50 protein-coding genes and 1 pseudogene (2 of these 51 cut by a window edge) are annotated in these 57671 nt (G+C 33.0%); 38 read left to right on the top strand and 13 right to left on the bottom strand.

Features of this window, described 5'->3' with window-relative positions; translation table 11 throughout:
• Positions 1-1049 carry the 5' portion of a M4 family metallopeptidase gene (locus BM319_RS10875; protein WP_069035065.1) on the bottom strand. It extends 628 nt beyond the left edge of the window, so the window shows 1049 of its 1677 coding nt (coding positions 1-1049); its start codon is at positions 1047-1049; its stop codon lies beyond the left edge, outside the window.
• A 565-nt stretch (positions 1050-1614) separates the two neighbouring features.
• On the opposite strand from BM319_RS10875, the gene BM319_RS10870 reads away from it, so the two are divergent.
• The 7 genes from BM319_RS10870 to BM319_RS10840 all read left to right on the top strand — a co-directional run bounded on the left by BM319_RS10870 (position 1615) and on the right by BM319_RS10840 (position 10239).
• On the top strand, positions 1615-1797 hold the full coding sequence (locus BM319_RS10870; protein WP_069035064.1) for a hypothetical protein: 183 nt from the start codon (positions 1615-1617) through the stop codon (positions 1795-1797).
• Between the two features lie 265 nt (positions 1798-2062).
• Positions 2063-6172: a S8 family serine peptidase gene (locus BM319_RS10865; RefSeq protein ID WP_091022596.1), complete on the top strand. Its 4110-nt coding sequence runs from the start codon at positions 2063-2065 to the stop codon at positions 6170-6172.
• 289 nt (positions 6173-6461) lie between these two features.
• The gene (locus tag BM319_RS10860) at positions 6462-6692 is read left to right on the top strand and encodes a hypothetical protein (RefSeq protein WP_069035062.1); all 231 of its coding nucleotides are present in this window, start codon (positions 6462-6464) and stop codon (positions 6690-6692) included.
• A 128-nt stretch (positions 6693-6820) separates the two neighbouring features.
• Positions 6821-7327 (top strand): protease inhibitor I9 family protein, encoded by a 507-nt coding sequence (locus tag BM319_RS10855; protein ID WP_254664633.1) that lies wholly within the window; start codon positions 6821-6823, stop codon positions 7325-7327.
• A 189-nt stretch (positions 7328-7516) separates the two neighbouring features.
• Positions 7517-8983 (top strand): response regulator transcription factor, encoded by a 1467-nt coding sequence (locus BM319_RS10850; RefSeq protein WP_091022594.1) that lies wholly within the window; start codon positions 7517-7519, stop codon positions 8981-8983.
• A 132-nt stretch (positions 8984-9115) separates the two neighbouring features.
• Positions 9116-9640, top strand: a complete 525-nt coding sequence (locus BM319_RS10845) for a CbrC family protein (RefSeq protein WP_091022592.1) — start codon at positions 9116-9118, stop codon at positions 9638-9640.
• Between the two features lie 71 nt (positions 9641-9711).
• Complete coding sequence (locus BM319_RS10840; RefSeq protein WP_091022590.1) at positions 9712-10239, top strand: DinB family protein; 528 nt, start codon at positions 9712-9714, stop codon at positions 10237-10239.
• A gap of 81 nt (positions 10240-10320) precedes the next feature.
• Here the strand turns inward: BM319_RS10840 and BM319_RS10835 are convergent, their stop codons facing one another.
• Positions 10321-10704 carry a VOC family protein gene (locus BM319_RS10835; protein ID WP_091022588.1) on the bottom strand — a complete coding sequence of 128 codons (384 nt, stop codon included), beginning with the start codon at positions 10702-10704 and terminating at the stop codon, positions 10321-10323.
• Between the two features lie 242 nt (positions 10705-10946).
• On the opposite strand from BM319_RS10835, the gene hutU reads away from it, so the two are divergent.
• From hutU to BM319_RS10820, 3 genes are all read left to right on the top strand, one after another.
• Positions 10947-12623, top strand: coding sequence for a urocanate hydratase (hutU, locus tag BM319_RS10830; protein WP_069035057.1), 1677 nt, complete (start codon positions 10947-10949; stop codon positions 12621-12623).
• Positions 12623-13879, top strand: a complete 1257-nt coding sequence (hutI, locus tag BM319_RS10825) for an imidazolonepropionase (protein ID WP_091022586.1) — start codon at positions 12623-12625, stop codon at positions 13877-13879. Before hutU ends, hutI begins: the two co-directional genes overlap by 1 nt.
• A gap of 67 nt (positions 13880-13946) precedes the next feature.
• On the top strand, positions 13947-15254 hold the full coding sequence (locus tag BM319_RS10820) for an MFS transporter (RefSeq protein WP_091022584.1): 1308 nt from the start codon (positions 13947-13949) through the stop codon (positions 15252-15254).
• 68 nt (positions 15255-15322) lie between these two features.
• On the opposite strand, the gene BM319_RS10815 is transcribed toward BM319_RS10820, so the two are convergent.
• A complete protein-coding gene (locus tag BM319_RS10815; protein WP_091022582.1) occupies positions 15323-17497 on the bottom strand; it encodes a PAS domain-containing sensor histidine kinase in 2175 nt (724 codons plus the stop codon).
• 305 nt (positions 17498-17802) lie between these two features.
• On the opposite strand from BM319_RS10815, the gene BM319_RS10810 reads away from it, so the two are divergent.
• The 14 genes from BM319_RS10810 to BM319_RS10745 all read left to right on the top strand — a co-directional run bounded on the left by BM319_RS10810 (position 17803) and on the right by BM319_RS10745 (position 33682).
• A complete protein-coding gene (locus BM319_RS10810) occupies positions 17803-18141 on the top strand; it encodes an ArsR/SmtB family transcription factor (RefSeq protein WP_069035053.1) in 339 nt (112 codons plus the stop codon).
• Positions 18134-18589 (top strand): SRPBCC family protein, encoded by a 456-nt coding sequence (locus BM319_RS10805; protein WP_091022580.1) that lies wholly within the window; start codon positions 18134-18136, stop codon positions 18587-18589. Before BM319_RS10810 ends, BM319_RS10805 begins: the two co-directional genes overlap by 8 nt.
• Before the next feature lie 178 nt (positions 18590-18767).
• A complete protein-coding gene (locus BM319_RS10800) occupies positions 18768-19193 on the top strand; it encodes a MarR family winged helix-turn-helix transcriptional regulator (RefSeq protein ID WP_091022577.1) in 426 nt (141 codons plus the stop codon).
• Positions 19177-19515: a DUF3147 family protein gene (locus tag BM319_RS10795; protein WP_069035050.1), complete on the top strand. Its 339-nt coding sequence runs from the start codon at positions 19177-19179 to the stop codon at positions 19513-19515. The genes BM319_RS10800 and BM319_RS10795 overlap by 17 nt, the downstream gene beginning before the upstream one ends.
• Before the next feature lie 86 nt (positions 19516-19601).
• Positions 19602-19991, top strand: a complete 390-nt coding sequence (locus tag BM319_RS10790; RefSeq protein WP_091022575.1) for a YkvA family protein — start codon at positions 19602-19604, stop codon at positions 19989-19991.
• A gap of 246 nt (positions 19992-20237) precedes the next feature.
• Complete coding sequence (locus tag BM319_RS10785) at positions 20238-21479, top strand: helix-turn-helix domain-containing protein (RefSeq protein WP_091022573.1); 1242 nt, start codon at positions 20238-20240, stop codon at positions 21477-21479.
• Between the two features lie 298 nt (positions 21480-21777).
• Positions 21778-25893: a S8 family serine peptidase gene (locus BM319_RS10780; protein ID WP_091022571.1), complete on the top strand. Its 4116-nt coding sequence runs from the start codon at positions 21778-21780 to the stop codon at positions 25891-25893.
• Positions 25894-26109: 216 nt separating this feature from the next.
• Positions 26110-26577, top strand: a complete 468-nt coding sequence (locus tag BM319_RS10775; RefSeq protein ID WP_091022569.1) for a DUF3291 domain-containing protein — start codon at positions 26110-26112, stop codon at positions 26575-26577.
• Positions 26578-26718: 141 nt separating this feature from the next.
• Positions 26719-28110: an L-cystine transporter gene (locus BM319_RS10770; RefSeq protein WP_091022567.1), complete on the top strand. Its 1392-nt coding sequence runs from the start codon at positions 26719-26721 to the stop codon at positions 28108-28110.
• Between the two features lie 385 nt (positions 28111-28495).
• Positions 28496-29764: a penicillin binding protein PBP4B gene (gene pbp4b / locus BM319_RS10765; RefSeq protein ID WP_286143739.1), complete on the top strand. Its 1269-nt coding sequence runs from the start codon at positions 28496-28498 to the stop codon at positions 29762-29764.
• A 504-nt stretch (positions 29765-30268) separates the two neighbouring features.
• Entirely contained in the window at positions 30269-30442 is a 174-nt protein-coding gene (locus BM319_RS24705) for a hypothetical protein (RefSeq protein WP_175403529.1), read from the top strand.
• A gap of 424 nt (positions 30443-30866) precedes the next feature.
• Entirely contained in the window at positions 30867-31229 is a 363-nt protein-coding gene (locus BM319_RS10755) for a lipoprotein (protein ID WP_069035045.1), read from the top strand.
• A 263-nt stretch (positions 31230-31492) separates the two neighbouring features.
• Entirely contained in the window at positions 31493-32134 is a 642-nt protein-coding gene (locus BM319_RS10750; protein ID WP_091022564.1) for an FMN-binding negative transcriptional regulator, read from the top strand.
• A 567-nt stretch (positions 32135-32701) separates the two neighbouring features.
• Entirely contained in the window at positions 32702-33682 is a 981-nt protein-coding gene (locus tag BM319_RS10745) for a cation diffusion facilitator family transporter (protein ID WP_091022562.1), read from the top strand.
• A 64-nt stretch (positions 33683-33746) separates the two neighbouring features.
• On the opposite strand, the gene BM319_RS10740 is transcribed toward BM319_RS10745, so the two are convergent.
• Complete coding sequence (locus BM319_RS10740) at positions 33747-34517, bottom strand: hypothetical protein (protein ID WP_091022560.1); 771 nt, start codon at positions 34515-34517, stop codon at positions 33747-33749.
• Between the two features lie 12 nt (positions 34518-34529).
• The gene (locus BM319_RS10735) at positions 34530-35108 is read right to left on the bottom strand and encodes a matrixin family metalloprotease (RefSeq protein WP_091022558.1); all 579 of its coding nucleotides are present in this window, start codon (positions 35106-35108) and stop codon (positions 34530-34532) included.
• Positions 35109-35605: 497 nt separating this feature from the next.
• Between BM319_RS10735 and ftsZ the strand changes: the two are divergent.
• Positions 35606-36589 (top strand): annotated as a pseudogene (gene ftsZ / locus BM319_RS10730) (cell division protein FtsZ); the annotation flags it as partial.
• Positions 36590-37150: 561 nt separating this feature from the next.
• Here the strand turns inward: ftsZ and BM319_RS10725 are convergent.
• Complete coding sequence (locus BM319_RS10725) at positions 37151-37363, bottom strand: hypothetical protein (protein WP_069035040.1); 213 nt, start codon at positions 37361-37363, stop codon at positions 37151-37153.
• A 404-nt stretch (positions 37364-37767) separates the two neighbouring features.
• Between BM319_RS10725 and BM319_RS10720 the strand changes: the two genes are divergently transcribed.
• Complete coding sequence (locus tag BM319_RS10720; RefSeq protein WP_069035039.1) at positions 37768-38289, top strand: sigma-70 family RNA polymerase sigma factor; 522 nt, start codon at positions 37768-37770, stop codon at positions 38287-38289.
• Positions 38282-39595 (top strand): DUF4179 domain-containing protein, encoded by a 1314-nt coding sequence (locus BM319_RS10715; RefSeq protein ID WP_175495597.1) that lies wholly within the window; start codon positions 38282-38284, stop codon positions 39593-39595. The genes BM319_RS10720 and BM319_RS10715 overlap by 8 nt, the downstream gene beginning before the upstream one ends.
• Before the next feature lie 83 nt (positions 39596-39678).
• On the opposite strand, the gene BM319_RS10710 is transcribed toward BM319_RS10715, so the two are convergent.
• Positions 39679-40617: a patatin-like phospholipase family protein gene (locus BM319_RS10710; protein ID WP_091022552.1), complete on the bottom strand. Its 939-nt coding sequence runs from the start codon at positions 40615-40617 to the stop codon at positions 39679-39681.
• 313 nt (positions 40618-40930) lie between these two features.
• Here BM319_RS10710 and BM319_RS10705 point away from each other — a divergent pair, with 313 nt between their 5' ends.
• The 6 genes from BM319_RS10705 to BM319_RS10680 all read left to right on the top strand — a co-directional run bounded on the left by BM319_RS10705 (position 40931) and on the right by BM319_RS10680 (position 49459).
• The gene (locus BM319_RS10705; protein WP_025568698.1) at positions 40931-41131 is read left to right on the top strand and encodes an alpha/beta-type small acid-soluble spore protein; all 201 of its coding nucleotides are present in this window, start codon (positions 40931-40933) and stop codon (positions 41129-41131) included.
• 308 nt (positions 41132-41439) lie between these two features.
• On the top strand, positions 41440-41871 hold the full coding sequence (locus BM319_RS10700; protein WP_254664631.1) for an AbrB/MazE/SpoVT family DNA-binding domain-containing protein: 432 nt from the start codon (positions 41440-41442) through the stop codon (positions 41869-41871).
• A 521-nt stretch (positions 41872-42392) separates the two neighbouring features.
• Positions 42393-43349: a RelA/SpoT-related domain-containing protein gene (locus tag BM319_RS10695; protein WP_069035036.1), complete on the top strand. Its 957-nt coding sequence runs from the start codon at positions 42393-42395 to the stop codon at positions 43347-43349.
• A gap of 156 nt (positions 43350-43505) precedes the next feature.
• Positions 43506-44249 (top strand): AlbA family DNA-binding domain-containing protein, encoded by a 744-nt coding sequence (locus BM319_RS10690; RefSeq protein WP_069035035.1) that lies wholly within the window; start codon positions 43506-43508, stop codon positions 44247-44249.
• Between the two features lie 444 nt (positions 44250-44693).
• Positions 44694-45224, top strand: a complete 531-nt coding sequence (locus BM319_RS10685; RefSeq protein WP_502686142.1) for a hypothetical protein — start codon at positions 44694-44696, stop codon at positions 45222-45224.
• Positions 45225-45697: 473 nt separating this feature from the next.
• On the top strand, positions 45698-49459 hold the full coding sequence (locus tag BM319_RS10680) for a S8 family serine peptidase (protein ID WP_091022548.1): 3762 nt from the start codon (positions 45698-45700) through the stop codon (positions 49457-49459).
• A gap of 145 nt (positions 49460-49604) precedes the next feature.
• On the opposite strand, the gene BM319_RS10675 is transcribed toward BM319_RS10680, so the two are convergent.
• From BM319_RS10675 to BM319_RS10665, 3 genes are all read right to left on the bottom strand, one after another.
• Positions 49605-49787: a hypothetical protein gene (locus BM319_RS10675; RefSeq protein ID WP_025568705.1), complete on the bottom strand. Its 183-nt coding sequence runs from the start codon at positions 49785-49787 to the stop codon at positions 49605-49607.
• 407 nt (positions 49788-50194) lie between these two features.
• A complete protein-coding gene (locus BM319_RS10670) occupies positions 50195-50737 on the bottom strand; it encodes a DUF1003 domain-containing protein (RefSeq protein ID WP_025568706.1) in 543 nt (180 codons plus the stop codon).
• Positions 50738-51071: 334 nt separating this feature from the next.
• A complete protein-coding gene (locus BM319_RS10665) occupies positions 51072-52184 on the bottom strand; it encodes a zinc dependent phospholipase C family protein (protein WP_025568708.1) in 1113 nt (370 codons plus the stop codon).
• 264 nt (positions 52185-52448) lie between these two features.
• On the opposite strand from BM319_RS10665, the gene BM319_RS10660 reads away from it, so the two are divergent.
• The 5 genes from BM319_RS10660 (at position 52449) to BM319_RS10640 (ending at position 56149) form a co-directional block, all read left to right on the top strand.
• Positions 52449-53255 (top strand): protein phosphatase 2C domain-containing protein, encoded by an 807-nt coding sequence (locus BM319_RS10660; RefSeq protein ID WP_025568709.1) that lies wholly within the window; start codon positions 52449-52451, stop codon positions 53253-53255.
• Between the two features lie 157 nt (positions 53256-53412).
• Entirely contained in the window at positions 53413-53610 is a 198-nt protein-coding gene (locus BM319_RS10655) for a helix-turn-helix domain-containing protein (RefSeq protein ID WP_025568710.1), read from the top strand.
• A 144-nt stretch (positions 53611-53754) separates the two neighbouring features.
• Positions 53755-54216, top strand: a complete 462-nt coding sequence (locus BM319_RS10650) for a GNAT family N-acetyltransferase (protein WP_025568711.1) — start codon at positions 53755-53757, stop codon at positions 54214-54216.
• 425 nt (positions 54217-54641) lie between these two features.
• On the top strand, positions 54642-55538 hold the full coding sequence (locus BM319_RS10645) for a LysR family transcriptional regulator (protein WP_025568712.1): 897 nt from the start codon (positions 54642-54644) through the stop codon (positions 55536-55538).
• A gap of 152 nt (positions 55539-55690) precedes the next feature.
• On the top strand, positions 55691-56149 hold the full coding sequence (locus BM319_RS10640; protein ID WP_025568713.1) for a GNAT family N-acetyltransferase: 459 nt from the start codon (positions 55691-55693) through the stop codon (positions 56147-56149).
• 98 nt (positions 56150-56247) lie between these two features.
• On the opposite strand, the gene BM319_RS10635 is transcribed toward BM319_RS10640, so the two are convergent.
• The 3 genes from BM319_RS10635 to BM319_RS10625 form a co-directional block, all read right to left on the bottom strand.
• Entirely contained in the window at positions 56248-56466 is a 219-nt protein-coding gene (locus tag BM319_RS10635; protein ID WP_025568714.1) for a helix-turn-helix domain-containing protein, read from the bottom strand.
• Between the two features lie 10 nt (positions 56467-56476).
• Positions 56477-56962 (bottom strand): DUF2975 domain-containing protein, encoded by a 486-nt coding sequence (locus tag BM319_RS10630; RefSeq protein WP_025568715.1) that lies wholly within the window; start codon positions 56960-56962, stop codon positions 56477-56479.
• A 172-nt stretch (positions 56963-57134) separates the two neighbouring features.
• Positions 57135-57671: the 3' end of a COG4705 family protein gene (locus BM319_RS10625; RefSeq protein ID WP_025568716.1), read on the bottom strand. The gene runs 648 nt beyond the window's last position; 537 of the gene's 1185 nt are visible here — the last part of the coding sequence; the start codon falls outside the window, past its right edge — the gene reads right to left on this strand; it ends in the stop codon at positions 57135-57137.

Below are 57671 nucleotides of genomic sequence, written 5' to 3'. Positions count from 1 at the left end.
CGGCTATAATGGACAGTTGATTTTAAAGCAGCACCATTACCATCAAATGAATTACGTCCAAAAACAGTTTTATAGTAGTCGTATGTTTTTCCAGCATAATAATGTGCATCAACTGCCGCAGCTTCAGCTGTGCTATTTAGTAGTGTGTCAGTGCTTGATAAAAGCGTTCCAGGAAGAGTTGTACGATTAGCTCCATTATATGTGAAAATACCGTTTCCTCTAGTATTGTCTTGTAAATAATAAGTTGAACCAGATTGAGTCATATTTAATGTTTTTGTATCACCAAGTACACCTTTACCTGTTGCAGTTACATTTGTACCAGTAACTGATGGTTTAGCAACTGATGATCCAGCTGATTTACTAGCAGCATGGATGCTATCCATTGTATCAATACTATTGTAGCTATTTAAAATTTTACCAGTTGAAGCTTCAATGAAATAATTATAGTTTCCAGGTTTTGGAGAAAGGAAGTTTAAGTTTACTAGATAAGCATAAGTTGCATTATCACCATTTGTATAAACTACTAGTTGAGCTGTAGGGTCTTTTTCATAGTCAGGGGTATATCCAAGGTCTGCTTCTGCGATTTTGATCGATTTATTAGCGTTAACTTTTTTAGTAGATTTTAACCCTTTTTTAGTATCTAAGTTTGGAATAACTGTACCAGAGAAAACAGTTAGAACTCCATTATCTCCAACTACTGCCGTTTGAGTTGATCCCCATACAGGAACACCGTTATAAACTTGTTGTAGGTGAAGAGCAGTACCGTAAGTATCTTTTTTACTAGACTGAACAATGAACGAATCATCTGCAGACTTCGATCCTAGTTTGAACTTATCTTTGTTAGCATTTACATAAGCTTTTACAACGCCTTCAGCATTTTTAGCTGATGGTTTTGTCAGTTGTCCAGAAACGAATTCAGGAGATCCCACTGATTTGTTGTACTTGTAATTTGATAATACATTTTTTGGTGCAGCATATGTATTAGTTACTGATAAACTACTTGCCGCCAAACCTACCGATAATCCAACCGCTAAAACTTTTTTGTTCATTAAAAATTCCTCCCCTTGGTTAACAATGTGGTATTGAGGAATTCATCGTATCATCTGAAAAACTGGTTTATCAAACTACAAAATTCGGCAAATTTTGCATTTTGTGAGGGAAAAATAAGCGGAAATATCGAAGAAAAAATAATTCAGAATCTTTAAAATAGTTAAAAAGTATCAATTTTAGTTAAAAAATGGTAAATAAAAAATCGAATTTTATTAAGAATATGTATGATTTTGGTTAAAATTAACTCAAAAAATTGGACTCTATGGAGAGAAAAAGTATTAAAATTATTATATTAGTAAATAATTGTTTTCTGTTTTAGTTTGAAGTTAGGACGGAAATACAAAAAAAGCAGAAAAGGTAAAGAATTTCTGCTTTCCTAGTTTTAGTATTCATTTATCATTTTTAACCGACTAGTTGGCCTCGTATCGAAAGAGATTATGATGATATTATTCTAGAAATAAGAAATTCACTGAACTCCGAAAAATTAGTAATTGTCCAACTAAGTATAAAATCACCCTAAAATTACCAAAATAAATAATAAAAACTAGTAAAAGGGTGAGTTACTTGAGTATCGAATTCCAGGTTGGAAAAGATTACGAAAATGGTTCAATTAAAGACGTTTTACACGATTTAGGTTTTCAAGAAGATGGTAGAGCGTATACAAAAGACGGAAAGAGATTTAAGTATGAAGGCTGTGATAAGTATCAAAGCTATATCTTTTCTGTGACGATGAATCAATTAAATTAAAGTTTTATAAATAAAGCTAATTTGTTTTTGGTTTAAATTAGGCTATTTATTAAAATCCTATTGAAATTTCAATAGGATTTTTTTTTTTTTTCAACGACTTTTTCTCCAAATTTACACAAATTCTTCCTCATTTTTGTATCGAAAATAGTCGAAAGTAGTCAGTTTTTTTAAAAGTGTTGATGTTACAGCATTAAAATAACCCGTTTGACCTCCGATTGAATTTTCAGAATAATTGATTACGTAGTCGGAAAATAGGAGGAAGAGGATGGGGAGTAATTTATATAAAGGAAATTTTCTAAAAGGTATGGGTGTCGTAGCGCTATCATCAAGTTTGATTTTTGCCTCTTTAGGAAATGTAAATCATGTTTCAAAAGCTGAAAGTTATTCAAAAGCAGAAGATATTCTTGCGAAATTAACACCAACGCAAAGGGCAGCTTTAAATGAGCTATCAACAAATGAGTCGAAAGGTCTGCAAATATCGGATATAGATTTAAATTCCAATGAACAAACAAGTGTAATCGTTGAGTTTGCCAATAAACCGGCAAAAGTTGCACAAATAGAAGCAAGTGCAGAAGGTCAACAATTATCGCAGTCTGAAGCTTCTAAACTAGTTGAACAGGACCATGAGAATTTCCAAGAAGATGTAAGTAAGATTTTAGTTGATGAAAAAAAATCAAAAGTAAATTTTAAAATTAATCGCTCATACAAGCATGCTTTCAATGGTGTAGCGATGAGCATACCGGCCAATCAAATTAAAAACCTTTTAAAATTAAAAGCGGTTAAAGCTGTTTGGAAGAATGAAAAGTTTTCAATTGATCCACCTAAACAGGCAGAAAATAATGAACAGTTAAAGGCTGATGAGTTTAATGTAGCAAATTATTCTCCATATGATGGCTTAGATCGCTTGCATGCAGAAGGTTTTACAGGAAAAGGAATCAAAATCGGAATTCTTGATACTGGAATTGATTATAATCACCCTGATTTAAAAGATGCATATAAAGGTGGTTATGATTTCGTTAATAATGATAGCGACCCGATGGAAACTACATATGCGGATTGGAAAAAATCAGGTCAACCAGAGCTTGCTGGATCAAATACATATTATACTGAACACGGTACGCACGTTGCTGGAATTATTGGTGGTCGTGGTGTTGCTAATAGTGAGTATAAAACACTGGGTGCTGCACCGGAAGCAGATCTTTATGCTTATCGAGTGTTAGGACCATATGGTAGTGGAATAACTGCTAATATTATTGCTGCGTTAGACAAAGCTGTGGCAGATGGTATGGATATCATTAATATGTCTTTAGGAGCGTCAATTAATGATCCTCTTTATGCTACATCAGTGGCTGTAAATAATGCAGTTTTAAGCGGTGTAACTGCTGTAGTAGCTGCAGGGAATAGTGGAGATCAAATGTATACGCTTGGATCTCCAGGTTCATCAGCTTTAGCATTAACTGTTGGAGCTTCATCAACAGCGATTAATATGTTTCAGTTTGCTGGACTACAAAATGGTAAAAATTATACTGTAAGAGAAATGGCAAGAAATTATACAGATGACTTAAATTCATTAAAAGGAAAAACGTTTAAATTAGTAGATGTCGGGCTTGGAAAAGTAGCAGATTATAATGGTAAAAATGTAAACGGAAAAATAGCTTTTATCTCCCGTGGGGAAACAGCATTCGTCGATAAAATTAAACTAGCAAAAAGTAAAGGCGCAGCTGGCGTTATTATTTATAATAATGAAGTGAATAAAGCAGAAGGACTTATCCAAGCGTATTTAGGTGAATCTGTCAATTCAATTCCTAGTTTTTCAGTTTCATATGAAGACGGATTGGCTATCTCAACAGCGATGAAATCTGGTAATACTGATTTCACATTTGGTGATTTCACGAAAGTTAAAACACCAGATGATGAATTAGCAGTATTTAGCTCAAGAGGTCCCTCAAGAGTGAATTATGACATAAAGCCCGAAATTACTGGACCTGGTGTCGCGGTTCTTTCAACTGTTCCATTTTATGTAAATAATAAAGCAGCAGACGGTACGAAGCCTGAAGATTATAAAATCGCTTATGAACGCTTATCTGGTACATCAATGGCAACTCCTTATGTTGCAGGAGTTTCAGCATTATTACTTCAATCAAATAAAGATTTAAAACCTGCAGACTTAAAATCAATCCTAATGAATACGGCTGATCCTTTATCGAAAGATTACAGTGTATATGAGATTGGTAGTGGAAGAGTAGATGCTTATGAAGCTATTCATTCAAATGTTGAATTTAGTGTTGTTGATAAAACACCAACAATTATTGATGGAAAAGAAAAATCAATTAGTGAGTTAACTGGTGCAATGAGTTTTGGTTCAATTAGCTTTAATGATAAAGATCAAACTTCAGCACGAAATATTACATTAAAAAATAGAAGTGAAAAAGCAAAAACCTTTAGTATCGAAGCTAAATTCCAAACAGGTCTTAGAGGTTCAAAAGATGCTGCAAAAAATAATGTAGCGATATCAGGTCCAACATCAGTAAAGTTAAATGGAATTAGTTCAAAATCTATTAAACTAAATTTAAACATTCCAAAATCTGCGGAAAAAGGAATTTACGAAGGCTATATTGTATTTACAAATAATGCTGATTCAACTGAAAACTATCAAATTCCATTTGGTGTTCATTATGTAAAAGATGGATTTAATTCAATGGAAACATACAATAAGATGCAGACTTCAGACTACAATAATTTCTATCCTTTATTAAATTACACAACAGGAGTAGTTTTCAACACTAGATCGAGTATGGAAACAATTGATTTTGTCTTATTAGACAGTGAAACAGATCAAGAGATTGGCTATTTAGGAACAATTCATTCATCTCAGATGAATGAAAATACGGATTATTATCAAGACGGAGTATTTGGAGGCTATTATTTTCCATTCACTGGAAATCCGAAGCAACCAATATCAACTACAAAGGTTAAGGTACCGTATGGACCTGGACATTATAAAGTAAAAATAATTGGTACAAATCGAGACGGTAAAACTTTTACGATGATTGACCATACAATGATTGATATTACAGGTCCCAAATTTACAACAGATTTAGAAGAAGGAGTAATCGAGTATAAGCCTGGTACGACGTCTTATCCAATTTCAGGTAAAGTGTTTGATATGACTCAGGATGAATACAGAAAACAAGGCATTTCAATCAATCAATCTGGCAATTTCGTCATGGAAAAGAATAATAGTTCATTATTTACAAACGGATTTCACGTGGATGCAACCGGAAACTTCACATACAATATTCCAATAAGTGCGAAAAGCTTTAATGTAGAACTTGCAGGGTATAATTCAGCGGCGATCGGTGACCGTTATAAATACTATACTTTTATTCCGGAAGGCACTCCAATTGTATATGGAAGTGTAGATAAAAAGATCGTAAATCAAGGTGAAAATATTAAGGTGACATTAACGGCTAGTAATCTTATAGATGCGAAAAAGCTTGATACTAGTTTTGCATTTACAAGTAGCCAATTAGAGGTTTTAGACGTGAAATTGAATCCGGCGATTGAAAAGTTTGGTACTGCTAAACTGACAACTACCTCTGTTCCAACTGGTTCTTTAAAAGTAAATGTAGAAATGACAGACAGTAAAGTAACAGGTGATGTACCTTTTGCAGAAGTAACATTAAGGATAAAAGATGACACGTTTAATATGCTATCAACTTTCAAATCACCAACAGCGTCTTATGTAAATGAGACAAACCAAACGATCTCCATGTTTTCAACAATTACACCAATTTGGAGCCAACCAATTAAATCAAAAATATCTGGTGGCATTAGTATACCGGATTCATTGAAAAGAGAAGGTAGAAATTCGTGGAGGGTAGACCCTTCAAAAATTGGAGCGGTTCTTTCTGTAAAGGATCAAAGCGGAAAAAGCTATCCGGGAGTCATTAGTTCATTAGGTTTACCATCCATTGAAAAGTTACCAGTTACATTAGAAGAAATGAATGCTTCACTTGATATACCCGGTCATTTCACAATGTATGTGCCTTTCCATGTAGGCTTTTTAGATGACGAAGGTACGCCAACTGCACACTGGAATCCAGAAGTAAACTTTAGTACACCAATTGCAGGAGATGTTAACAAAGACAATGTAATCGATTTAATGGATGCATTATACATCCAAACATATTGGGGTACGAATAAACGAAGCGCAGATATTAATTTTGATAATATTGTTGATGCAAAAGATTTTGCTTTCTTTGAGAAAAATTACTTAATGCAAAATCCAACGGTTGGGGATGCACCAAAACCGGTTAAAAAATATAAGGGTAAAACGATTGATGATATTAAGGAAGAGTTAGGGATCAATTAAATAATTAAATGAGACAAACCCTTCTAGTAGATAGCTATAGTAGTCTGCTAGAGGGGTTTTTATATATGCTTTAGATTAGTGAAATATAAGATAACTAGCTCACCTTAGGGGGGAGTCCATCTCCTAGTACCAATGAATCTTGTGGAAGAAAACAAATAAAACTTTAGAGGTATAATTAGTAGACATGCTAAATAGAATGATACAAAGAACTAGTCCTAAGTAGGTTTTAATAATAGGACTAGTTCTTTTTACGAAAAATCGTTGTTCTATATAAGTAGGAGGGGCAATTATGAACTTTACAGATTATCTAATAAATGTAAAAAAACTAAATGAAGTAAAAGCAAGTCAATATAATCATAGACTTTCAACTTTAAAAAAATATAGAATTTATAACAATGAAAAAGTATTAAGTGTTCATATGTTAAAGAGGATTAAAAGTCTCTCCAAAGATACAACAAAACAATATTTAAGGACGATTAATTATCATATTGAATTTTTGAATGATAACTATAGGATGTAATAAATGTTCGTTACTCGTATACTTTGTTTATCTACGCTAAATAATGTTTGAAAGGACACTCTAAAGGATAAAATCCTGATAGATTGTCTTTTTTTATTAAACAGTTTTTGAAGGGGATGTAAGTAAATATGAAGAATTTTTATAGAGGAAGTATTTTATTTATTTTAATGCTTTTTATCATGAGCGGATGTAATGGGAATACACTTAATACAACTAAAATTTCAGATGAGACAAAGGTGGCGAATGTTACAATGAACCCTTCTTTTTTTGTAGATCCATCAATCGATTTTTCAACGAATCAAATGACTTCGATTATTATTGAATTTAAAACAAAGCCTGCTGTGGTAGCTGTAAAGGAAGCAGAGGCAGCTGGAAAACAACTTACTTTGGAAGAGGCAACTAAGCAAGTAGAAGAAAGTCATGCAAAATTTCAGGAAGAATTAAAAACACTTCTAGGAGATCAACATGTACCGTATACGATTAGGCATGTTTATAAGACTGCACTGAATGGTGTATCAATGGAGCTACCTGGCAAAGATATTAAACGATTATCACAATCAACAGTGATTGCAAGAATCTATCCAAATAAAAAAGTACATATCATGCCTCCTGTTACACCGTATAATCAGAAATAATACTCATTAGTAGTGCCTCAAAAGTTTACACACTTTTGAGGTGCTTTTTTTTAGAAGGAAAATTTGAGATTTAACAATCACTTCAAATACTATTTCATTAAAAACGATTAATTAAGCGTTTTTAATCTACAAAAACAAAATAAATTTGCTATTATGATATAAAAAAGCTAGAAGTGAAGGTGAAACACGATGGAAATTCATTTAGTTGCAAAAGATGAGTTAGAAGCTTCAGGGATTAGGTGGGTCGTGGAATCGCACTTTACTGGTATTAACCTTGTTTCTTGGAAAACGATGGGAGAATTTGAAAAGGCTATTCAAAAGCAGCAGCCTGACCTGGTCATATTTGATATGGATCATTGGAAAAATGAGAGTGAAAGATTTGGTGATTTAATCCAAAAATTTTCAATTCGTTGGTTAGGGATTTCATCTGAGCGAATTTTTCAAACTGCCTATCTTGCATTACAATATCGAGCAGAGGATGTATTGTTTCGCCCGTTTTCTCCAACTGATTTAATTAAGCATATACAACAATTACGCTATCAAATTCGTAATAAAGAAAGATACTTTACTAGAAACATTAATGAAGAAATAAACCCATTTAATATAGATTATCCTGACCTTTTTTTGAATGAAAGAATGTATGATGGTCCGATTACGATGGTTGCATTTTTGACACCAAATTCTGGGACGCTACCTCTTGTCTATAAAGCATTAGAACGAAATCCTTTTACCGGGAAAAATCGTTTATTCGTAGGGTCTGACTTTATTTTATGTGTACATGAAATTGATGAAGTGTTATTGCAGGACGAATATAATGCATTTCTTGCTCGTTGGAAAGAAATGATGGATGAGCCTCTTGCGATCGTCATGAAAGTTGGAGCAAGGGAGGAAACATTAAAAGATATTTTCGAGCAAACACTTCAGTTAACACGAAGAATCTTCTTTGAAGGTTATGATATTATTTTGGCTGAAAACGAACCAATGCCATATCAAGAGAAGGATCCATTCCTTACACCTCTAGAGCAACGCCACTGGATTGAAATGCTAGAAAAAAGAGATGCAAAAGCGATTCGAGACTGGATGGAACGAGAATTTTTAACCTTTCAGCAGCCATACCCAGATCCAGAAATTGTCCGAATCCGATTAACAAGTGTTCTTGCACAAATAAGAAGATATATGAAGTCAAATAATCTTCAAAATGCATCATGGGAAGGAACTTATTATGACATTTTCCAAAAAATTGTACATGGACCGATCATCTATCAAATTGTTCAAGAGTTGCTTGATTTTACAACAAGTCTATTACTACAAGGTCATGATTCTTCCCAAGAAGGTCATCGTACATTAGTTGAGAAAACAAGGGAGCTAATTGAATCGAATTATTGGGATGCAGGATGGAGTTTAACGGATTGTGCTGATGCACTTCGAATTAATAAAAGCACACTAAGCCGTCGCTTTGCAGCCGAATCAAATCATTCGTTTAGAGAGACGCTCCATGAAGTGCGAATTAGAGAAGCAAAACGATTATTAGATGAAACAGACTTACCACTAGATGAAATCTCAAGATTAGTTGGCTATTCTCACCAATCATATTTTAATGCAAAGTTCAAACAACTTGAGGGGTGTACTCCTTTAGTTTATCGATCAGGATTGTAGGATGTTGTTTAAAACACTAACGTATACCACTAAAAGACTACTATTGCTATAGTAGTCTTTTTTTGTCATATTAGTATAATGTAACAGTGAAAACATAAGAGCGTTAAATTAACTAGAAAAAGCGGTAAAATAGTGAAACTACCAAATTTTAAATACAATCCAAATTCAATAAAATTAGGTGTCATAGTTGAAGAAGTGACAATTTGTCCTGTTTGTGAACAAAAACGGAATTTTGTTTATGAAGGTCCATTTTTCTCAGAGGAAGATGTTGAAGGTATTTGTCCATGGTGCATTGCAGATGGTTCAGCAGCACAAAAATATGATGGGGAATTTCAAGACCTAGAATCTTGTGATGAAGTTGACAGTGATGAATTTGTAGATGAATTGATTTATCGAACTCCTGGCTATACAGGGTGGCAACAAGAATATTGGCTTAGTCATTGTGGAGATTTTTGTTCGATTATTGATTATGTTGGATGGGAAGAAGTTCAGCATTTAGAAAATGAAATAGAGGCTGATCTAAACAGGTTATGTGAAGAGTATGGATTATCCATTCAAGAGTTTAAAGATAATTTGAAAAATGATGGTAATTTACAAGGTTATTTATTTCAGTGTAATTGCTGTAAAAAGCATCGACTTCATGCTGATGCATCATAATTAACTTTTTTCAATTTATTAATTATTATAAAATCAAATTTTATGTAGAGAAAATGAAAGAGGTTGCAACTATGTACGAATGGAACAAATTACTATTGGTTGGAGAACAAGACGGCGTAAAAGGAGATTTTAATACATTAATTTCAATGATGAATTATGTAAGATATACAACTTTGGAAGCTATTAAAGATATTTCAGTGGAGGAGTTAGATTATTTGCATACCCCAACAGGTAATACCATTGGGATGTTATTAACTCATATGGCAGGAGTTGAGTATTGGTATCAGCTTAATACATTTGAAAATCGAGATTTAAATTTAGAAGAAGAAGTGAAATGGTTACCTGGTTTAGATTTAGATGATCATGCTAGAAAGACGATTAAAGGCAATGATGCAGACTATTATATTAATCTTTTAAACTCGGTTCGAGAAGAAACTTATGCAAAATTTAATTCACTTTCAGATGAGTGGTTATATGAGCAGACAGAGTTTGGAAGAGCAAAAGCTACAAATTATTTTAAATGGTTTCATGTATTTGAGGACGAAATCAATCACCGTGGCCAAATCAGAATGATCCGTAAATTATATAAAAATGCTTAAAAATAGCCTGTATCGTCGATTTACAAAATAATCGATCATACAGGCTTTAAATTTTGGATTTTCTCCTACCATTCTCCCATATTAACTAGTACAAATCATTAACACATTCCCATCCAAATCTTCAAAGTTAAAATAGGCAAATTCTCCAATACGTTCAATTTCTTTTACGATTGTAATATTATTTTTTTTCATAAAGTTATAAGCAACGTCTATATTTTCAGTGTGGAAATTAAATAACACATTTTTTGAAGGTTCAAACTTAAAATTAGGATCAAAATTATGATCATCTAATGTAAGTCCAGTAGTACCTGTTACTGGGATGTTGAAAACTGGGGATTCAATCTGGCTACTATCGAGCGTAATACCAAGGAGTTTACAATACCAATTAACTGATTTTTTTAGATCCTTTACATGGATAAAAACGTAGTTAACTTTATTAGCAATTGGGGAAACGGTTGATTTCATGACGATACCACCTTTCGAATTAATCAATTAATGAATTCAACATCACTTATTTTATCCCTTTTTTATAGTTATAGTTTTCATTTAAAATAGACTAATTAATTAATAGAAAATGAAATAGTTTATAAAAATATAAATTAAAGTTAAGGGTAGTGAAATAAATTATAAAATAATCACTATTTTATAATAAAATATCGGAAAATTCGTGTTAGACTGAAAATATCACATCAAGGGGGTATTAAATTATGAATACGGTTACAGTCGATAAAGTAGTTAGATATAGAGGTACGGAATTAAATACAAAAGGTTGGCAACAAGAAGCAGTTCTTCGTATGTTAATGAATAATTTAGATCCAGATGTAGCAGAGCGTCCAGAAGATCTTGTTGTATATGGTGGAATTGGGAAAGCAGCTCGTAACTGGGAGTGCTTCGATGCGATTGTTGATTCATTAAAGAATTTAGAAAACGATGAAACATTATTAGTTCAATCTGGTAAACCAGTAGCGATTTTTAAATCTCATACTGATGCACCACGTGTTTTAATTGCTAACTCGAATCTAGTACCTGCTTTTGCTAATTGGGATACTTTCCATGAGTTAGATAAAAAAGGTTTAATGATGTACGGTCAAATGACAGCAGGTAGCTGGATTTATATCGGTTCTCAAGGTATTGTTCAAGGAACTTACGAAACATTTGCTGAATTAGCAAAACAACATTTCAATGGCACACTTGCAGGTACAATTACTGTTACTGCTGGTCTAGGTGGAATGGGTGGAGCTCAACCACTTGCTGTTACAATGAATGGCGGAGTTTGTATCGGGATCGATGTAGATGAAACTAGAATCGATCGTCGTATTGAAACAAGATATACGGATGTAAAAACAAATTCATTAGATGAAGCAATACGTCTAGCTGAAGAAGCGAAAAAAGAAGGAAAAGCATTATCAATCGGACTTGTAGGAAATGCTGCTGATATTTTACCAGAAATGATTGCTAGAAACTTTATTCCAGAAGTATTAACTGACCAAACGTCAGCTCATGATCCATTAAACGGTTATACACCATCAGGGATGTCATTAGAAGAAGCTGCAGAATTAAGAGCTTCAAATCCAGAACTTTATGTTGCTCGTTCAAAAGCTTCAATGGCAACTCATGTAAAAGCAATGCTTGAAATGATGGAAAAAGGATCTGTGACATTTGATTACGGTAATAACATCCGTCAAGTTGCGAAGGATGAAGGAGTAGAAAATGCATTTGATTTCCCAGGATTCGTTCCAGCTTATATCCGTCCACAATTCTGTGAAGGTAAAGGACCTTTCCGCTGGGTAGCATTATCAGGTGATCCTGAAGATATTTACAAAACTGACCAAGCTATTTTACGTGAATTTGCTGATAATGAGCATTTATGTAATTGGATTCGTATGGCTCAGGAAAAAGTTCAATTCCAAGGTTTACCTTCTCGTATTTGCTGGTTAGGTTATGGAGAGCGCGCTCGTTTCGGTAAAATCTTGAATGATATGGTTGCAAGTGGCGAATTAAAAGCTCCAATCGTAATTGGACGTGACCACTTAGATTCAGGTTCAGTAGCATCTCCAAACCGTGAAACTGAAAGCATGATGGATGGATCAGATGCAGTAGCTGACTGGCCAATCTTAAATGCAATGATTAATGCAGTTGGTGGAGCTACTTGGGTATCAGTTCACCACGGTGGTGGAGTAGGAATGGGTTACTCTTTACACGCTGGTGTTGTAATTGTTGCAGACGGTACAAAAGAAGCAGAAGCACGTATTGAGCGCGTATTAACAACTGACCCTGGAATGGGTGTAGTTCGTCATGCAGATGCAGGTTATGAGCTAGCTAAACAAACTGCTCGTGAAAGAGGAGTAAATATTCCAATGCTTGATAAAGGGACTGATAAGTAATGACAAAACCAATTTGGATTAAAAATGCAGCTCAATTAGCAACGCTTGCTTCAAAAGTGAAAGGACCTCGCTCAAAGGAAGCAATGTCAGAGCTTGGTTTAATTGAAGACGGTAGCTTATGGATTGAAGATGGAGTTATCCAAGCTGTTGGTACAACAAAAGAAATTCAAACTCGCTATGCAGAAAAAATTCATGAAGCAGAAGTAGTTGATGCATCAAACCAACTTGTTACTCCTGGTCTAGTGGATCCACATACACATGTTGTGTATGGTGGAAGCCGAGAGCGTGAATTTGAAATGCGTCTTGAAGGTGCAACATATATGGATATTATGAATGCAGGTGGCGGAATTCATGCGACTGCCCGCATGACTCGTGAAGCGACTGAAGAAGAATTGATGGCACAAACAATGCGTCGTCTAGATTCATTCATTGCACACGGTGTGACAACTGTAGAAAGTAAGAGCGGTTATGGAATGGATTTAGAAACCGAGCTAAAGCAGTTAAGAGTGATGAAAAAATTAAAATATATGCATGCAGTTGAATTAGTTCCTACTTTTATGGGTGCTCATGCAGTGCCGAAAGAGTTTAAAGGACGAGAAGATGAATTTGTTGATCACTTAATTAACGACATGCTACCAATCGTCGCAGAAGAAAAACTAGCTGAATTTAATGATGTTTTCTGCGAAAAAGGTGTATTTACGCCAGAACAATCAGAGCGAATTTTAGAAGCAGGTAAGAAATATGATCTAATTCCAAAAATTCATGCTGATGAAATTGAACCGTATGGCGGAGCGGAATTAGCTGCAAAAGTTGGTGCTATTTCAGCCGAGCATTTATTAAAAGCTTCTGATGAAGGTATTGCTGCAATGGCTGAATCAGGAACAATTGCTTGTCTTCTTCCTGCAACAGCACTTTATTTACGTGAAGATGCTGCAAAAGGAAGAAAAATGGTAGATGAAGGGGTAGCTGTAGCTATTTCAACTGACTGCAATCCAGGTTCTTCGCCAACAACTTCCATGCCACTTGTAATGAACTTAGCTTGTATTTCAATGAGACTTACTCCGGCTGAAAGCTTAACAGCAGCAACATATAATGCTGCGTGTGCTATTAATCGCCAAGATCAAATCGGCTCACTTGAAGTTGGAAAACAAGCGGACATTGTATTATGGAATGTTAAAAACTATCAAGAATTACAATATTTATTCGGCGTTAACCATGTGAAATCTGTTTTGAAAAAAGGCGTAAAGATTGTTTAAGTAGTAGAAAATGATAAATCAATGGGGGTCCCTTCTGATTAAAATTTAATAGGAGGAACTAGCTTTAATGAAAAATAATTATAGATTCTTTATCATTTTTATGATCATTATGATCACGATCGTTAATTATATCGACCGAGGTGCAATAGCGTATGCACAGGCTGAGATCATTAAGGAGTTTGGATTAAGTCCTATAAGTTGGGGTGAAATCTTAGGTTACTTTGGGTATGGGTATATATTCGGAGCATTATTTGGTGGGGCTTTCGCCGACAAAAAAGGTCCTAAATTTATGTGGTTACTTGCGGCAACTGCCTGGTCAATTTTTGAATTAGGCACTGTATTTGCTGGTAATTTAGGTGCGACTTTATTTGGTGGATCAGCTTTAGCTGGATTTGCAGTTTTCCGAGTATTATTTGGACTTGCAGAAGGACCTACGCTCTCAACAATGAATAAAACAATGGCTAACTGGGTTTCACCGAAAGAAAGAGGGTTTGCAGTTGCCCTTGGTTTAGTAGGTACACCAGTAGGAGCACTGATTACTGCACCAATCGTAGTTGCTCTATTATCAGTTGCAAGTTGGAAAGTGACATTTATTATTCTTGGGGTAGTTGGTTTAATTTGGGCATTTATCTGGTCTAAAGTATTTACAAACCTGCCAGAAGAAAATCCAAACGTCACAAAACAAGAACTTGAGTTAATCCGTTTGAATAATCCTGTTAGTGGAAAAAGTGAACAAGAATCTACACCGTGGTATTATTTTTTCAAGAATCCTACTTTAGTAATGAATGCAATTGGTTATTTTGCCTTTTTATATGTAAATATATTATTACTTACTTGGACGCCAAAATATTTACAAGATGAATTCGGATTTTCATTAGCATCACTAGGAATCGTTGGGATGATTCCATGGATTGGAGCTATTTTTACAGGATTACTTGGCGGGAAAATATCAGATTCACTTCTTAGAAAAACAGGAAATTTACGTATTGCTAGATCTTGGTTCACAGTTATTTCATTATTCTTTACAGCAATTTGTTTCATGCTGATTCCAACAGTTCACAGTGCTACAGCAGTCCTAATCTTAATGTGTATTGGTAATGCATTTAACTATTTACCAAACTCAATTTATTGGACAGTAGTATTAGATACGGAACCAAAAAAAGCTGGAACATTTGGTGGTGTAACACATTTCATCGCAAACCTAGCTACAATTATTGCACCTACTTTAACAGGTAGTCTAGTAGCAAAACACGGATATAGTGCAATGTTTATCGCAGCATCAATCGCAGTAACATTAGGAATGGTAGCCATGATCTTTGTTAAACCAGGGAAAAGAGAACAAACTGCTAGACCTTCGAATGATCTTGCAGGTTAATAAAAGGGAAAAAGAGAAATTGTTTCGGCAATTTCTCTTTTTTAATGCTTATCATTAGTTAATTTCTATCAATTGATAGAATCCTCCGTTAAATAATTAGCCGTTTCATTAATCAACGGTAGAATAACTTCTATAGTTGTACCTTTGTTTACCTCACTCTTAATATGGATTTCGCCAAAATGATTATCAATGATTTTTTTACTAATCATAAAACCTAAGCCCGTACCTGTTTCTTTCGTAGTATAGAATGGTTGTCCCAACTTATTAATCGTTTCTTCGGACATCCCGCCTCCTTCATCAATAAATTGGATCATCAATTTTTCTTCATCCCTTTTTTGGGTTTGAATAGTTAATTTTCCACCTTTGTTCATAGCTTCAATTGCATTTTTAATAAAGTTGATAAACACCTGTTTCATTTGATTTTCATCACAATTAATATGAATATCTTCAGTTAGAAACCCAGTGATAATTTCAACATTATTCATAATTGCTTCCGTTTTTAATAAATCGACAATTTGGGTTAATAACAATTGAATATCCGAATGTTCCAATTTATTAATTTGTGGCTTTGCTAGAATAAGTAGTTCGCTAAGAATTCCTTCGATTCGTTCACATTCTGACGACATAATTTTAAAATATTCTTCTTTATCTCCAAATCCATTCTTCATCAAATAAATGAATCCTTTTATAGCCGTGATAGGGTTTCGGATTTCATGGGCAATTCCTGCAGCTAATTGACCAGCAACAGAAAGTTTTTCGGTGTTTTGTAACAATATTTGAGACATCTTCCACTCTGTAATATCCCTTAAAGTTACTGACCAACCATCCAAATTCCCTTGTGCATCGTGAATGGGCGCTGCAGATAATATAACATCTACCTTTACCCCATCCTTTCGAACACGGATTGTTTCTTCTCCGAAAATAAACATTCCTTGCTTAACTTTACCTTCAAATCGTTTGACTTCTGCCATAATTTCGTCGGGAATAAACCCTAAATCATACAAATGGGCACCCTGGATCTCTTCTCTTGTCCAACCAAACATTTTGTCAAATGCTTTATTAGAATGGACTACTTTACCATTCTGATTAAAAATTAATATGCCATCTACATTGTTTTCAATAAATGATTCAAGTTGTTTCGATTTAATTTTGAGGGTTTCCTCTGCTTTTTTTCTTGAAGTGATATCACGGCAAATTCCTGTGATTCCTATCACATTTCCTTTCAAATCAACAATAGGAGAGAGAGTTGCACTAACATGAATCAGACTACCATCCTTACATTTTCTAATAGTTTCTAGTCCAACAACAGATACACCAGTCCTTACTTTACTATGTACTTCTTGAATAAAGTTATTTAGAAAATCGGGAACAATCGGTAAATTCTTCCCTATAATGCTTTTTGCTGAATAACCAAACATTGTTTCAAATGAACAATTAATCTCTAGCACTCGATTTTCTAAATCAATAACCCATATTGCATCTGCATTGTTGTGAACAAAAGATTCTAGTCTTTCTTTCGTTTTGCGTAGTTCATCCTGCTCCGATTGACGATCCGTGATATCTTTTGCAATTCCATAAACTCCAACTATCTTACCGTTTTCTATAATCGGCATATTTGTAACGTTTAAATAGACAACAGTGCCATTTTTATGCAATGCTTTTACTTCGTATCTTTGGGTAATGCCTTCCGTAGCTCTTTTATAATGTTCCATTGCCCTATCCAAGTCTATTTTACTTACCAGAGGTACAAATGACATCTGCAATAACTCCGATTCACTATATCCTAACATTCTTTCCATAACTGGATTTACACTAAGATAATTTCCATTTAAATCAAAAGAATAGACTGCATCTGGATTTTGTTCAAAAAGGGATTTGTAATGTTCATCTTTTTGTGTTTGTGATTGCTTCCTATCTGAGATATCTTGGAAATATACACTTAATCCGCTTAATGAAGGATACGCTCTCACTTCAAACCACATATTGAGTGGGGGAAAATATGCTTCAAAATTATCTGGTTTTTGTTCAAGTATCGCCTTATGATAATGCCTATAAAACGCTAACTCTATTGCTTCAGGAAATTCACTCCATATATTTTTACCAACTAAGTTATCCCGTTTACGAAAAAGTAGACGGGCAGCTGCTGAGTTTACATAAGTAAAATTCCAATTTACATCTAACGCAAAGAATCCATCGGTAATTCTCTCTAAAATCTCATTAGCGTTTCCTACTGTGTTACTCATCTGCTACCTCGCTGTCCATTTATATTTATATTTATTATTTTCAGTGATCGTCTACTCATTAGTAATTATTTATTCCTATTCATTCTCAAATAACTATTCTTGTCGAATATATGAAAATCCTGCTAATTACATCTTCATTTAACTTTTGGAAGATAGGAAACATTGATTACGTTAATTAGCTATTTAATAGGTTAGCTTATGGTATAAAAATTAAAAGAGCAATAACAAGGATTGCTTCATTTCTGATTATACGAAAAATGAACTAATGAACTTGACATGCAACTTATTAGTTGCTTAATATATAAATATTAGGGAGGTCGAATGAAATAGATAAGGTTTTTAAAGCACTTGCCGATTCAAGTCGTAGAAAATTGCTTGATGAATTATTTATAAATAACGGACAAACATTAAGTGAAATGTGTCAAATTCTTGAAATGAGTAGACAAGCAGTAACTAAACACCTGGTAATATTAGAAGAAGCAAATCTTGTTGTAATAGAATGGCATGGTCGAAATAAGCTTCACTATCTTAATCCAGTACCGATTAACGAAATATCAAAGCGATGGATGAATAAGTACGAACATAATCGCTTAGATGCATTAAGTGAATTAAAAAAACTTGAGGAGGATTCTAACAATGAATAAACCACAATTTGTTTATGTTACATACATCGCTACTACACCCGAAAAGCTATGGGAAGCTTTAACAAGCACTCAATTTACTGAAAAATACTTTTTTGGAACTGCGATTGAATCTGATTGGCAAGTAGGATCAACTGTTTCTTATTTACGAAATGGCGAGGTTACAGACTACGGAACAATTTTAAAATGTGAACCAAATCGCTTACTCTCTTATACTTGGAATCACACAAACGATCCCACGAATCGTAAAGAACCATCTATCGTTACATTTGTGTTGAAAGAATTAGAGTCGACAGTTAGATTAACGCTGAAACATGAAAATCTAGAGCCTACTGATTTAATAGATCGTGATGACACGTTTGAAGGATTAAATAACGGCTGGCCAGCAATTTTGAGTAACTTAAAAAGCTTGCTTGAAACAGGAACTACATTGCCACCAATTTCGATTTAAGAAAGGTAGTTTAAATGGTTTTTGAAAGGGACTCCCCATATGTCATGTTAACTGGCAGAGGGACGTCCCTTTTTTTATTGTAATAAATCTCCTAACTTTCTATTTCACATATATCGTATTATAAGATATAATCTGTCTATAAGAACTAATCGTATTATACGATATAAGGAGATTCGAAATGGATAAAGAAATAAAACAACTGAACCAATTATGGACTGATATTTACTATCTTTTACGTTATAAGCATAAAGAAAATATTACGCACCAAAGTGTTCGGATTTTACAAATTATCGATAAAGAAGCTGAAGTAGGGATAAAGGATATTTCTGAAGGAATTAAAGTCTCTCACAATACAGCCTCAGAACATGTTAAGCGATTACTAGAAAAACAATATGTTTATAAAACTCGTGGTAAGATTGATCAACGAAAAGTAATCCTAATGCTTACTGATTTAGGGAAAGAAGTATTGTTACAAAACTCCAGTTTAAATGAGGAAAAGCTTCAACAGCTTCTCTTTAAACAGATGACAGAAGAAGAAAGAGAAACGATTATGAAAGCCTTTAATTTAATGAAAGAGAGGGCTCAAAATGTACGCGATTATTAAAATATTTACTTCAGCAATTATTATCGGAGTGATTACTGAAGTAGCACGCCGATTTCCCACACAAGGTGGTTTGATTGCGGCATTACCTATCGTTAGTCTTTTAAGTCTAATTTGGCTAAATGTTCAGGGCGAACAAGTACAAACATTAAGTAAATTTGCATATGGAGTTGTACTTGGTATTCCGGGTACGGTGATTATGTTGTTGATTATAGGAGTAGCGCTTCAGCATTCAATACACTTAGTTACTTCAATCGGACTTGGCATTATAGGGTGGCTTGTTTATATTTTTGCCCAAGATTTAGTAGTAAAACATTTGTTTTAAATTAAAAAGTTTTTTGCGACTTTTTTACAATTTTGGAAAATAAGTTTTGATATAATGAGTTAAATAAACGCTAATTAGGAGATAAAATGTTTAAAAAACTAAAAATTTGGGCGAAGAATTTAAAACGACAAATCTTTACACTTTATTTTGCTTGCAAGGATGAACGGGTTCCTTGGTATGCAAAATTATTCATCGTTTGTGTAGTAGCATATTCTTTTAGTCCGATTGATTTAATCCCTGATTTTATTCCAGTTTTAGGCTATTTAGACGATGTAATTCTCATTCCTATAGGTATTTATATCTCTTTAAAGCTGATACCAGATAATGTAATAGTCGACTGTGAAATGAAAGCAGAAGAAATGATGAAAAATGGTAAACCTAAAAATTGGATAGTCGGATCATTCATTTTAATGATTTGGTTAGTGATTTTTATTTGGGTAATTTACAAGGTTTATCAATTAATTAGTAAAGTTTAATATGAATGAAAAACGGCTGTCCGGTTGAAAGGGCAGTCGTTTTAATTTTATTATTATATGTTTTTAAAACAAAAATTGGCTATAAATATCTGTGATTAATGTCATGTGTATGGACTAGATTAGTCCATATGCCACCTTGACAGTTTTTCATTAGAGATTTCTAATAGATATATTAGAATTTTAAGAATTTTAAAGTTATGGAAGTACTAAATAATTCAAAATCACTAAAGAAAGGTGGTAAGAAAAGTGAATTTAAAATTGTTTCATAAAATAATGGATCATATGAAGGAAAGAAACTGGAATATAACTCAACTTGCAAGAAATTCTAGTATTCATTTGACTGAAATTAGCCGAATTTTAAATCATAAACAAACTCTTTCTTTACGTAATTTAGATGCTATTACTTCAGGTTTAAATCTGATTGAAGGCACCTTATATTCAGATTATATTGAAGAATGTTTTAATGAAAATAGAATTTTAGATAAACGAAGAAGTATGGAATTTTTATATAAATGTGCTTCATTTGGTTATTTAGATCAGCTTACTATTATTTTTAATAAAGTTTTAGATGAAAGCCAGAAAGCGATTCTTAAGAAGAATTTAAATACAATTTTTTTAGTTGCCGAAAAGCTGTTTGAAGAGAATAAAGAGTGGGAGGCATTACCACTTTATGAGTGCATAATTGAAAGTATGTCCGATCATAATTCAATTCAATTGGCGAAAAGTTATTATAGAAAATATCGCATAGTAAGGACGACGAAACAAGGACGGGAGGCAGAAGTACTTGTTTTGAGGTATTTAACGAAATTGACTAAGGAGTTTCAATTATCAACTTATTTATGGATAATGGCTACTTGTTATCTTCGCCAGAATTGGAAAATGGTAATGTATTATGCAAAAACATTGGAGAAACTTTCCAATGAAGAAGATTATTATGGTAGAGCACTTCTTTATCAAGGTTTTGCATTACTTCGTTTAGGTGGTTCTTTGGACGAGGTTTTGTGCATAATAGATCGTTATTCAAAGGTTAATGAATATTATGGAGAATTAGCTGAAGGAAACAGATTTATAGCATACTTGGAATTTGAACAATATGAATATGTTGATGAGTATCTTGACTGGTTGGAAGGTAGGGAAGACATGTTTGTTGGTTTACCTAGAATTTTAGAAGTATATGTAAAGCTAGGGCGGTTTGAAGACGTTGAACTTTTGTTAAATCGATATTTTCATATTTTTGAAGAAATGGCAAAAAGTAAAGAGCCATTTAAGCAGCAAATGTATTTGAAATTCCGTTATGCACACGCTTTATATCAGTGTGCAAGAAATAAAGTTACTGAAGGAATACATGAAATCTTAGATGTTATCAAAACCGCAATAGAACTAGGTATAGCAAAAGGTTATGGAAAGTGTCTTTTGATGTACTGGTATTATAGACATAAAATTAATTCTGAGCATGAGCTAAAATATTTGCAAATACTAAGTAAATAACTAGGGAAACTAATAGAACTTTATAAATGAAGCATCTCCACAAGGTAATTATTCCTTGTGGCTTTTTTTGTGAATTGCACTTTTATCCCGCTATTTTTAGAAATTAACTCACCATTAAACTCCATTATTAGACTTTTTTTATAAATTTGACGGAATTTTCAAAATAGTAAAATTACGTAAAGTCTTTTTATAATAAAACGCGTAAGACTATCTAATTGAAGGGAAGAGAAGGATGAGGAAGTTGTACTGAAATTAATCGTTTAATGATCACTTACTTAAAGGGAAAAGGGAGAAAAAGATGAGAAAAAACATTACAAAATCAGTTACTGCACTTGCTATAGGAACTAGTTTAATAGCTGGAGGTTTTGTATCGTCATCTGGGATTAAACCAGTGAAAGTACAAGCTGCAATGAATACAGATTCAATTTTATCTAAGCTAACACCAGAGCAAAGAAAAGCTTTGACTCAATTAAAAATGAGCGATCAATCAGGGCTTCAAATCAGCCCGGATGTTAATTTGAACAGTGATGAAAAAATTACGGTAATCGTTCAGTTTAAAACATTACCATCTAAAACTGCGGTCATGTCTGCGAAAGCTGAAGGTAAATCATTAAGCATATCACAGGCTGATCAACAAGTTGAAGATTCTCATTCGAACTTCCAAAAGGATATAATATCCATTTTTAAAAAGGATAAAATTAAAACGCCATACACAATTAAGCGAAAATACAAACATGCATTTAATGGTGTATCTATGCAAATTCCCGCTAATAAGGTGGAAGCTTTGATGCAATCCAAAGTTGTTAAAGCTGTATGGGAAAGTAAAGAAATAACAGTGGATCCTCCTGTTGAACAAGAAAGTACTGAAACTAGTGATTTTCCTGAAGGAGATGTGAATCCATTTTTAGGAGTGGACAAGCTTCATGAAGAAGGATATACAGGTAAAGGAGTAAAAGTAGGGGTCATCGATACAGGAGTTGACTACAATCACCCAGATATTAAAGCTGCTTATAAAGGTGGCTATGATTTCGTCGATAATGATATTGACCCTATGGAAGCAACCTATGACGATTGGAAAAAATCAAAACAGCTAGAAGTTAATGCAGGGGCAACATATTACACCGTTCACGGAACTCACGTTTCTGGAACAATTGTTGGTCAAGGTACAGCTGACTCTGAATATTCAGTTACAGGTATTGCTCCTGGTGCCGATTTATACGTGTATCGTGTACTTGGTCCGTACGGAAGAGGTTCATCTGAAGCAATCATCGCAGGGATTGATCGAGCTGTGAGTGACGGGATGGATGTAATCAATCTATCACTCGGATCTGATTACAATGATCCAATGAATCCAATTGCCTTTGCAATTAATAACGCAGTATTGTCAGGTGTTACAGCTGTGTTAGCAGCCGGAAATGCTGGTAACGGTATGTATACGGTTGGAACGCCAGGAAATGCACCATTAGGATTAGCTGTTGGGGCAAGCAGTGTACCGACTACGATAGAAGAACTTAAGGGTTCAGTTCAAACAAGCACTGGAAAAACGGCTGCAGACATTCGCTTAATCGCTAAGAGTTTTACAGACCAAATTCAAAACTTTATTGGTCAAAACTTACAAGTAGTAGATACAGGTTTTGGAACATTGGCAGATTATAATGGTAAGGACGTTAAAGGGAAAATTGCTTTGGTTCAGCGTGGTAGCATTACATTAAACGATAAAATCAAATTTTCAAAGCTAAAAGGAGCAGCGGCACTATTTATCTATAATAATGATCCGAAAGAAGGATATGTTCCGAACTATTTAGGTGAAGGTGTTGCGAATATACCTACATTCTCATTAACAAATGCCCAAGGACTAGATTTATTACAAAAAGTAAAAGCAGGAGATACTACCTATTCATTTGAAAAATTGGGTCAAGTGAAGACAGAAGGTGACAAACTTGCTCCGTTTAGTTCACGTGGTCCGGCGCGTGTAACGTATGATATTAAACCTGAAGTGACTGCACCAGGAGTAGATATTCTTTCTACAGTGCCAACACATTTTGCTGGTAGTGCATCGCTTGGTGACTATAAACATGCATATGCTCGTTTATCAGGAACATCAATGGCAAGTCCACATGTAGCAGGTATTGCTGCATTAATATTACAGGCACATCCGGATTATACACCTTTAGATGTAAAAGCTAACTTAATGAATACTGCCGATCCATTAAATGATAAGTATAGTGTTTATGAAGTTGGGGCAGGGCGCGTAGATGCATATGAAGCAGTACATGCTGGAGTCAATTTAGAGGTACTGGACACTACTGATACAATGATTGGCAATAAAATGAAAACGATTAAGGAAACGACAGGAGCTATTAGCTTCGGCACATTTACATCAACTGGAGTAAATAGAGAAGATCATCGTAATGTAGTATTAAGAAATGATAGCAAGGAAACGAAAACGTTTGATGTAAAAGTAGTTTATCAGTCTTCAAGAATATCAAAAGATGCTGTGGCTAATAATGTAAAAATAACAGTAGATTCAGAGTTAAAGGTTAAGCCAGGTCAACAAAAGAAACATGCAGTATTTATAGATATTCGGGCAAATGCTGAAAAAGGGACCTATGAGGGATATATTGTATACACGAACAAACAAAATCCAGATGAAACATATCAAATTCCGTTTGCAGCGCGTTTCGTAGAAGAGGGTATTGAAGAAGTAGGTGCGTTTCCATATGCATTAACAAGTAATACGTATGACAATCATCCGTTTACGAGACCACGCACAGATCTATTCTTTCAATTGAAGTCTCATATGCGTTATATTGACGTAGTACTGACAGATGCTAAAACGAATGAAGACCTCGGTATTATTGGAACATTAGATGGAATTGCTGCAGATGAAAACGTTCTGTATCGAGTAGCGAACGGTTTTGGTGGAATCTATATTCCATTCTCTGCCGATCCGAATAGTCCGCTAGTTTACAAGTATGTGCAAGCAAAACCTGGTTTATATAAAATTAAATTTATTGGACGTAATGACCAAGGAAAGACCTTTACTTCCGAAACGAAAGTCTATGTCGAAGAAAATAATCCAACTGTTCAACATAGTCTACCATTCGGAGTTTACGAATACGAAGATGGTCAACAATCTATTCCTTTTTCAGGAAAAGTGTTTGATAAAGATATTGAGGATATGAAAACGATGGGATTTGATATCGACCAGTCATATAACTCAGTTGTTGGGTATTATGGTACATTCATGGGTCCTTATGGTTGGGTTGCATCACCTTCAGAAGAGTTAACTGTTGACGAAAATGGTAATTACAAAGGTGAAGTTAAATTAAATCCAAACGCTAATTTTACAAGATATTACTCATTTGCAATGGACTCCGCGTCAAATGGTGATTTTGGTAGAATGAATGAAACGCTTTTTGTTAAAAAAGGTAGTCCATATGTAACAGGTAGCTTGAATAAAGAAACGATTAAAATGGGCGAAACAGTTTCAACCACTCTATCTGCACATAACTTAAATAAAACAAATAAAGTATCATTTGAATTTGATTATGCTCCGTACAACTTTGAAATTGTGGATGTATTGAAAAATTCCCAAACGAAAAGTCAAATTAGCTCAGTAACAACTGAAGAATCAAATTCAACAAGTGGAAAACATATGAAAGTAACAGTAGAGTTAACAAAGCCAGTTTCTGGTGAAGTACCACTTCTTGATATTCAGGTAAAAGCTAAGAGTGATAACTTTAACAAGGGCTGGTATGAACTTCAAGACCTAAAAGCAAGTGTTACAAATAAATCTGGTTCACAAGAAAGTGCACCTGGATTTATGAAGTCGTTCAGAGTATTACCTACGTTTTCACAAATGGCTGCAAAATTAATTCCAGAAGGTTACTTTACACCACAAGGAATGCAGATTGCTCCTTACGATTACTCAAAAATTGGGGCTAAAATCAAAGTAATGGATGATCAAAATAATGTTTATACCAATGTAACTGTTCATCCTGAGGCGTTTTTTGAAGTATTCAATCTTCCATTGTCGGATAAACCATTTACAGTTGAAATGGCTGTACCAGGTCACTTCACAACGAAAGCGATCTTTACGATTGGAAAAACTACTGAAAATGGTGTTCTTGGAGAAGCAAAATTAATTGGTGGCATTAGTCTAATTGCTGGAGATGTCAATAATGATGATGTCATTGATGTTAAGGATGCAATCGCGATGAAATCAAACTGGGGTACAGCTAATCGAGCAACAGATATTAATTTCGACGGTACTACGGATGAAAAAGATTTTGCCTTCATTGAGCAAAACTATATGATGAAAAACCCAACCGTAACAGATGCTCCAAAACCAGTTAAGAAATATCAAGGTACAACAATCGACCTTGTTAAAACGCAATTAGGAATTAACTAGAATCTTATTTTTAGAGACAATCAAATGGGAGAAATCCTAGTTGATTGTCTTTTTTTGTGTACAGAATACTGAATTCGATATTCAATAAAGTCCACAAAGTGTCCGACTTTATCCAATTCTCTACAAAATATAAAAATATTGAAAAAAAGAATTAGTTATGAAATAAAAGCTTACTGGAATATAAATTTAATAAAACCTGTCTATGGAGGACTATTTATGGCTTTTGTTGCAATCTATACAGTTGGTAGGCTAAAACACCCATATGACCACACTGCATCTCGACAATTTTTTTCTGTAGGAAATGATGTCTTTCGTCAGGCTACAAAATCTGGACACATGATTGACGCGTTTTCATCTGATGGAATCTCTCTGCCTGAAGAAGCTAGTAAGGGGGATGGTTATCCTATACTTACACTAACAGTATGGAAGAATCTAGAATCCTTATATCGTTTTACGTACTCAGGGCACCATAAGCAAGCATTAAAAGATCGAAGCAAATGGATGGAATCTTATAAAGAACAGCACCTTTCATATGTTATATGGTGGACAGAGAAGCAAAGCGATGTTTCATGGGAAGAGGCCTTTAAAAGATATGACTATTACATTCAAAATGGACCAACTCCTACTGCTTTTGATTTTAAACATGCATTTGATCAATATGGTGAAGCGTTATTAATTAAGTAGTAATAGATTTCTAGATAAATTGTGCCTAAATGATAAAAAAGTAGGAATTTTACAAATAATTAATAATTCCTACTTGATTTATAGGAATACTTGTATTAATATTTTCGTAAATTAGATTATTAAAAGAAAAGGGGGAGAAAAATGAATACATTTCTTATCTGTGTAAATGTTGTAATCTTATTAGTACTTATGTATGGCTTGTATTTTATGCAAAAGAAGCATGTATCTTTTTCAAAGCGTGTATTCGCGGGTTTAGGTTTAGGTCTTATTTTTGGTTATATTATTCATCTAATCTATGGAACTGAAAATGACGTTACAGTCGGAACAATCGACTGGTTTAGCATTGTTGGTAGCGGTTATGTAAAACTATTACAAATGATTGTTATGCCGCTAGTATTCGTTTCGATTGTCGGAGCGTTTACAAAATTAAAGTTAACTAAAAATATCGGTAAAATTAGTGTCCTTGTTATTGGGATTCTACTTGGTACAACAGCTATTTCAGCAGCTATCGGAATTGGATCCGCTTTAGGTTTTGGCCTTGATGGATTTAAAATATCAGCAGGAGCTGCAGAGACTGCTAGAATTACAGAATTACAAGGCCGTGTGCCAACTGTAGAAGCGATGACAATTCCAAAACAAATCCTTGAATTAATTCCAAGTAATCCATTTTTAGATTTAACTGGTGCACGTGCAACATCTACAATTGCAGTTGTCATTTTTGCAGCGATTGTGGGAATTGCATACCTAGGGGTAAAACGTAAAGAGCCTGAAACTGCAGAGTTTTTTGGTAAAATAATTGATACACTTTATACAATAACGATGAGAGTCGTATCGTTAATTCTTCGTTTAACACCTTATGGAATCTTAGCAATCATTACAAAAGTAGCAGCAACAAGTGATTATGATGCAATCGTAAAATTAGGTAAGTTTGTAATAGCGTCTTATGTGGCTTTAATCTTAATGTTTATTGTGCATTTATTATTATTATCATTTGCAAAACTAAGTCCAGTAAGATATGTGAAAAAAGCCTTACCAACTTTATCGTTTGCATTTACATCACGTACAAGTGCTGGAACATTACCAATGACAATCAAAACACAAACAAAAGATTTTGGTGTTTCAGAAGGAATTGCAAACTTCGCTGGTTCGTTTGGACTTTCAATCGGCCAAAATGGATGTGCTGGTATCTACCCTGCAATGTTAGCTGTAATGGTAGCTCCATCAGCTGGTGTTGATCCAACAAGTGCATCATTTATTATCTCTCTAATTTTAATCGTAGCAATCAGTTCATTCGGTGTAGCCGGTGTCGGTGGAGGAGCAACTTTTGCAGCTCTTATCGTACTATCAGTTATGAATCTTCCAATCGCAATTGTTGGGTTACTAATCTCAGTTGAACCTCTAATTGACATGGGCCGTACAGCTCTAAACGTTAGTGGCGCAATGACATCAGGTATTCTAACAAGTAAAGCTACAGGAGAATTCGAAAAAGAAGTTTATCAGCAAGCAAATGTTGTAGATGTTGTTGAAGCATAAATTTAGTTTAAATGGATAGCCTATATTGGCTATCCGTTTTTTATATTATAAAGATAGAAATTTACAATCCTTTCCCTTGGTAGAAGAATAATCAAACTTTACAAACTACGAATCTCGCCTTTATACTAAAAATAGTTGGAATTTTCTTTCAATTATATGAAATGTAATTTTGAATTTTATTTTCAAAAATGAAACGAATATTTCAACGATTTGGCCTATGATCGTTTGGCTATTTTATTTTAAAGGGAGGAGATTTAAATTGGCTCGATTGACTCGTAGTATTGTAACGTCAACACTATCGCTTGCTTTGGTTACTACAACAGGTTCTGTCAGCTATGCTCAAACAAATGTAGAGAAAACCTCAATCCAGGCAGAGGTGAATGGAATGAAACAAATCAAACATAGTGATAACTTTCCCGTGTTGAGCAAAGTAAAACGTCCTGAGGAGGTTGGATTTTCATCAGAGAAATTAAAACAAGTAGATGAATTGATCCAGCAGGATGTAAACAATGGTTTTCCAGGTGCAGTTCTAATGATTATTAAAGATGGAAAAATTGTAAAAAACACTGCTTATGGGTACTCGAAAAAATACGATGGGCTATCACCACTGAAACATCCTCAGAAAATGAAGACGAATACAATGTTTGATTTGGCATCAAACACTAAAATGTATGCAGTTAACTTCGCTTTGCAACATCTTGTTAGTACCGGAAAAATAGACTTGAATTCAACTATACAATCATACTTTCCAAATTTTAAAGACAAATCAACTGATATAATTAAAGGGAAGGATACCCTACGCTTAATCGATATTTTACACCACACTGCTGGTTTTCCGGCTGATCCGCAATACCACAATCCTACTGTAGCAGGTTCCTTGTATACACAAGACCGTAATGAAACATTTGAAAAAATCGCTGAAACACCGTTAGAATACGTACCTGGTACGAAAAACATTTATAGTGACGTCGATTATATGATCCTCGGATTTATCATTGAGAAAATAACTGGCCAAAGACTAGACGACTATGTAGAAAATACGATTTATAAGCCATTAGGTCTAAAACACACTATGTTTAACCCTTTGCAAAAAGGATTCAAACCGAAAGATTTCGCGGCAACCGAGTTAATGGGGAATTCACGTGACGGTATCATTTCTTTTCCAAACATTCGTACATACACAATACAGGGAGAAGTGCATGATGAGAAGGCCAACTACTCTATGGGTGGCGTTTCTGGTCATGCGGGGCTGTTCTCTACGACAAGCGATTTAGCGGTTCTATTGCAAGTAATGTTAAATGGAGGTGGATATGGCAAAGTAAAATTATTTGATCAAAAGACGATTGATCAATTTTCAGCACCTTCCGATTTAAATCCAACCTATGGCTTAGGGTGGAGAAGAAATGGCTCTCCAAGTATGTCGTCTACGTTTGGATTGTATGCAAGTCCAAATGCGATTGGACATACCGGCTGGGTAGGCACTCTGACGATTATAGATCCGGATAATAATTTAGGGATTGTCTTATTGACAAATAAAAAACATTCACCTGTAATTGATCCACTAATAAATCCGAACAAATTTGTAGGGGATGACTTTGCTACAGGACAATATAAAGCCGTGGCGACTGCTGTGTATGAATCATTGATAAAATAAGGTTTAGTATCGAATAGAATGCATTACAATTATTAATTTTTATACTTACCTAGAAAAGAGAAAAATCGTCTATCTTGATTGATTTTCTCTTTTTTTTGTCAAAAATTATTTCAATTTATGCTCTGCTAAAGTAGATTGTTGATTTTCTTATTCAACTTCTATGAAAATCAGTTTCTTCATATATAGATAAATGACACATATCTAAAGAAAGCTAAGCTCAATCGTTAAAAAAAAGAGCTAACTAAAAAGCATAGTGAATGGTGGGTTAGATACATAAGAAAAATTTAACTTTTGTAGATAAATAGGCGGAATTCCCCGCTATATTTATTAGATGAGATTGAAGAAAAGACAGTTCCAGTTATAACAACTGCATTTAGGGGAAATCTTGATGGAGTATACTCGCATGATACTTATGAGGATTTTATTGAAAATGGTGGTTTTCTTATAGAAAGAAAAATAGATAATGTGGAAAATGCTATAAATGAGTGGGAAGAAGAATATGAAATGTCTGAGATTCAAATAGTCCTATTAAAATCCATTTTCAAACGTAAAATTGAAAATCCGACTAAAGACATCGTATTAAATGAAAAAGAAATAAAAATGATTGGGTCGGAAGATGAAGAAGGTCTAAGTGAAAGTAGAATATCATTTGAAGAGCTATTATTTTACTTATTATAAAATAATGTCATGCGAATAAGGCAGTGAGATACTTGAAGATAACGGGTCACAAAAGTGGCCCGTTTTTTATTGAACCAAATGTCAGTTTAGTTAAATTTCCATGAGTCTTTTGATTGATTAATACTTTTTGGTTAAATGATAAAATAAAAATGAATTTACAAATAAATATGGTATAGACTGATTTGATGGATATAGAGGTATGGATTTAGTAGTATCAATTTGCATGATTATGATAGTTTATTATTTAAGTCAAATTGTAAAAGAGTTACGAAAAAGATAAATCATAGTGTTATAAAAAGTTGAACATTGGGTGAGTGTGCAATGGATCAATATACACTAAGTAGAAAAGAGTAGTCGGGGCTATAGTATAAATCGGAAACAGGCTTCGTCAGAAAATCATAAATCTATTTATTGGAGGTCTATCGTGAAAAAAATCGTTCTACCTTTTTTGTTCGTTATCTTTCTTAGTGCATGTAATCATCATGCTGCAGAAGACAAACTGTTCGGAAAATGGTCTTACCACACAAAAACAACGAAATCGAATGAAGATGTTGATTATCAGATTGAATTTAAAGAAGACAAAAAAACAAAGCATGGGGTTCTTATGAGGTACACTACGAAAATGGCTTCTTTTAACCAAACGTTGGAACGACATTACAAAATCGTCTCGTCGACCGACAAACAAGTGAAGCTGAAAATAAAAGGGACATCAAACATTTTAACGGTAAAGGTGACAGATAAAACCATAACATTATTAGAACAAACATATAACCGAGTTGACGAATAAGTGTAAATGAAAAGGCTGATAAAGTTCATTCTGTTAAGTGGGTAGTGGTTGTAATTAATTCTTGATAAGGGTTCTAAAAGTTGCCTAATTAGACAACTTTTTTTAGTTTAAAAATAAACATTTATTTAACTGAGCTTCAATTTTAAGAAATTAAGTATTAGAACTTTTGGGAATTTTGTTGCAAATGCAACGAAATTGAGTTAGATTTAATGAGTGATATTTTTATTGCATTTGCAACAAAAAACAAGGGGAGATTCTGGATTATGTATATTCCAAAATATTATAAAGTCACAAATCCTAAAGAAATTTGGGATTTCGTTCAAAAAAACTCATTTGGTACGATTATCACAACAAAACAGAGTAGACCAATTGCTACTCATTTACCTTTAGGTATAACTAAAAAAGGTGAAGATTATTATATTACTGGACATATTGCATATGGAAATCCACAATGGAGAACATTTGAGAATAGTGAAGAAGTGCTTGTTATGTTTCAAGGACCTCACGCTTATATTTCATCTTCTTGGTATGAAGTTGAGGAAGTTCCAACTTGGAATTATCAAGCCGTGCATGTTTACGGAAAAGCAAGCATTTTAGAAAGAGATGAATTAGTAGATGAACTAACAATCATGCTAGAAGAATATGAGAAAAATCGTGAAAACCCAGTACTCTTGGATAAACTTTCTCCAGACCTTTTAGAAAGTGAACTTAAAGGTATTGTTGGATTTAAGATTAAGGTGAATGAAATTCAGGCTTCATATAAATTGAGCCAGAACCGAAGCGAAAAGGATTATAATCATATCATTGATAATTTACAAAAAGAAAAAGATCCACAGTCAAAACAAATGGCTGAACTAATGGAAAAGAGATTAGAACATGTATCTTTTAAGGAAAGTAAAAAGTAAAAATGGTTTTAAAAATTGAAATGGAACTAATACATTTCATTAACTGCATATAAATTATTAAAAGCTGTCTTTTTAGATAGCTTTTTTTGAACCTCAAAAAAATTTAAGTATGACATAGGAATTTCAGTTAAAGGATGTGAAGATAGTTGTTGATTATGCTACTAACGGTACCAATTTTATTATTAGCATTATTTTGTTTATGGGTTTCAATTTTTACTAAAAAAAAGCTTTTAAAAAAGATATTTTTTTTCTTAATAGGAATAACATTGGCAATTATCGTGATTTATCTATTGGATTTCTATTTGTTTTTTCGTCTATAGAGGAACCTTCGTTTGTTAAAGAAAATGAGTTTCTATTCAACTCGTCAAATATTTTAGCCGAACAGAAATATTTTTGTTGAAGATACAAAAGAATAACGAAAACCTATGGTAATATTAAATTACATATCTTTCCAAATAAGTAAAAAATAAACTGTTGTTAGTTCGAATTTAATGAACTTTCCCTGAGTTAGCTAATAAAAAATATAAAAATACATAATATAAAAATACTAGTGAAGAGGAGTATAGAATGAAAGAATTTTTACAGCTTTTAAAAAAAGGTAATAAATCTGCATTATTAGCAGCTATTGTTAACGCTGTAATAGCGATAATAAAAGGAATAGGGTTTAGCATGACAGGAAGTGTTGCACTTTTTGCTGAGATGATGCATAGTGCTGCCGATACTGCGAACCAACTTTTTGTTTTTAGCGGTTCAGCTTTAAGTAAAAAAGCACCAACAGATCGGTTCCCAAACGGATTTGGTCGACTAGTTAATTTAGTTTTACTTGGAGCAGTATTAATTGTAGGAATTATGGCGTTTGAAACGATTGTCGAAGGAATTCATCATATTGTACATCCAACCCACTCTTCAGGACTGGCTATTACCCTTACTATTTTAGGTGCTTCGGTTGTGCTTGAAGCATTTGTACTTTACAAAGCAATGAAAGAAATTAGTCATGAATTAGGAATAACAACAAGTGGTTTTGGCGTAGTTACAGAGGCAATTTCTAATTTAGGAAAAGCAAAACCAGCTACAAAATTAGTTTTCTTAGAAGATACAGTAGCAACTTTAGGTGGATTATTAGCGATGATTGCTGTAATCATTGCTTACTTTACACCATTTCATCAAGCGGAAGGTGTTGCTTCTGTCATCATCGGTATTTTGATGTTCCTTGTTGTTGGAAAAGTTTTTCTTGATAATGCTGCAGGTGTAATTGGTGAATCTGATGAAGAAATGGAAGACAAGATTGGTGAAATCGTAATGGAAGATCCAGATGTCAAAGATATTCAAGCTCTTACGGTTGTCAAAGAGGGTGAAGATTTACATGTTGAAATAGAAATTGAATTAGATCCTAATTTAACTATAGCTCAAGCTGATGACATAAAAGATCGTTTAGAAGAAAAAATCATGAAAGAAAAAGGTGTAACGGACGTAATTATCGAATTGGACGAAGATGACGGTGTTCAGAATTGGACTGATGATAATAAAACAGAATTAATTGAAAAATAAACTTTTAAGTGAGAAGGACTTGGTTATATTTCAAGTCCTTTTTCCTAATATGAAACATTATTATTTAGCTTTCTAGTTGATTATTTAGTTCCGTAACAGCATCATTAATTTTCAATTCCGTACCTTCTTCTTCTGTAGTTACATTTTTAGGTATACCACGTTTATATTTCTTCGTCTTAGTGTCTTGGGTAAATCTGCCCTTGTATGCTCCTCTGATCCCATATAACTTAGGCTCTGTATTTATGGCATCTTTATCATCCACTAAAAAAGCGACCATATTTTGACCAGCTTTAGAATTGGGAATACCTTCTAACGATACTTCAAGTTTTTCCTGTAGCTCTGAATTTGATAAATCTTTGAACTTTTTATCTAGACCAAAGTCTTTTTTTGAAATTATTCCTCCATATTCTAAAATCGAAATTGTTTTTCCTTTTAAATTTTTGTCTCCTGATAGAACATGTTTGATTTTAAAAGTTAATTTAGTATACGGTCTACCAATTCCAGCATTATTTTTTACGACATACGGTTCTACTGATTTTACAGTACCCTTTACGACTAAATCGGAATCTTTCATTAAGTCCTCGACTCGATCAAAGTTACCAAAAAGAGATGCACTAGCAATTACGGTTTCTATTTTATTTGATTGGTTATTTAATGGATAATTTGAAGGATTAGACTTGTTATCATCTGAACTTTTTATTAAGTCTTTATTTTCTTCCATTATATTTGCCGTATTGTTTTGTTTATTTGGTTTTTCATTATTAATATAATAGTAAATTAACGAACTAAAGGCTATAGTAACTAAAACACTAAATATAATACTATTTTTTTTCAATTCAATTCCTCCTTATTTATAAATGAAATTGATACCTTTAAATTGATCATCTAATGGGATATTGGTAGATGACTGGTTCCCATTTGGATGCATTAAATTTCCATAAACCTTTGTGTGATTTAAGCCAAACGCATGTCCTATTTCATGGGCATGAACAAGTCTTTTTTGCCAATCCGTTAATTTATTATAAGTTCCGGTTTGTAAATCTATATATGCCCAGTACCAATCAGTTTTAGAAGCGTCAACGTGTTTTTTTCCATACATAAAATATGTTATTCCAGCCGTTCCATCATCCTTTGTAGTAAATTTAAATACATCTAATACAGAAGATGATTTAGTAGTTGTTTCTCTAAAAGAAATAGGTGTAGTAATTGTTCCATAAATCCATTTATTCATAGCATCTTTAAATTTTTGCTTTTCTTTACCTAATGAACTATCTAGAAAATAATATTGTCTGTTTTGTCCATAATGACCTACTCCATTAACTAGTTTGTGGCCATAAGTATTATAGGCATAGGACGTTTTGAGCGGGATAGAAAAAGTTGTTAATATACAAACTAAAATAATTAAACTTGTAAATAATTTTTTCATACTCTCTCTCCTTTATAAATTTATTTTTAAAATAGTTGTGGAAATAATTTCTTATACATGTATATATTACCAAATTATACTTATAACATAGTGCGAATAAATGTATTGTTTGTGAATATTTTAACAAAGTATAAAGTGTAGTTGTGTTTTCTCATAAATCAATAGTTTCTTAAAGGATTCAATCAATAAGGAAAGAATTATATTAATTGTACAAACTTTTTAATGAAAGTTTGTTACGAAGTTAATAGAGATATTACATTAAGATGTTAAAATACATGTTTTAGTTAAAGGTATATTAAGGGAAAATTATCAAATAGATAACAGGTAGTTTTCTTGTATAGTAGTGTTAGGGGAATTAGGACAATTCTATGTCTTAAAGTGAATTGGATAATTCTAATCTACTAAAACGTACATAAAAAGATAAATCTTAGAATGATAATGAATGGTTCTTTGAAAAACGTGAAATTATGTAATCGGTATGACGAGGAGGAATGATCATGTTTGAATTTGAAAATATAGAACAGTTTGCAAGAATAAAAGTTATAGGTGTTGGTGGTGGCGGTAATAACGCCGTTAACCGAATGATTGAAGACGGAGTAGAAGGCGTTGAATTCATTGCTTTTAATACGGATGCGCAAGCACTGAAACAATCAAAAGCTGAAATTACAATGCAAATCGGTGCTACGTTGACGCGTGGTTTAGGAGCAGGTGCAAATCCTGAAATTGGAAAAAGAGCAGTAGAAGAAAGTAAGTCTCAAATTGAGGAAGTACTAAAAGGTGCAGACATGGTTTTCGTTACAGCTGGAATGGGCGGCGGAACAGGTACGGGTGCAGCACCTGAAGTTGCGAAAATAGCTCGAAAGCTTGGTGCTTTAACAATTGGAGTAGTAACTCGTCCTTTCAAATTTGAAGGTAAAAAGCGTGCAACAAATGCTGAAGGTGGAATTAAGGAACTTAGAGAAGCAGTTGATACTTTAATTATCATTCCAAACGATCGATTATTGGAGCTAGTTGACAAAAAAACACCGATGCTCGAAGCATTCCGTGAAGCGGATAATGTACTTCGACAAGGGGTTCAAGGGATTTCCGACTTAATCGCAGTACCAGGATTAATCAATCTTGACTTTGCGGATGTTAAAACAGTCATGTCTCATAAAGGGACAGCCCTTATGGGAATTGGTATTGCAAAAGGTAAAGATCGCGCTACAATCGCTGCTCAGAAGGCATTAAATTCTCCATTACTTGAAACTTCTATTAATGGAGCTCATGGTGTAATTATGAATATTACAGGTGGACGTAACTTAAGTCTGTTTGAAGTACAAGAAGCTGCAGATATCGTTGCTTCTGCATCTCACGAAGAATTAAATATGATTTTCGGTTCGGTAATCGACGAAAACTTAAAAGATGAAATTATTGTAACGGTAATTGCTACAGGATTTGCGGATAAAGAAGAGAAAATGGTAAGAACTCCTTCTAGACCAATAGAAGAAGCACCTAGCTTATACAATAGAGAGCAACGATTCCAACAAGATCAGAGATATCGTGTAGACCAACAGCAAGATTACGGTCGCTTTAATGATCAACAAGACGCAGGTCGATATACGGAACAGCAAAATTATGGCCGTTACAATGAACAAAAAGATCATAATCGCTATAGTGATCAACAAGATTATGGGCGTTATAATGAACAAAATGATTATGGCCGATTTAATGAACAGCAAGATTATAACCGTTACACAGAACGACAAGATCAAAATCGTTACACAGAACAACAAGATAATGGTTACAAAGAACAACAAAATTACGGACGCTATAATGAACAACAAGAATATGGCCGATACAATGAGAAGGAAGATTCAACTTCATATATTCCGGCATTCTTACGTAATCGAAAAAACAGAAATAGATAGATTTATAGATGTAGAAAAGGACATGAGTGTGGATGCTCATGTCTTTTTATTATGGCTCCTTTTAAAAATTTTTATGTCTTTATAAAAGCTGCTTAAATTCTAATTCCACTCCATAGATCTACAAACGTAAAACTATTTCATTTCGATTCTGTTGATTTCAGCCTTAACTTTACTTCTTTTTCTCTTCCGATCTATCAATACTAATAATAATGGACCTGTACAAAAAAATAATACCTGTAAGAAAAGAACATACAATTTATACTTATGAAACTCTGGACCAACTATAATCAATACGGTAAACAGTATGTATGAAGTTATAATTAATATTTTTTTTGCTAATTTCATAATATTATCCTCCTGCTTCCAATAGGTTGTTGCACCGACAAAAAATATACCGTAGAAGATAAAATAGAATTAGTCTTTTTCAAAACTGTCTCTAATTTTTTAGTAAACGATTACGAAATTATGATAACATCTAAAAAGGTAAAATTAGCCAATATCTATTGTCGATATTGTTAATTTTTCAAATTTTTTAATAGCATATTACTCCTTTTGGAATTTAAGAAAAATCTACAAAACTATTATTTGTATGTTATTTTTGATTTTTTAAAAGTTAGCAATCAAATTCCGTAGATGGAGGCTTAATAAAAGATGGATTATGAAATTGATTCAAAAAAATTAAAAATTATTAAAACTTTTTTAGCTCTCAGGAGTCTAATGTATAGAACATCGAGATGGAGGGATTGAGATTGCAGGATCATAGTCTAGTGAAAAGGGCTATCAAAGGAGATGAGCAAGCATTTTTGTCAATTATGCATGAGCATAAAATATCATTATATAAAACTGCATTAGCTTACTTGAAGAATAAAGATGAGGCAATTGAAGCAATTCAAGAAGTAACCTTTAGAGCTTATCAAAACATAAAAACATTGAGAGAACCAAGTTATGTAAAAACATGGCTTATTCGGATTATGATTAATTACTGCCAGGATTATATTAAGAAGAATAATAGAGTAACTTTCGACGATGAATATATTTCACAGCTAGGTACGACCGAAGATTATAACTATATTGAAATAGAAGAAGCAATGTCACAGCTTGATGATACACAGCGACAGCTTTTACATTTAAAATATTTTCACGATGTCAAAATCAAAGATATTGCAATTATGTGGAATCGCCCAGAAGGTACGGTAAAGACTTGGTTGAATAAAGCATTGAGGTCATTAAGAGGAATCCTTGAAGAGAAAGGAGAAAAAGGCCGTGTTTGAAAAAGAAGAAAATGAATTAAAAAAGTGGAAAGAAAAATATGAAAACGTCGAATTACCTATTGATGAAATTGATGAGGCTATACAAATTGGACTTCAAAAAGCTAAAGTAACTAAGTTGGTAACTAAACCGAAACGGAAATCTAAGATTTGGTCTATTGTTGCAGCTGCTATTCTTCTATTGGGATTTCTTACAAGTATTCGTGTATCGCCAACCTTTGCTGATTATTTAACAAATATTCCAGGTATGGAGAAAATCGTTAAGCTTATACGTGATGATAAGGGTCTAATATCAGCTGTAGAAAATAAATATGCTCAAGAAATTAATATTTCTCAAGAGAAAAACGGAATTAAGGTAACGATTGATTCAGTAATTGCTGATGAGCAAGGAATAGTAATTTTTTACACGATTGATGCAAAAGAGACACAACATAATTTTACTTTAAAAGAAGTGAATCTCAAACCAAGTAATGGTGAAGAATTGCCAGAACATTCTTCTTCATTTGATCTTCCAGTAAAAGACGAGTTAAATACTTATACTAGTAAGATTGAATATCTTTTTCAGAAAACAAACGAGCAAAAAGATTTTTACCTAGATTTAAAGATAAAGAGTAAGGAGGTTTCAGAGCAATTTTCTATTCCATTCTCTTTAAAAAATCTAGAAAAAACAAAGCAAATATACGAACTAAATAAAACAGTAATGATTGAAGGGCAAAAGATAACCATTAAAAAAGTTACAGTTTATCCTCTTCGTGTAGCTGTACAAGTAAAAATGGATCCAAATAATACTAAGAAAATATTAGATTTTACTGATTTTGAACTTCTTGATCAAAATGGTGAAGTATGGTCTAAAATAACAAATGGAACTACTGCCAATATTCTTAGTGATAATGAACGAATTATCTATTTACAGAGTAATTACTTTAAAGATCCAAAAGAATTATATTTGATTATTAATAAGCTACAGGCAGTTGATAAGGGTGAAGACTATATTTTAGTTGATACTGAGAAACAACAAATTCTTAAACAGCCAAAAGGAAATTATGTAACTGACTTAAAAAAAGAAGGATCAGACTTGAAGTTCACCTTAAATACAAAAAAAGAATTTCATTACTCATTGGTTGAATCAATTTTTGATGCTAATGGCAAAGAAGTTGAAACTAGTGCAGAATCAACTGAATATCATGATGGTGGTAAGCAAATAGTAGGAATAACAATTTCTACTAAAGATTACGTTAATCCATTAAAGCTTAAGCTTGCGTTTTATCCTGAATATATTCGGGGGGATGCTAAAGTAAGGATTAAATGAGTTAATCTAACGGAACTGAAAAGGAAAAACAAAAACGTAATCTTTTCTATGAATATCAAGAAAAGATTGCGTTTTTTAAGTTACTACAGACTATTCACCTTTTGACAGTAAGGTTCAGGCGGATAGTTGTGTTTAAACTTTTCAAAATCCCAAGTTCCAAGAAATTTTTTTGCGGCTTGGTATCCATTTGTAAAAAGTGCTTCTTTTTCTTTTTTAGTTAAATTGAAATCTGTACTTGATATATCACCAGTTGGGATTTTTATTGTTCGTTCATTTACTTCAGTTGTAAGATGTCGAATGTCGTGTGCTTGTCTCATCGTGATAAATATTGATTTATAAAATGAGATTGGGGTATGACCATCCAGTGGTTTCGCAATAATTTCTTCATCTATTAAGCGAAAACCGAAAGTCGGCCATTCTTGATGATCATCGAAAATCCAAATTGGAAAATTACTTAGAATTCCGCCATCAACAATTAAAATTGGATAATTATAAAAAGGAGTTTTTAGTTTAATTGGTTGAAAGAAAAAGGGAATTGTACCACTCATTCTTACTGCTTGAGAAATTGTTATATCTTTTGCTGTTAAGCCGTAATCAGGTAAATCGTCAGGTAAAACGACCATCTTACCATTACTAATATCTGAAATAATGATTTTTAATTTACCTTCTTCTAAATCATCGAAATAGCGAACACCTTTTTTTGATAATAAAGCTTCTAACCATTCTTCTTCAAAGTCATTTTTATATAACCCATTTTTAAATAAGAGATTTAATCCTAGTCCTATTAAAGGAATAAAGTGCAACCATGTTTTAGTAATAAATTTCTTATAATCTAGATGATCCATAATTTCCTTTAATTGTTTTCCTGTATAGCCACATGCTAGAAGAGTAGCAACAATAGCACCAGCAGAAGTACCTGCCAAACGTGCCCATTCATATCCTTCTTCTTCTAATGCACAAATAGCACCAACATGCCCGATTCCTCGAACTCCTCCTCCTTCAAAGATACCATCTACTTTCATTTTGTTACACCTACCTTTCAGAAAAATGGAATTATACTAATATAATATATGGGAGTTCTGTTTAAGTGTGATTAGCTATTGATTCAATCATATTTAGCAATTAATTTATTTTTTGGGAAATAATCTGACAATCTTTGCAGATGAATTAAGATTTCAAATATCAAGGAAAACTCTATTTGCCATAAAATTTCGTATGAATCATTCAAATAGTTACAGAAATATTTATATGATGAATATTTTCAATTCAATATGAAATACTAACAGCAATCTGATAGTTTATATCAGAAAATTTTATTATAAGGGGCTACATATCATGGCAAACAGATCTTCAAATCAATATGTTTCACCAAATGCTGAATCTGCAATCGATCAGATGAAGTATGAAATTGCAACAGAATTTGGAGTACATTTAGGTCCAGATTCAACAGCTCGTGCAAATGGTTCTGTAGGTGGAGAGATTACAAAACGTTTAGTTCAAATGGCTGAACAAAGTCTCGGTGGATATACAAGATAAAAGATTTATTTTAAGAGATGAGTTAATTAAAGGTAATTCGTTACCGATTGATTAACTCATCTCTTTTTGAATCTTTTAAAAAATTTTACCTAATTTAACGAATACTAAATAAGATAGGGTGAAAAAGAATGTTAATTAAGAAATATCAATAAATTTTTATTAATTTGTATTAATATAAGTAAAAATGAGTCGATATAAGTAGAGAGAAAATTAAAATAATTTGGTATTATTAAACTAAACTCAATGTAACTATAGAGAGAATTATATTGAGTAGATAAAGAGATAGAAATAAATGGGGAGTTGCAAGTATGAAATCAACTGGAATTATTAGAAAACTAGACGATCTTGGAAGAATTGTTCTACCGAAAGAACTAAGAAACACAATGAATTTAGAGAACAATGCTCCTTTTGAAATTCATTTTGAAGAAGGTATGATTATTCTTACAAAATATGATGAAAATTCCGGTCTAAGTGGAATTGTCCGAAGACTAGATGACTTAGGAAGAATTGTTTTACCAAAGGAATTAAGAAAAATGTTAAATCTAAATAAATATGAACCATTTGAAGTATTTATTGAGGAACAAAAGATTATCCTTAAACAATTTGTTTCGAGTAATGCTTGTATGATAACAGGAGTTATTGATGAAAATAATTTTTCGTTTGATAGTGGAAAGATTGTAGTAAGTAAATACGGCGCAGAAATTCTTCTTAAGGAATTGCAGGAATACATAGCTAAATAAAAAATCTCTAAAAGTGCTCTTTTATCTTTTCAAAGTAGAAGAGCACTTTTTTGTTTGAAATTAGTTTTAGGGAATAAGAGAGTTTATCCTTTCTAAAGTAATATAAAGAATCTCTTTTAGTGCTTTCAACGATTTACTACAAATTTGTTAAAACCCTCTAAAATACACCAAGATAATAAGACACTACATAGAATGATAATTTCCATTTTTCACATCTCCTTTTTTTGTTCTACTTTTAAGTTCTCTTAGGCTTTAATTGTCTTGAATTTTAAGATTGTATGTTCTGTTTTGTTTGGATGTTTTTATTATACACGAACATCTATTCTAATGTAAGTGGTTTTTTTAGAAAATAGATAGATTTTTTACGAACGTATATTCAAAATAGGTCGTTTGTTCGATTAATTAATAATAAGATTAGTAAAAAAGTAGAACAGTCATACTCAATTTCTGTACTGTAAAAGTATGTTTCTTCCAGAAATATGGTAGGATATGGTTATGGAATTATTAGAAGGAGATAACGTATGGGCCTAATAGAGAATCAAAAGTATTTCTTTGAAAAATATAAAATCGATGAACAGGATTTTGAAAAGTACTGTTTAGACTGGTCAAAATATATTGAAATTTATAATGAATACATATCAGAAATTCCGAATCTTGAAACTGTAGCTACTTTTATTTCAGAAATACTCCGTAAAAATCCTGAAATTCATACTGTGAAATCAAGAATTAAATATCCTGATCATTTAATTGAAAAGATTATTCGAAAGACGATAAAAGGCAAAAAATCAGACTCATCTTATGAAATCAATGTTTCGAATTATAAATCAGAAATCACAGATCTAATTGGTATAAGAGCATTACATTTATATAAATACCAAGCTGCAGATATAGACAAAACTATTAGACAAAATTGGAATTTACATGAAAAAGCGACTATTTACCATCGCTTAGGAGATATGACAAGCGAACAGCATATTGAGGAGGAAAAGTTTCAGTTTTTAGTTCATGATGCCGGATATCGATCATGGCATTATGTGATTAAGTCGCAAATGACAAAAGTGAATTATTTAGCTGAAATTCAAGTAAGAACAATCTTTGAAGAAGGCTGGAGCGAAATAGATCATCAACTAAGGTATCCTTATGATTTAGATAATGAGATATTAAATGAACAGCTTTTAATCTTAAATAGACTTTCGGGTGGGGCTGACGAATTGGTCAATTCAATTCTTCATACTAAGATGACCATTTATCAACAAAATGAAGAAAAAGAATTTCGTGATGAAAAGATTCAGGAATTATTAAATGAAATTTCTAGTTTGTCAGAGGATGGAAAATTAACTGATGAGGATAAGAAGTCATTAGAAGAGAAAATTAAGCAACTAGAAGTTAAAAAGATTAAAGTAAATTATAGTAATCTGTTTAATAATCGCTCAGTTGAATATCACTTTAAACGAAGAATATTTCCTAGTGATTTTTAGATCATTGATATTAGAGGCCAAGGCTATGTGCTTTGGCTTTTTGAATTTTTTACCAGAAAAATTGTAGGATATTTAGGTGCCATTTCTTTTTTCCTAACATTAAATGTAATAACAGATCTAGTTTAGATTTTAAAAAATATGAAACTAGGTGGAATAATGGTTAAAAGGCCGATTTATAAGCAGGAATTTCTAAATACATTTAATTATGCAGATAAGAATTTTGATATTGCTTCTCTTAAAAATCTGATTGAACAATCTTTTGGAGAAAATAATGCATTGGATTTTAAGGAAACATTCGTTAGAGAGGACCAAATTGCAAAATTAATCATTGCAATGGCAAATTCTGGTGGAGGATCAATTATTTTTGGCGTAAATGATGATAATCACCCCGTAGGAATCCTTAAAGAAGAGCTAAAGGATCCAACCGATTTTCAAAGAAAATTAAATGGCTACTTACCTTCTATTCTAATTTATCATCTTCAACAAATTGATTACGATGAGAATGAAATGTATGGATATTTTAGTGGTAAAACCTTCTTCATCATTTATATCCCCGAGCAAAATCGGTATATCCCGTTTATTGCTAAAAGAGGCTCCGATAAATTATTTACAGATAAAATTTATATTCGAAAAAATACTTCAAACGAAACTGCCACAAACGATGACTTAGAAATTATTTTTAGAAAAAGGCTCATTGAACAATATGAGGACTTATCAAATATGAGTCTAAATGAGCATATGGAACAATTAAAGATCCTGTATCGAATCGCTGCAATTAGTGGTGATACAAATAAAACCCCAAAAAGTCAAAAAGATGATTTTAGTGAATTTATTGCCAGTATGATTGAGAAGAAGAAGCGGAAGATTGAGATTGTTTTGGAGGTTAGTAATATTGAGTGATTAGTATTGAGGTTAGAATAAAATGCAGAAATTATAGGAATGAAGATAAAACCAGGAGGATCGGTTTATCTTACATTCCATTTTTTATTTAATATTTAAAATTACTTGTAATAAGTATTTTCTATATAATCAGCATGTCTTAAGTCCTTCTCTACTTTTTCAATTTTTTTATCAGTATTCAAGTATCGTACATATTTTGATTCTTTCGTTTTTATATAAAACATCTAAACTAGGATTATCTTTTATTATAGTTGAATTAATAAAGAGTAAGATTTATGAATGTTATAATTTTGTGAAAGAATTATTTATCGTATAAAAAAGCTATAAACAATTGCTTAATCGCTTGTTTATAGCTTTTTTCATATAAATTTCATAGATTGTTACTCCACTGGAATATATTTCATTTTATGATTAGTAATAATAAGAATTAAATATGGAGGTAATGTGTCATTGACTTTATTTTTATTGTTCGTTTTTATTGTAGTTTCCATAATTCTATTTAGTAAGGATAAAATATCATCTAAGCTTGGTGAATATAATAAACTTGTTCTTAAATTGAAAAATACTAGTTGGTTTCAAAATCATTTAATGTCAGGTATTTTCTTGTTTATTATGAATGCAACGTTGTTTTTTACTTCTTGTCTGTTAATTTATCTATTAACGTATCTACTAATTCCATTTCTCGACTTATTGGTAATGGTTTTGGCCGTCTTTGGAAGCTTCTTTTTATGGATGATTGTGAATAAGGCATGGCAAGGTTCAAACGCAAACCGAATTAAAATGAGTATTTTAGGGAGTAGTTTTTATATTTTATTATCAATTTTGTTTCTATTTTGGTTATTAAATCTTGAACCTTCTAATCCAGGTGAAGATCTGTTTATGAGATCATTAGGATTGATGATTGGATTAGTGGTTTCAATTGTTGCATTTCTATCTTGTTTGATAACTACCGGATTTAGTTTTAAAAGGATGTAAACTTTTAGAAAATCTATGAATAACCTAGGTTTTAAAACTTATATCAAATTATCTTAATAAAGGGAGAGGCACTTAACATAACAAAGAGTTAAGTGCTTTTATATAGTAAATAACCTAATTTTTAGCGAAAAAGGAATAGGTACATTTTTCCTCTAAAGATATTTTTATACGAATTTTTAATAGGTTTATTTAACTAAATTAAAAATTAAAAAGTAAAAAACTAATCATTTATTTTGTGAGAATAAGTGGGTTAATTTCATTTGAAAATGATTAGAAAAATTAGCGCTTATTAATAAAATGCTGTTAAATCAGGAGCTAAATAACCCAATTGACCAATAATTGAATATTCTTTATATTTTGATAATGTAGAGTGCTTTTTAAGAAGTGGTTTGGATGTGAACGATTAAAATCGATTTTAATAGATTCATATGAGAAGTCGCTTTTTTTATTTTATCAGAATAGGGGAGTGTAAGATGACAGGAAAGCCTAGGTTAAATAAGTATGTTACTGCGATGATGACGACAGCTCTTATTGCTGTTCCGACTTTTCAAGCGTTAGCTGCCGGGACAAGCAATAATGTTTCAAATTTAACAAATAGTAGTGCTGTAGAAACGAATCTTCAAGGAATTAACGCAAAAGCAAGTACAGGGAAGCATGTGATTACCCTTATTACAGGTGATGTTGTTACTGTAACAGAGTTTGCTGATGGACAAAGTGTGATCAGTGTTGAGCCAGCAGATAAAGCTGATGGTGGTTCACATATCATGACGGTTAATAAGGATACATATGTTATTCCAAAACAAGCGATGCCTTACTTAGCTTCTGGTGCATTAGATCGAGATTTATTCAATATCACTGCACTTATAGCGGATGGATATGATGATGCTTCTCAAAAGACATTACCTGTTATCGTACAGTATTCAGAGTCAAAAACTCGCTCAAGTGTGAAGCCTACATTAAAAGCTTCAAAGAAAACACATGAACTTGAAAGTATAAATGGAGCAGCGCTTTCTGCAGAGAAAAAGGATTCGAAAGAGTTCTGGCAAGATGTTAAGAAAAATATAAAATCTGCGGATTCTGCTAAATCTACAAAGTCATTAGTTACACCTGGAATTGAAAAAATTTGGTTAGATGGTCGTGTTAAGGCAACGCTTGAGCAAAGTGTTCCTCAAATTGGGGCACCTACTGCTTGGAATGCTGGTTACAACGGAAGTGGCGTAAAAGTAGCAGTTCTGGACACAGGTATTGATGCACAGCATCCAGATGTAGCTGGTCAAATAAAAGAAACAAAAAGCTTTGTTCCTGACCAAGATGTACGTGATTTTCATGCACATGGTACTCATGTTGCCTCGACTGTATTAGGAACGGGAGCAGCATCAGGTGGAAAATATAAAGGGGTAGCACCAGGAGCTAGTCTATTAGTAGGAAAGGTATTAAGCAATGAAGGCTTTGGTCTTGATTCATGGATTATTGATGGTATGGAATGGGCTGCACATAATGCCAAGATTGTAAGCATGAGTTTAGGAAGCGATGAGTCAAGTGATGGTACGGATCCAATGTCACAAGCGGTTAATAATTTAAGTGCTGAGACAGGCTCTCTGTTCGTTATTGCGGCTGGTAATACAGGCCGTGAAGGAATCGGTTCTCCTGGAGCTGCAGATGCGGCACTAACAGTTGGTGCAGTTGATAAATCAGATAATCTTGCTTACTTCTCATCACAAGGTCCACGTTTTGGAAGTGAAGGATTAAAGCCGGATCTAACAGCACCAGGTGTAAATATTACTGCTGCACGATCTCAATATTCAACTCAAGGAAGTGGATCTTATCTTTCAATGAGTGGTACGTCGATGGCTACGCCACACGTGGCAGGAGCGGCAGCGATTCTTTCACAACGTCACCCTGATTGGTCAGGCGCACAGCTGAAAGATGCATTAATGAGTACAACTAAAAAATTAGATGATATTAAGCCGTTAGAAGGTGGAACTGGACGTCTTGATGTTGCAGCAGCGACTCTTGGTGATTTGCGTGCGACAGGTTCACTTGATTTTGGTTTCTATGCTTGGCCACATGATAATGATGGATTGAAAGAGAAAACAATTACTTACACTAACGATAGTGATAAGCCTGTGACGTTAGATCTATCAGCGAAAATTACTGATAATAGCGATGCTGATGAACCTGCTGGTTTATTTAAACTTTCAACGAACAAGGTAACTGTACCGGCAAAAGGTAGTGCAAAAGTAAATGTAACACTTGATCCGAATGCAGCTGCTAATGGTCGACGTTATCAAGGTCAGATTTCTGCAAATTTTGATGGTAAAACTGTTGTGCATACTGCTTTGGCTATGATTAAAGAAGAAGAAAGATATCCACTAACTTTAAAAGCAATTGGACGTGACGGTAATCCTACATTAGCGTATATCAATCTACTTGGTCCAAATGGTATTCCGGAGTTTATTGCAATTAACGGTACAACAGAATTACGTCTAAAACCAGGAACATATTCTGCAATGTCAATGATGGATGTTGATACTGATACTGACCACGCTGGCGTTGCACTTGTAGGAAATCCTGAAATTAATTTAAATGGACCTCAAACAGTTACATTGGATGCAAGAAAAGCCAATGAAATTACAGCAAACGTACCGAATAAAACAGAAGCAAGCTTTAGAAAAATGGAATATTACCGTGAAATTGATGGCAACAATGTTGGTGACATCTATGTAATGCCGGCTATAGTTGATAAGATGTATGCTGAGCCAACTAAGAAAGTTAAAAATGGAAAATTTACATTCAACACTCGATGGAGATTGATTGAACCATACATGACAATTAATTTCAAAGGCAATGAATTAGATGATATCCCACAAGCAGGAAGTACGCCGCTAGATGGAAAATACAATTTTGATGCTGTTTATGTAGGTAAAGGGGCTCCAGCCGATTATAAAGGATTAAACGTTAAGGGTAAAGCTGTAATCGTTGATCGAAGTGATGAAGTAACTGGTATGGAACGTTCTGCAGCAGCATATGCAGCAGGTGCAAAACTAGTTATCACTGTAAATGATGGACCAGAAGAAATTAGTGAATATGTTGGAGTTGAAAATGATGATTACTCACTTTCAGATTCTCCAATCGCGGTTGTAGCAATTAGCCAAACAGAAGGAAAAAAATTGATTGAGACTGCGAAGTCCAAAAAAGTAACACTGGACGTAAAAGGTACTCCTAATTCGAAATACGTTTATGATCTTGTTGATAACCATGACAATGCAATTCCAAATGATGTAACATATTCACCTAAAGCGAACGAACTTGTAAAAATTAATGCTGAATACAAATCTGATCAACCTACAGCAGGTGGTGAATTCCGTTGGGATATTCCATCTTACCGACCAAATGGAGTAGGTTATCAAATGAAATTAAATCTACCATCAGTTCGAACTGAATGGGTTTCTGCTCAAAAAGGCACTTCTTGGTATCATCAAGCTAGTGTGCTAGATGCTGCTTGGGAAGTACGCCAGCCAAAAGCAACATACAAACCAGGACAAACATTAGATGAAGAGTGGTTCTCACCGGTTGCTCGTCCTCGTTTAGGTGATGGCTTCTGGAAACCTTATCGTACAGGAAACAACTTAGTCATCAACATCCCTGCATGGGCTGATTCTGGAGTAGGAAGCACAGGATCAGAAACTAATTATCCAGGTTCACAAACATTAAAACTATACCAAGGATCAAAACTAGTAAAAGAAGCAAAAGGACAAGCAATCTACTCATTTAATGAATACCCAACTGCAAATACTCAGTATAAAGTAGTTAGTGATGCTTGGCGCGATCCAGCTCGCTTTGATAATTCTGTAAAAACACATACAGAGTGGACATTCTGGTCTAAAGAGCAAGAAGAATATCAAACAGAACTTCCATTAATCTCGCTTGATTACAATGTAGAAACTGACATGAATGGTGATGCAAAATCAGGCCGTTGGGTCGATTTAGAAATGAAAGCTATTCAAGTAGCTGGAGCACCAGGAAACGGTAAAATGAAAGGTGCAACATTAGAAGTTTCATATGATGAAGGCAAGACTTGGGAACTAGTTGATTTAAATCGTGAAAAAGATGGCTGGAAAGCTAGAATTGAAAACCGTAAGAAGGCAACTTCTGTATCATTAAGAGCAAGTGCTTGGGATGATGCGGGTAATAGTATTAATCAAGATATTATTAAGGCTTTTGGATTGAAGTAAATAAAGAGTGAGTGAGGCACCTTCCTTGTGGAAGGTGCTTCTACCTTATGAGCAATAAATAGATTATTTTTAGTCCTTGTTGAAAACGGCTTAACTATTTCTCACAATTAAAAAAGGCACCTTCCACTTAGAAGGTACCTCTTAATCATTTATTTTGATCAGCTTTTTCAGCGTCTAATAATTCTTGCATGAACTTAAGATTATATGTATGGCTTTCTTTCAGTCTGCTATGTCTTGTTAGTTTGATTAAGTTTTGGTAGTGAGCGATTTCTTCCTCTAGTGATGAAATGACATTTGTACGATATTCTTTTAATTCTTGTTCGTTCATTTTTCATTCCTCCTATAATAGGGATTTAATAATTTAAGTATATCACTAATATGGAAAAATAAATCAAATTTCATTGTGAAAGATTGCCAGATTACACAAAATTTACAAAATAAGGTTGAGCATCAACAGTAGGCAAGAATAAGCGAGCATCTAATTAGAAAAAATAATTAATTATGACCTGAAAAATCATGTATTCACCACTTCTGTTTAAGAAAGAACAAGCAGTCAATTGAGGCTAATTGTTCTTTTAATTTTTAGCTAAATGAGGAAGCTTATATTGAACTGTCACTCATATGTAGACCAATTTTTCCTCAAAAAATCCCCTTCATAAAATAGGACAATCCTTTTGACTGTCTATAATAAAGGGGATAAGAAGACTATATAGTGATCAATTTATATCAATATCTTTAATTTTTTTGTTTAAGTAAATCTCTAATCTCTGCTAATTGATTTTCAATATTGGTTAGACGACTTTGCATGTCACCAATCTCTTGTTCAGCTTTATAATTTATTGCAAAATCGATAACGGATTCATGCTTATCGCGTGCTGCTTGACGGTTTTGACTCATCATAATGACTGGTGCTTGAAATGCCGCAATAAAAGATAGACATAAGTTCAACAAGATAAAAGGTGCAGAGTCAAAATGAAAAGCTTTTGTGAATGATAGGCTATTCCAAATCATCCATACTGCAAGTGTACAACTAAACCAAATAATAAATTTCCAACTACCACCAAATTGCGCAATTTTATCTGCGATTCTCTCAGACAATTTTGTTCGTTGGGTGTAATCACTATTTAAATGTTGCAGAATTTCTGACTCATAACGATCCACTAATCGGTCAATTCGTGATAAGTTTTCATGGTTTAGATCAATATCAAACCCTTGAATTTTTTTTGGTTTTTCAACTTGTTTTTTAACATAAATTTGCTTCCAAATGTTGTGTACCATGTTTCCAACCTCCTCTTTTCTAGAGGAAGTCTTCAAAAGCTTATAAAAGTTGGACTACATTTTTATGATGTAATCCTCCTCGGATATTCAATTGTATGACTTCCTCTGATGTCGTCGGTAAATTATCCGACTCACCTATACTGGGACTACCCATAAAAATGTTCCACCTCACTTTTTTCGTATAAATAATACCTTTACTATTATATGACGACTTATCCGATAGGACTATACTATTTTTAAATAATTTTTTATATTCCTTTAAATAGTCTTATGTATAATGTGTGCTAGTTGCATTTGAACATCTATAACTTCCAGCTTTTCCGTTGCCTTTAGATTACTTAGAAATTGCAGAGATCTTCACGATTTTTAAGCTTGATACTTGATGATTAAAGTTGCCTAAATCATTCACATCATTTGTCAGAACAATCGACGCTCCTTTATAATTTGCATCGGAAAATAAAGTGACTTGATAGCCTGGTGCAATATGGATAGAAGAAATGGTATCATTACCAATCCCTTTTACAAGCTGATCGTAATCATAATTACCGGATCCAAGTATTTCTGAAGCACCGCCAAAAGCATTTTCCTTATATACCGTCACAGGCATTTCTACACCGTTTACGCGAAAAAACATATCTATGAATCCAGCAGTCTCTCGTTCAGCTTGATTTAACTGAACAAGAGTCGGATTTTTTACCTCGTTTTTCCACATAGCAGAATAATAATTACTGTAAGCTGCTTGCCAGAAGTAATTAATGATCGTATCATTCCAAATTTGAGGTAAAACGGATTTTGCTTGTACCGCAGCTTGATGAATCCATGCTTCAGGATCAGTCGAAGAAATCCAATTATATAAACCTGAATTTGGCACCGTCATTTGACTTTGAATACTTTCCGCATAATTTTCAAACTTCGAATGATAGCCGGGTGCGTTATGATCTAGATTGGAAATATTTGAAGCATGTAGAGGCTGGGTTACATCTGTAAAATAGTGTAAAGACACTCCAAAGTAGTAGAATGCATTGTAAAAATCGCCTTTTTTATAGTAATCCGATGCTAGATTAAAATACTTCGCTCCTGATTGACGAGCTGTTGGATAAGAAACTCCCGTATAATTTGTTTGTGTGTCTGGATCATAAAAGTGAGACATAAATGTGCCCGTATCATAAAAAGGATTAATGTGATCCGCATCGTATAAGCCTTGTTCCCAACGATCTCGAAACTGATTAAGCAGTGTAGTAGGCTTGTTGATTGCAGGATTCGTATTATCAGCTATAAGTTTGACACCTCCATTTACGATGAAATGATGTGTACTATGATCTTGATTGTGAACATCCTCGTCAGACCATGCGAATGCTGTTTGATAATTGCCAAATAATGATGTGATTGCGAGAGCACTTCCTGCAACTAATGATAATAGCTTTTTGGATTGAATACGTTTTTTCATGATACACCTTCTTTTTTTGTATTTGGTTGTCTTACAAGCAACAATGTTTAAGTATAATCAGTTTTTGTTAACGAGATATTTCATTTGTATGAAAATTTGTTAAATTTTGGAAACTATTGCCAATCGTGGAAATAGTGGGTTCTACACAGCTTTGATAATAAAGCCAAATTTTTAAGAATTAAAATAGAAAAAGTACATAATCCTTTTTGTGTTCCATATTAATTTAAAGACCTGCAAATTCATTTGTTTGGTGGTGATTAAAATATGGAGATTAGTACTACTGCTAGAATATCTCTTTCAAAAAATGTGTCCGAGGATGCAATGGTAGTAAACAACGAAATAAATGTATATGGGGTATTTGATGGAGCAACACCAATTACTCCATTTAAAAATGCTGATAGCATGAATGGTGCATATATTGCTTCAAATTTATTTAGGAAGTATTTTAAAAATCATTATAGGGCTGAAATGACTTTATCTGAAGGAATTATTCTAGCAAATCGAAGACTGATGGAAGAAATGAAAATAAATAAAATAGATATAAACCGTCCAGAGGAACGGTGGTCTACATGCGTTGCCATTATAAAAATTGATAAGCAAAAGATATCATTTGCTCAACTTGGGGATTGTATGATTTTAGCAGAATACCATAGTGGGGAAATTAAAACTCTGACTAAAGATACTGTGAAGGACATTAGTATTAGGGCAAAAAAAAGGCGTGAAAAGGATAGAAAAAAAGGGCTGATTTTACCAGATGAATCATACTACCAGTCTATTAAAAATCAACTTATTTATAATCGAAGCATGGCTAATACAGTTGATGGTTATTCAGTTGCAAATGGAACCGAAGCTGTCGGAAACTATATTCAATTGGGATCTATTGATACTAAAAATTTAAAGTCAGTTTTACTAATCAGTGATGGTTTATTTCATCCGAAGTTTGAATTATTGCATGTATATAAGCTAATCAAGGAAATCGGTTTGGAAGATTATTCAAAAGGATTAGAAATGGAAGAGTTGAAAAGTAAGACTCATTCTGATGATAAGACTGGGATATTTGTTCGGTTTTAATTTTAGATGCCAAATTTAGGTATCTTTTTTTATGGATCAATATTATAACAAATATAAAAGTAATACTTTATAATCTAGAAATTGCAATTGAAAGTGCAGTCGTCTTATGTAACGGTGAAACTCCTGTAATTGAGGACTTTCCAAGAGAAATAGTGAAATGAAGAATGAAAATTTAATTGAATCAGTGAATAACGATCTGCCTTTACCAGAAATTTTAGATCAGATTGAGAGAAAGTACATATTAAAAGCTCTTGATGATTCACTTGGTCAGCATGCAAAAGCATCTAGAAAGCTTGGGATATCTAGACAAAGCCTTTTATATAAGATGAATAAGTATTTTTCTGAGAAAGTTTAGTGGGAGCTGGTTAGAAGGATTTAAATATTTGACGACCTATTTAATCATTTTTCTTTGATGCACATACAATTCTAGATATCATTCAAATTAATGCTTGGAGATTTTTACTTACTTATAGAAAATCAGAAAAAAGGAAGTGACTAATTGTTCAATATTATCAAAGTAACTCATGAACAAATTGAGCAAGTAATAAGTTTACGATTGAAGCTTTTAAATGAACTGGGAGAACTGAAGTCTCATGAAGAGGACAAACTGATCGAAACTTCAACAAGGGAATATTTGAATACTGCACTTTCAAAAAATGAATTTATATCCTTTATGGTAGTAAATAACGGAGTACCAGTTAGTATTAGTGGGATGGTCTTATTTAAAAGACCACCTTATTTAGAGAATTTACAAGGGATTGAAGCTTATATTCTAAATATGTACACAGTCTCTGAGTTTCGTGGTAAAGGATTAGCTAGAAAATTGCTTGAAAAATGTATCTATGAATGTAAAAAAAATGGAGTTAAGCGAGTTTGGCTGCATGCTTCAGAGGATGGACGGCCACTATATAAAAAAATGGGCTTTACTAAAAAAGATAGTGAAATGGAATTGTTTTTATAAAGAGTTTTTTTTCAACATAATGGCAGTTTAGTTATGTAAGGAATTTTATATCAAAGTAGATATTGAAGAGAATTTGTATAAATAATGTAAAATTTTTCCATATTAAAGGCGTATAACTAAAACAATTAAAATTAATTTTTATATAATAATTGAGTAAGATTACTTTCTTGTTTTTGTTTTTTACCAATATCACCTATTATTCAATTATTTTAGAGAAACTCTTTCACCAACGAGTTTCTCTCTTTTTAATTTTTGTTGAACGTACGCATGCAAAAGTTGAACAAAAAGAGTAGAAGACGAATTCTCCCACTTTAGGCGTATACAGATGATTCGTTTTTGAATTGTCCCACTTTTTCGTGCTAGAATGTATACAACTTCAATTGAAAGAAAATATAAGTGTGTATACTCTTATTCGAGGAGAATTTATGAATTTCGAGCAAATGGAATACATCGTGAAAGTTGCAAGCGAGAAATCAATCATTAAAGCTGCAGAAAAATTGCATATTACAAGTTCAGGACTAAGTCAATCGATCTCCCAATTAGAGCATGAAATGGGAATAAGTATTTTTAACCGTTCAAGAAAAGGGACATTTCCAACAGAAGAAGGAAAGATTTTAATAAATAGAGCTAGTGAAGTGTTAGAAATTATCAATAAGTTAAATGAAGAGTTGTATGATTATAAAAATAATAAAAAGATTCATTTGAAAATAGTAGCAGCTCCTACTTTTGCAGCTGTACTTCTTCGAGCATTGAACAGAATTAAAGAAGATCATTCAAATGTAACGATTGAAATCGAGGAAAAAGATCCACCATTAATAATGGAAACAATTAAACACACTGAATATGATTTTTGTTTTTTTCCTCAAGATTTAGAGATACTAAAGAGTGAAAAAAATATTAACTATGAAATCATTCGGACTGATCGTGTTCACGTTATTGTAGGAAAAAACTCTCCACTCTACCATCTTGACTACGTAACAAAAGCTGATGTATTAGAAATGGATACAGCGTGCTATTCAATCTATTCCGATTATTATTATTCTAAATTAATTAAAGAAAATAAAAATAAAATAAGAGTAACGACAAACAGTATGAATATACTTACAGAGGCTGTTAGAGAACATAATGTATTTGTATATTCTCATGAGTCAGGCGCTAAATTTCATCCGTACATTCTAAATGGAAACTTAAAATCTATTCCTTACAAAGAAAATAATGAATACGTTGTAAAGGATTTATGGGTAATCTATCCAAAAAACAAAAAGCTTTCTAATATTAGTAAAAAATTTATTGAAATTGTTAAAGAAATAGCCACTCAGTGATGAGAGGTTATTTTTTTGTTTACTATGTACATTTATTTTGAATGAAGAGAATAGTTGAATTAGGATAAACGTCTCAATTAAATATTGGAAAAATTTGTTAAAATTATGAATTAGAGTAAATTGGCTCAAATAATTGTAACAAAGGAGAAACTATGCAGAACAGAAACGTAGAACTTGTGGAACTAAATGCAGAAAATTGGTATGAATGCTGTCTACTAGAGGTATCTGAGGAACAAAAGAGTCACATCGAACCGAATGCAATCTCTATTGCTCAATCGAAATTTGAACCTTCACTAAAGCCGTTTGCTATTGATTTTGAAGGTAAAACGGTAGGATTTTTAATGTTTAATACGATTGAAGAAGAGCTGGATGGCTATTGGATATATAGAATAATGGTAGATAAGAATTTTCAACAAAAAGGACTTGGCAAAATTGCTACACAGTTAATGATCGATGAGATGATTAAACAAACAAGTGCCAAAAGAATTGTTGTAGGATATCACCCTGAAAACCTAGGAGCACATAATTTATATTCAAGTCTAGGATTCATTGATCAAGGCGATCGATATGGGAAAGAAATGGCAGTAGTATTAGATATAAAGCATCCGTAAATGTTTATTATTGAAAAACGTAAAGAAGGGATAGCAATTAAGCTATCCCTTAAATTCTCTATTGATTCCAGTTAGTTAAATAATTTTCTTGTATGTTTTTATTGAGTGTCTTCGTCGATTTTGTACTCCAAAATATCACCTGGCTGACAATCCAATGTCTTACAGATTGCTTCTAATGTTGAAAAACGAACCGCTTTTGCTTTTCCATTTTTCAAAATGGAGAGATTCGCCATCGTAATCCCAACTTTTTCTGAAAGCTCCGTTACGCTCATTTTTCGTTTTGCTAACATCACATCGATATTAATAATTATTGCCATACCATCCACCTCAGACCGTTAAATCATTTTCTGATTTTATGTTAATTGCTTCTTGTAGAAGCTGTTGGAGGATAGCAGCAAAAACGGCGATAACCAACGAAGCAAAAATGATGATCAGTCCCAAAAATCCAATAGGAGGGTCAACTTTCTTCGCTATAAAATGAAAGAGTGGCATACCTAATACATAGATAACACTAATTGCAACCGCACAGTACTTTATGTTTTTTAACGCCTTTACAGATAATTCCGAGAACGCTGTGTTGTCGTCAATGTACCGTAAAAGATTGAAAGCCTGATAAAGAGCAAAATAAAAGGGCACAGCAGCTCCATACAAAACGATGAAAACGAGATATTTCATTGCTGCAATATTTGGATACATTTTTGCTGCGAAATTCCCAAAATGGGGTACCAAAAATATACATAAAGCAAGCACTGCAATTCCAGCGAGAAAAATAATTGCCTTTAAGAAAGTAGTTGAACTTCTTTTACCATTCATATTTAGTACCTCACTTATTTAATGACAATATGAATTTAACATATTATTTATCGTTTTACAATAAATATCTGTTGTTTTTTATTATATTATTATTGATATTGAATATACAATCTTTTTGACAAAAAGAAAAAGCATTTCTCATACAAGAAATGCTTTTTCCTAAATCATTATTTTATTTATTTGTAGCGTTTATTACATCAAGAGAATGATTAATTGCCGTTTTACATTTATTTACATCTGGGGTTGATGTACGAGCCGCTGCTAATACAACGTCAATCGTACCATCAATTTTAGTCCACGAAGTACTATCTATTTTTCTAAGTTTAGCCTCTGAAGTATCCCATTGATGTTCCAAATTGTCAGCATCTTTTTTAGCTAAATTAAAATTCTTTGAGTTCACATCCGACAACATTTTATTTTCTATTGTTGCAAAATCTGTTAATTGACCAGATAATGTTGTTTCAGTAGAACCAGTATTGGATGATAATTTAATATAACCGCCAATACCAACAGCTAAGAAAATACACAGTGCTAAAATAGTTTGTGTCATTATATTATTTTTAGTTTTATTTTCATCTATTTTTTCAATATATAATGAAATATCAATTTTTGAAACAGCAAGGAAAACAATGATTCCTAAAATTGCGACCAGAAAAATGATACTTGTACTTGTTGTTCCTAAACCTAAACCACCATTCACTTTTGGTTG

Source organism: Bacillus sp. UNCCL81, from assembly GCF_900112535.1.
Classification (GTDB): domain Bacteria; phylum Bacillota; class Bacilli; order Bacillales; family Bacillaceae_G; genus Gottfriedia; species Gottfriedia luciferensis_B.
The sequence above is the reverse complement of the archived record's forward strand: the minus strand, read 5'-3'. Positions and strand labels throughout refer to the sequence as shown.

Bases quoted from the DNA above. Each gene is read 5' to 3' on its own strand.
- BM319_RS10865 (WP_091022596.1), top strand. From the start codon at position 2,063: ATGGGGAGTAATTTATATAAAGGAAATTTTCTAAAAGGTATGGGTGTC.
- BM319_RS10860 (WP_069035062.1), top strand. From the start codon at position 6,462: ATGAACTTTACAGATTATCTAATAAATGTAAAAAAACTAAATGAAGTA.
- BM319_RS10855 (WP_254664633.1), top strand. From the start codon at position 6,821: ATGAAGAATTTTTATAGAGGAAGTATTTTATTTATTTTAATGCTTTTT.
- BM319_RS10850 (WP_091022594.1), top strand. From the start codon at position 7,517: ATGGAAATTCATTTAGTTGCAAAAGATGAGTTAGAAGCTTCAGGGATT.
- BM319_RS10840 (WP_091022590.1), top strand. From the start codon at position 9,712: ATGTACGAATGGAACAAATTACTATTGGTTGGAGAACAAGACGGCGTA.
- BM319_RS10835 (WP_091022588.1), bottom strand. From the start codon at position 10,704: ATGAAATCAACCGTTTCCCCAATTGCTAATAAAGTTAACTACGTTTTT.
- hutU (WP_069035057.1), top strand. From the start codon at position 10,947: ATGAATACGGTTACAGTCGATAAAGTAGTTAGATATAGAGGTACGGAA.
- hutI (WP_091022586.1), top strand. From the start codon at position 12,623: ATGACAAAACCAATTTGGATTAAAAATGCAGCTCAATTAGCAACGCTT.
- BM319_RS10820 (WP_091022584.1), top strand. From the start codon at position 13,947: ATGAAAAATAATTATAGATTCTTTATCATTTTTATGATCATTATGATC.
- BM319_RS10815 (WP_091022582.1), bottom strand. From the start codon at position 17,497: ATGAGTAACACAGTAGGAAACGCTAATGAGATTTTAGAGAGAATTACC.
- BM319_RS10805 (WP_091022580.1), top strand. From the start codon at position 18,134: ATGAATAAACCACAATTTGTTTATGTTACATACATCGCTACTACACCC.
- BM319_RS10800 (WP_091022577.1), top strand. From the start codon at position 18,768: ATGGATAAAGAAATAAAACAACTGAACCAATTATGGACTGATATTTAC.
- BM319_RS10795 (WP_069035050.1), top strand. From the start codon at position 19,177: ATGTACGCGATTATTAAAATATTTACTTCAGCAATTATTATCGGAGTG.
- BM319_RS10790 (WP_091022575.1), top strand. From the start codon at position 19,602: ATGTTTAAAAAACTAAAAATTTGGGCGAAGAATTTAAAACGACAAATC.
- BM319_RS10780 (WP_091022571.1), top strand. From the start codon at position 21,778: ATGAGAAAAAACATTACAAAATCAGTTACTGCACTTGCTATAGGAACT.
- BM319_RS10775 (WP_091022569.1), top strand. From the start codon at position 26,110: ATGGCTTTTGTTGCAATCTATACAGTTGGTAGGCTAAAACACCCATAT.
- BM319_RS10770 (WP_091022567.1), top strand. From the start codon at position 26,719: ATGAATACATTTCTTATCTGTGTAAATGTTGTAATCTTATTAGTACTT.
- pbp4b (WP_286143739.1), top strand. From the start codon at position 28,496: ATGAAACAAATCAAACATAGTGATAACTTTCCCGTGTTGAGCAAAGTA.
- BM319_RS24705 (WP_175403529.1), top strand. From the start codon at position 30,269: ATGTCTGAGATTCAAATAGTCCTATTAAAATCCATTTTCAAACGTAAA.
- BM319_RS10750 (WP_091022564.1), top strand. From the start codon at position 31,493: ATGTATATTCCAAAATATTATAAAGTCACAAATCCTAAAGAAATTTGG.
- BM319_RS10745 (WP_091022562.1), top strand. From the start codon at position 32,702: ATGAAAGAATTTTTACAGCTTTTAAAAAAAGGTAATAAATCTGCATTA.
- BM319_RS10735 (WP_091022558.1), bottom strand. From the start codon at position 35,108: ATGAAAAAATTATTTACAAGTTTAATTATTTTAGTTTGTATATTAACA.
- BM319_RS10725 (WP_069035040.1), bottom strand. From the start codon at position 37,363: ATGAAATTAGCAAAAAAAATATTAATTATAACTTCATACATACTGTTT.
- BM319_RS10710 (WP_091022552.1), bottom strand. From the start codon at position 40,617: ATGAAAGTAGATGGTATCTTTGAAGGAGGAGGAGTTCGAGGAATCGGG.
- BM319_RS10705 (WP_025568698.1), top strand. From the start codon at position 40,931: ATGGCAAACAGATCTTCAAATCAATATGTTTCACCAAATGCTGAATCT.
- BM319_RS10700 (WP_254664631.1), top strand. From the start codon at position 41,440: ATGAAATCAACTGGAATTATTAGAAAACTAGACGATCTTGGAAGAATT.
- BM319_RS10695 (WP_069035036.1), top strand. From the start codon at position 42,393: ATGGGCCTAATAGAGAATCAAAAGTATTTCTTTGAAAAATATAAAATC.
- BM319_RS10690 (WP_069035035.1), top strand. From the start codon at position 43,506: ATGGTTAAAAGGCCGATTTATAAGCAGGAATTTCTAAATACATTTAAT.
- BM319_RS10680 (WP_091022548.1), top strand. From the start codon at position 45,698: ATGACAGGAAAGCCTAGGTTAAATAAGTATGTTACTGCGATGATGACG.
- BM319_RS10675 (WP_025568705.1), bottom strand. From the start codon at position 49,787: ATGAACGAACAAGAATTAAAAGAATATCGTACAAATGTCATTTCATCA.
- BM319_RS10670 (WP_025568706.1), bottom strand. From the start codon at position 50,737: ATGGTACACAACATTTGGAAGCAAATTTATGTTAAAAAACAAGTTGAA.
- BM319_RS10665 (WP_025568708.1), bottom strand. From the start codon at position 52,184: ATGAAAAAACGTATTCAATCCAAAAAGCTATTATCATTAGTTGCAGGA.
- BM319_RS10660 (WP_025568709.1), top strand. From the start codon at position 52,449: ATGGAGATTAGTACTACTGCTAGAATATCTCTTTCAAAAAATGTGTCC.
- BM319_RS10655 (WP_025568710.1), top strand. From the start codon at position 53,413: ATGAAGAATGAAAATTTAATTGAATCAGTGAATAACGATCTGCCTTTA.
- BM319_RS10645 (WP_025568712.1), top strand. From the start codon at position 54,642: ATGAATTTCGAGCAAATGGAATACATCGTGAAAGTTGCAAGCGAGAAA.
- BM319_RS10640 (WP_025568713.1), top strand. From the start codon at position 55,691: ATGCAGAACAGAAACGTAGAACTTGTGGAACTAAATGCAGAAAATTGG.
- BM319_RS10635 (WP_025568714.1), bottom strand. From the start codon at position 56,466: ATGGCAATAATTATTAATATCGATGTGATGTTAGCAAAACGAAAAATG.
- BM319_RS10630 (WP_025568715.1), bottom strand. From the start codon at position 56,962: ATGAATGGTAAAAGAAGTTCAACTACTTTCTTAAAGGCAATTATTTTT.